The organism is Phascolarctobacterium succinatutens CAG:287, from assembly GCF_000434895.1.
In the GTDB taxonomy this organism is placed as follows: Bacteria; Bacillota; Negativicutes; order Acidaminococcales; family Acidaminococcaceae; genus Phascolarctobacterium_A; species Phascolarctobacterium_A succinatutens_A.
Window position 1 is genome coordinate 13,509 of sequence record NZ_FR892827.1, and the last position, 57,671, is coordinate 71,179.

The window sequence follows — 57,671 nt, forward strand, 5'->3', positions numbered from 1 at the left end:
ATTCCTCCAGCATATCCAGATTGTTGTTGCTGGATGCGCCGTCCGTGCCCAGGCCAACACAAATGCCCTTGTTCAGCATTGCCGCTACCGGTGCGATACCGCTTGCCAGCTTCAGGTTGCTCTGCGGGTTATGCGCTACACGCACGTGCTTGGTAGCCATGATATCCATATCCTCGTCGGTCAGGTGTACGCAGTGCGCAGCAATGGTACCCAGCTCAAACATGCCCAGCTTATCCATCAGCTGAATCGGTGTCATGCCATGCTCTTTGACAACGGTATCAACCTCAAATTTAGTTTCGCACAGATGCATCTGGATTTCTGCCTTGTTGGCAGCAGCCTCGGCAATAACCTTTTCCAGATAATCAACAGGACAAGTATACGGAGCGTGCGGACCGTAGGTGATGCGGATACGGCCATTGTCATAGCCCTGCCAGTTCTTCGCCAGCACAGTGTTTTCTGCCAGCTTTACGTCCTTGTCCGGCGCTACGCCGATCAGGCCGCGGCTGAGGTTAGCGCGGATGCCGGTTTCGGCGCAGGCACGCGCAACATCCTCCATGAAGGCGTACATATCTGCAAAGCAGGTAGTACCGCCCTTCAGCATTTCTACGATGCCCAGCATTGCGCCCCAGTAGATGTCGTTAGCATCCATCTTGTCTTCAATCGGCCAGATTTTGTTTTGCAGCCAGTCCATAAGCGCCATGTCATCGGCATAGCTGCGCAGCAGCGTCATAGAAACGTGGCCATGGGTGTTGACCATGCCGGCAGTAGCCAGTTTGCCCTTGCCGTCCACGATTTCGTCGGCAGCAAAGTCTGCAGGCACGTCCTTGCCTACATAAACAATCTTATTATCTTCAACGGCGATATTCTGCATTTCACCGTTCGGAGTATGCAGAAGCTCGATATTCTTAATCAGTAGCTTAGCCAAAAGATTTCACTTCCTTGGTATATTGGTATAAATTAAGTCCTGCCTCCCTGTTTAATGCTTAGGTAGGCAAATGACAGTGATATTATTGTTGTCTACTCTTCGCCCTGCTGACGTTTGGAGTAATGCTTTTCGTAAAAATCATGCATCACGTCCACGTCCTCACAGCTCAGCTCGTACACCTTATTGCCGGTGCCTGCACAGATTACGGCAATCTGCGCCGCCTTTTCCAGAATTTCGGCAGCAAGCAGTGCCTCTGCCAAATTCTTGCCCCAGCACACAGCGCCATGGTTGGCCAGCAGCACAGCCTTTTTGCCGTTCAGCGCACGCACGGTGTTCTCCGCCAGCTCCTGTGTACCGCAGAGAGCGTACTCAGCGCACTCCACCCTGCCGCCGATAATCTGCACGATATCCTCGATAATCGCCGGCACTCCCTGATGCATAGCCGCAAGTGCACTGGCATAAATGCTGTGCGTATGGATTACGGCACCAGCCTCGGGATAAGCGTTGTAAATAGCGGTGTGCACCTTCAGTTCGGAGGAAGGAATGTGCTTGCCTTCAACAACTTCGCCATCACGGTTGATAATGACAACGTCCTCGGGCGTCAGCGTTTCATAACCATGACCGGAGGGTGTGATAGCAATATTCTGCGCATCAATGCGGCAGCTGATATTGCCCCAGGAGCCTGCAACGAGCTTTTTTTCAATCAGCGCATGGCCTGTTTCCACAATGGCGGCACATGCACTTTCTTTAGCAAATAACTGCGTTTTCATGATTATTCGGCAGCCAGATATGCCTTCTGCTCATCGCTCAGGGTGTCGATGCCTGCGCCCATAGCCTGCAGCTTCAGAGCAGCGATTTCGGTGTTCAGCTCTTCCGGCAGCACATACAGTTTGTTTTCCATTGCTCCCTTATGGTCGAGCAGATATTTCATAGCTAGGAACTGCATAGCGAAGGACAGGTCCATGATTTCAATCGGGTGACCGTCGCCGCAAGCAAGGTTAACCAGACGGCCTTCGCCCAGCAGGTTCAGCTTACGTCCGTCAGCCATGGTGTAGGTCATGATATTTTTGCGTACTTCATACGGAGCAACTACGGAAAGCTCCTCCAGATGATGTTTGTTGATTTCTACGTCGAAGTGGCCTGCGTTGCACATAACAGCGCCGTTCTTCATAACCTCCATATGAGGTTTGGTGATAACGTCCTTGCAGCCGGTTACGGTTACAAAGATATCGCCGTGCTTAGCAGCCTCCTGCATCGGCATTACTCGGAAGCCGTCAAATACTGCTTCGATACCTTTAATCGGATCAACCTCGGTAACGATAACGTTAGCGCCCAAGCCTTTGGCACGCATAGCAACGCCTTTACCGCACCAGCCATAGCCTGCAACAACAACGGTTCTGCCTGCTACGGACATGTTGGTGGTACGCATGATACCATCCCAGGAGGATTGGCCGGTACCGTAACGGTTATCAAACAGATACTTGCAGTAAGCATCATTAACGGCAATCATCGGGAATGCCAGATGACCTGCTGCAGCCAGAGCCTTCAGACGATGTACGCCGGTGGTGGTTTCCTCGCTGCCGCCCATCAGGTTAGGAATCAGGTCACGACGTTCGCCGTGGAGCATATTAACCAAATCGCCGCCGTCATCAATAATCAGCTGCGGTTCGCTCTTTAAAGCTTCGCGCAGATACATATCATATTCTTCGTTGGTGCAGCCATGGGTTGCGAAAACGGTTACGCCGCTGTCAACCAGTGCTGCGGCAATTTCGTCCTGAGTGGAAAGCGGGTTGCTGCCGGTAACAACAACATTAGCGCCTGCGTTCTTCAGCACGAGTGCCAGATAAGCGGTTTTTGCTTCCAGATGAATGGTTACAACCATGTTGATGCCTTGGAAAGGCTTAGTTTTGCTGTATTCATCGTTCAGATGGTTCAGCAGGGGCATATATTCCTTTGCCCACGCGATACGTTGATGACCTAACGGTGCCAATTTGATGTCTTTAATAATGCTTTGCATAAATCTAAAAATCCTCCTTTAAATATATGCTCTTTAGTCTTTTAAAAGAGCCTGCAATTTCTTAATACTTTCTGTATACGGCGCTTTGAGCACGCCATGCTCGGTAATAATACCGGTGATAAGCTCGGCCGGTGTCACGTCAAACGCAGGGTTAAACACTGCCACGCCCTCAGGCGCAGTCTGCTCGCTGCGGAAATGACGTACCTCGTCGGCCTTGCGCTCCTCGATAGGAATCTGCGCACCTGTAGCAATGGAAAAATCAAAGGTGCTCGTCGGTGCGGCGATGTAAAACGGAATCCCGTGCGCCTTCGCCGCCAATGCCACGCCATAGGTGCCGATCTTGTTCGCCGTGTCGCCGTTGGCCGCAATTCTGTCGGCACCGACAACAACAGCGTTCACGCCCTTCGTGCGCATGGTCCACGCTGCCATATTATCGGTAATCAGCGTAACCGGGATGCCGTCCTTAAACAGCTCAAACGCCGTCAGGCGCGCACCCTGCAGCAGCGGACGTGTTTCGTCGGCATAAACCATCTTCAGCTTGCCCTGCGCGTAAGCACTGCGGATAACGCCCAGCGCCGTGCCCCAACCGCAGGTTGCCAGTGCGCCTGCGTTGCAGTGCGTCAGCACTACGGCAGCGTCAGGCAGCACAGCAGCGCCGTATTCGCCCATACGCTTATTCATGGTTATATCGTCCGCATAAATCTGCTCGGCCTTCTCCTCCAGCGCCTTGATAATCGCCGCAGGGTACTTGTCCTCGCTGTTCAGACGCACAGCCAACGCATACTGCAGATTTGCCGCCCACGCTAGGTTTACCGCCGTCGGACGCGCAGTAATCAGATCTGCGCGCACAGCATCCAGCGCACCCAAAAAGTCAGGCTTGTCCGCAACCTCGCGCGCACCAAGCACCATAGCGAAGGCAGCGGCAGCGCCGATTGCCGGAGCACCGCGCACCTCCAAGCGTTCAATCGCCACTTTCACGCGCTTGTAATCCACGCAGGTAATCCATTCTATCTTTTGCGGCAGCAAAGTCTGGTCCAACAGCACCAGGCTCCCCTGCTCCCAACGCATAGTTTCTACCATAACAACCTCTTATAGCTTAAAGCCGCCGAACTCCTGCATAGCGTGATGGCAGTTGCACTTCGCCTCAGTCGGCTCTTCATAAGCGATGAAGGACAGAATCAGCTTTTCCATATTCTTAATGCTGAGTGCCATAGCGTCGCAAACCTCTTTATGAGAAAGCGGCGTCGGGGAAATGCCGGCAGCCATATTGGTAACGATGGAGCAGTTAGTGTAGCACATCTCTGCCTCACGCGCCAGAATAGACTCAGGCATATTGGTCATGCCAACCAGGTCACCGCCCAGCATAGCGAACATTTTAATTTCGGCAGCACTTTCAAAGCGCGGGCCTTCGGTGCAAACATAAACACCGTGCTTATGGAAGGTAATATCTGTTTTCTCCAGACATTTGATAACCTTCTCGCGCAAAGTCGGGCAATACGGATAGGTGAAATCGCAGTGCGCTACACCACGCTCGGGGGAATCATAGAAGGTGTTGATGCGGCTCTTGGTGAAGTCCAGCACGTTGTCGCAAACTACGAAGTGACCTGCCTTCATCTCCGGGTTGAGGGAGCCAACTGCGGTAGTAGCAAAAATCTCCTCCGTTCCCAGGCTCTTCATTGCCCAGATGTTGGCGCGATAGTTTACCTTGTGGGGCGGCACGGAATGGTCTACGCCGTGGCGGCTTACGAAAACCACCTGATTACCGCTCATTGTGCCGATGTTACACAAAGCCTTACCAAACGGTGTTTCTATAATTTTTTTTTCGAATCCCTTCAGGGTATCGGGATTATCAATACCGGTTCCGCCGATGATAGCAATTTTACGCATATGCTTTGCCTCCTTTATAGTTAAATGTGATAATGAAAACTGTTTGCTGAAGTATGTTATTACGCATAATATCTATGCAGATTCTCCACACTTTTTCTATTATATAATACCATAAATAAGGCATAATTTAAAGAGTAAAGAAAAAGCACTCTCAGCAGGTGTGAGAGTGCGAAGTGGGTGTGGGTTAACTTTTAAGCAATGCTCTTATTTTCTTATTAGCTTCTTCTAAAGTATTACAATTAGAAAGAATATATAAACATTGATATGTTACTCTTTCTTCAACTTCCTTGACCAGAAGTTCAACGCATTGTTCTTCTTCTAATTCTTCAATCTGTTTTTGAATATCATCCATTTTTAGCATCTCCTTATAATAATTTAAATTTTATTGCTGGCAAAGCTTAAGATAAGCTTGCTTAATTACTTTAGCCATCAGTATTCTTCTTTGTCGTAAAAACTCCATATAATCTAATTCGGCAAAATTTAACGGCAATGCATGCTCTGCACATGATTTCTTATAATCATCTTCGCCTAACTTATTTCTATACTTTGCAACATAAAATTCAGGTGCATTATCTGAAATATCAATATTAGTTGTATAATCAAGATATGTATAGTTTGCAATCTGATTTCTATCTCTGTCTGTTGTGTAACCAAGTTGCGTTAAATAATGTTTAGGAAAAATATGATGCTTATCAATTGCATTTTTACTACCGCTTGCTCCTGGCACAAAATATTTTGCCAACTGTGATGTACTAAATAGCATAGGAGTATTTAAGACAATTTGTGAAGCAATGTAAGCATTCCATGCAGGAGAATTTGCTGATGCACTGTTTAACTCATTCGGAAGCGTAATATTGAAGTAATCATCACTGAATCTTGCAGAAATAGTTTCTTCCAAATATGCAATGAACTCCTCAGCATTTTTAATACTACGTAAATCAGCAAATTGCTTTTCAACAGTGCTTTCCGTAGAATCCGTATAGAACGAAGTCACTGTACCCATAAAAAACCACTTACTGATAATATTTTTAAGCTGCATAGCAGTTACGTTAAAATCATACCTCGCAATAAGATATAAGATGTAGCTAAAAATTACAGCATTTTTTGCAGATATTTGGTTTTTATTGATGTAACCCGCTTCACCAATAATATTGAGGAACGAATGCCAATTATTGAGGTTCATTACTTTTTCTAATGCAGCTTTGAAAGTATCAAGATTTTTTTGTCTTTCTTCAGACGAGTATTTACCAGTATCTAAGTCTTTACCTCTCAATAACATATAAGCATAACGTAGCCTAGCTCTTCTAAAACCTACTCCGACAGCCATTCTAATCAAATGAGATGGCTCGACTGTTAAAATATTATTATAGGATGTTCCGTCACGAGGAATTCTTGATTCTTTACAAAATTGATTGATACAGTCATTAGTCGAATTTTCATATACAGAAATCAATGTTTGTATAAAATTATTTTCATTAAGGCTTTGTCCACCAGAATTTACACGAACAAAGATATCTGCAACATCTTCTTCCGGTGCATCATAGCTGATTTCAAGCGTAGGCAGTGAATAATCTGTTAAATTGAGCAGTGCGTTTATATTATTTTCGATTAAATCTTCTTCTGCATCTGTAAGACAATCCATATCTTTTTTCTCTCTGCTTTCATTTAACTCTCTTATATATCGTCTTCTCAATGTACTGATTGTATTATTTTCCTTAGCAAGAAATACATCTGATACCTTGGATATCCATTCTGGTGATTTTTCTAATGCAGAAGTAAAGACTGCAAATTCTCTTGTCAATGGATTAAAAGAAATTCTTATTTCATGTTCAGCAAAGTTCTTATCCACAATCTTTACACCATACATAGATGCTACAAGTGCTGTCAATCTTTGCTGTCCGTCAATCACCAATTCTTTTGCTTCTACATAGGTTTTGTCATTAGAACCAATAGAATTTTTTTTGCTTTCATAATTAGTCGGTGATTCCCACAGCATAATATATCCAATGGGGTATCCCCTAAGCATAGAGTCAAAAAGCTCTCTTACTTTGCTGTCTTGCCATACAAAAGGTCTTTGCAAATCAGGAAGGCCTATGCGACCGGATTTTACATCTCTAACTAAATCTCCGACTTTACTCGGTATGTTTTTAAAAAGCTCCTTTGTCATATATCAACCCTCTGTTTCTTATGCTAGGTATTTATGTACTTTCAAAATAGCACAAAATATACATATAGTCAACAATTGATTTTTTAATTATAATTTGTTAAAACGGTAAAAAAACCGAATGTAAACTATTTCGTAAATTATTTTTCAGTCTGCAATACATATTTTATACTTCTTGCTGCACCAACTCTTTTTATAATTCCCTCAATCTGCATATCACGCAATATGGTTCTTGCTCTTCTAGGCTTAACATTAAGAATAGTTGCTGCTATTTTTGCAGTAATAATTTCATTATGCTTAATATAGGACAATATTAAAGCTTTTTGCTCCTTACTTTCTTCCGGCACTGTTTGCTCACTATCTGGCACTGTTTGCTCAGTATCCGGCACTGCTTGCTCAGTATCCGGCACTGCTTGCTTAGTATCCGGCACTGTTTGCTCAATATCCGGCACTGTTTCCTTAGTATCCGGCACTGTCGACTCATTTATTAGGACATCAGAGCCTTCATTTGCATTTTTATTAGGACATTGGGCACTCGTCAGCCCAACTTCTCCCAAACTATCAACAGGTAATATCAAGCATACCCTGTCAGGATTTTCCTTTTCTGTAATATCCGGCATAGCAAAATCAGTACCTGTCCAAGCTTTAAAGATCATAGGTAAACCACTGCCAGCACGTTCGCCTATATTTATTAGACTAAACATCTTTATTAAGCCGGAATTACGTGGATCGGAAATTCCGCCATTTATTGCTTCATCTAAATCTATTCTGAATGTACCGGCATTAGTCATCGTTATACTGGTAATGTTTCTTTCAATAACAACACCTGTATTTCCATAGTAATCAGCGTTGATTAAGGTATTTGCCAAAGCCTCTCTTAAAGCCTTATGCAATTCTGTATCATCAATGCGACTTATCCCGTCTAAAGCAAACGGTACTTTAACAGACTGAGCAATGCGGTTATATACACGGAAATAAAAATCATATATATTACCGCTCCAATCACCGGAACTAGAAACAAACCTATCACTCCAACGAGTATCATCATCCAGCTTTTCGCGATAATCCAAAAAGTAATGCGGATATTCTCTTACAATCTCATACTCGTACCCGAACATCAACAAGCCTGCAGCAGTAGGATGTAATTTACCATCAGCATCTCTGCCGACTGCTCCTATACGATAGAGAAAATCAACATCTTCAAGTGCTTCCCAAACATGCCCCGGTCTTATCCCCTGCATTCTTATGCGGTAACGTTTAATAGTATCTTTATCAAAGACATCTAAATTCATGTTTCCTAACACAAGCATATCCTGTGTTTTAGGCGAAGCATCGCGCAGCATTGCCTGAATAACCTCTTTGGTACAGCGATAATCACCCTCGCCATTGCGTTTGTATGACGAAAACAAATTACCATCAAGGTATATAGGCTTATCATATCTCTGCGCGCGCGGTACACTAATAATAATGATCTTTTTACCGTCGAATTCACGAACTATAACATCTTTATCGTTAAGGACATTGATACTGATTTTGCTTTGATTGTTGATGATATTCCAAAAGTCTATTACTAATGTATCAGCATCATTTACACCTTCAACATGCAACTGATGTTGCGCATCTTCTGTAACACCAAGTAAAATTATACCACCATTAGTATTAGCAAATGCAGAATAAGTTGCCCACAAACTCTTCGGCAGGCCAACGGCAGCCGCTTTTGCTTCCAAACGATTATTTTCTTTGTATTTTTCGATGTTAAAAAAGTCTAGCATAGGAACTCACCTTCAAATCAGCAATTTATAATAAAAATAGCTTTAAAAATATTCTTGAAAGAAATTTCTTGTTAACGTATATAACACATAACTTCTTAAGTCCATTATACTCGATAAAAATAGTTTTAACAAATATATTTGCATCAAAAACTTTAATTACTTCCCCACTATCTCCAACAGCTCCTGCGGCCTTGCAATCACAAAATCCGGCCTGCCCTCCTCCAGCAGCTTCTCCCAGCCAAAGGCCGTATAGCGCACGGCAACGGTTTTCGCCCCCGCACTACGTCCGCTCTGCAAATCGAAAGGACTGTCGCCGACGCACAGGCACTCCTCCGGCTGCAGGCCCAGCTTGGCGCAGGCTGCCAGCATCGGCTCGGGATGCGGCTTGCTCTCCTTTGTATCGCCCAAGGCAACAGTCGCATCAAAATACTGCGTCAGCTGCAGGCAGTCCAGCCCACGGCGCAGCATCGGCGGCTTCTTAGAGGTAACCACTGCCAGCTTAATGCCCTGTGCCTTCAGTTGCTCCAGTGTTTCCTTCACGCCGGGGATAGAACGAATCATATCATCGTGATGTGCGTTATTATATTCTCTGTAAGCGTCGCGCATAGTTTCCACCAGCTCCGGCTTACCGGAAAGCGCAATCATTGCCTCCGGCAACGGCAGGCCGAAGGTAGCCACAATCTTTTCACGCTCCGGTGTAAAGCCCAGCACCTCCTGACAGGTGTGCTCAAAGGTGGCAATAATCAAATCTATGGTATTGGCAATGGTGCCGTCAAAATCAAAAAGTATTCCCTTAATCTGCATCTTCATATCCTCTCCGCTCTTTTAGCTCATCTTCATAAAATTTGCATAAGCATAATAAATTTATTATATCATATTTACCTGCCTTTGCGCACTAAAAAAGCACTCCAGCTTACGCAGAAGTGCTTATAAATCTTATTTTTCGTCTTTTTTCGCAAAGACTACTTCCTTAGGACCGTCATTTACTGCGTCCTCGGGAATAATTACATCGTCAAAGCTGATGCCGCGGGTGTGCAGCGTATGGCTCCACTCATGGTCATGGCGGTGCCACCAGCCAAGTGCTGTAATAGGAATCCAGCTGTAAATAAACAGCGGATACAGCAGCAGATACATCCAGGACTTGAAGGAAGCGCGGATTTTCCACAGTACCGCTACCGGGAAAATATACTGGCCGATACCAACCAGAGTCCAAACCTCTACCGGAATAATGGTATACAGGATATTGGTGTAGAACGGATAGAAGTTATAAATATAGCTGCAAAGCACGAAGAACGTGGAAATCATCAGGAAGTACGGCTGAATGAGGTTCACAGAGCAGTCCAGCATGACGATATTACGTGTCTTGATTGCTTTTTTGATCATCGGGATGAGATAGCGGTCCGCAACGTCAAAGTGGCCCTGCGACCAACGCTTACGCTGGTTCCAGGTCTGCTTGAAGGTCAACGGTTTTTCGTCATATATGATTGCATCATGCGCCCAGGTTGTAGGAATGCCTTCCATCATCGCCTGAATGGTGAACTCCATATCCTCGGTCAGGCAGGTTGCACGCCAGCCGTAACGCTTCAGCACCTCGGTATCAAAGCACATGCCGGTACCGCCAAGACAGCAGGAAAGGCCCATGTTATACTTTGCCAGGCTCCATACATGGTTAACAATCCAGAAGGAAATCGCAAATACGCCGCTTACCCAGGTATCAGTCGGGTTTTTGGCATCCATATAACCTTGGATAATGCGTTCGCCGTTGCACAGACGGCTGTTCATCTCCTGCAGGAAGTTAGGATGCACTAGGTTATCGGCATCGAAAACGCAAACGGCATCATATTTCTTATCCAGCTTGAACAGTCTGTCGAACATCCACGCGAGAGCAAAGCCTTTACCCTTACCGGTTTCGCTGAAGCGCTCATGCACCAGCGCGCCGGCCTTGCGTGCAACCTCCGCAGTTTTATCCGAGCAGTTGTCTGCAACAACATAGATATCATATAAAGCGTCATTATAATTCAGACGGCGCAGGTTATCTACTAATTGAGCAATAACTCTTTCCTCGTTATGCGCGCAGGCAATCAAGGCAAAGGTTTTGCTTTCATTATATATCTTAACTTCCTTCTTCTTGCCGAACAGGCCGAACCAAGAAACAAAAAAGTAGTAGAGCGTAAAAAATATAATCAATAGCTGCAAAGGTATCATGATTATATCAAAAGCTGTATACATCAAAAATCTCCTTTACTCCCCTAACGGCAAATTATTTGTTCTTACCTGTAAGAGCACGGTAAACATGGTTTACAATGCCTGCCAGCGTATAGGTGAACATTGCTACAAACGGCCACGCACCGGGACGCTCGTACAGCATTACGGCACCGACGATTACGGCAATAATTACAGGCAGACGGTACATAGGATTACCCTTGCCCTTGAAATCCGGAAATTTGACCTCACTGTACATGATGCAGGCAATTACAAGAGTAACTGCTGCCAGCACAGCCGGAGCGAACTGATAGCCGGAAACAACATAGGTTGCCAAGAAGCAGGCACCTGCCGGAATAGGCATACCCTGGAAATAACCATGTACAACACCGGTATTGCAGTTGAAGCGTGCCAGACGCAGGCAGCCGCCCACAGCGAAGAGTGCGGCGATAACCTGACCTGCAAGGCCCAGATCCTGCAGACCATACATATAAATCATGATGGCAGGCGCAACGCCGAAGGAGCACATATCACAAAGAGAATCCATCTCTTTGCCGAAGTCACCGCCGCCAACGCCAAGAGCGCGGGCAGCACGGCCATCCATAGAGTCAAAAATCACAGCGATTACGATGAAAACGGGGGCAAGGAAGAAATCACCCTCGATAGTTTTAAAGATAGACAGCACACCGAAAATAAGGCTCGCAGAGCTGATGCTGTTCGGAATCAGACGACGCCAGTTCATTGTTCTTTAACCCTCCCCACTACGGTAATACCGCCAACAACCTTATCACCTTTCTTAACGGTGATTTCAACATTTCTGGGCACAACCAGCTCCGTGCTGGAGCCGAATTTGATCATGCCGTAGGTTTCGCCCTGTTTGAGGTTGGTTCCTACAGTTACCCAGGAAACGATGCGGCGTGCCAGCAGACCGGCAATCTGGATTACCAGGAAGCGCATACGGCCGTTATCCATACCGATAGCATGACGCTCGTTTTCGAAAGAAGCGTTTTTCTCATATGCAGGCACGAACTGACCGCAGGTATAGCGCTGATATTTGATTTCACCGTCGAGCGGCGCACGGTTGGTGTGCACGTTGAATACGGAAAGGAAGATAGTTACCTTAGTCGCAGGCTCGTTGAGATATTCATCATCAAAAATTTCATCTACGCCCATTACCGTACCGTCTGCAGGCGAATACAGAATGTTGGGATCATAAGGCGTAACGCGGTGAAAATCGCGGAAGAAGTAGGCAAAGTATAACGCCAGCACTACGGGGATTACGGCCCACACAGCGCCGAAGAAATAATATACTATTGCAGCCACCAACAGAGAAACACCAACAAAAATATAACCATCTTTTACAATAAACATATAAAGCCTCGCTTTCCTGCGAATATTTCTTTTGATTTCAGCTTAAATCAGTAAACATTTCCAAACTGACTGTGCAGTCTGTTTTTTGCGGATATAAAAAGTGATGGAATGCTACTTCCATCACTTTATTATAATACACCAACCTGCTTTTGTCTATATAAGTGTAAAATTCTTAGCACTTTCGGCAAGCACAACGTTTTTCGGTATGTATCAGAACTTGGATGCCATTACCTTGATTACAAACTTAGGCAGTGCCATCATACGCATAAAACGGCTTGGCTGCTTGTACAGGCGGAAGGCCCATTCCAAAGAAGCATCCTGCATCCATTTTGGTGCGCGCTCCATTTTGCCGGCGAGCACGTCAAAGCTGCCACCGATGCCCATCAGAATTTTTGCATTAAGCTCCGCGCGGTGTGCCACCAGCCATTTCTCCTGCTTCGGTGCGCCCAAGGCAACGAAAAGCATATCTGCACCGCTGGCGTTGATGTCCGCAATAATCTGCGGCACATCCTCATCCTTAAAGTAACCGTTGTGGCAGCCTACTACCTGTACGCCCGGATAAAGCTCCTCGGCCTTCGCCTTCGCAGCTTCGGCAACGCCAGGGCTACCGCCAAAGAAGTACGCCTTGTAGCCCTTGTGCGCCGATAAATCCAACAGCTCGTTATACAGGTCAAAGCCTGCTACACGCTCCGGCACCTTGTAGCCAAGGTGTCTGCCTGCCCACACGGCACCGGCGCCGTCGGGCAGCACCAGCTCCGCATCCTCGCAGATTATTTTTTGATACTCTGCGTTTTCCTGGCACATCATGATGATTTCGGCATTGGCAGTAACAACAAAGGTCTGCTCCTTGGCGAGCATTCTTTCTTCAAGTGTTTTCACTGCCTCCTGCATAGTCATTGCGTGTACAGGCACGCCTAATATTTTAATCGGGTCTTGCATATGTTTTGCCCCCTCTTTTCTGCATAATAATACTACTATTGTACACTACTTTAACGATTATTTCAAATTTGTATAAGAAAAAGCGAACCCTCAGACAAATACTGCCGAGGGTTCACCTGAATTGCTTTACTGTATATATGCCTTCAGCACATCGCTCTGCTTGTCAAGGCACAGATACTTGTAGACCGGCCTGCCAACGCTGCCGCGGTGCAAATCCAGCTTCAGCAGATGCAGGGATTTCAAAAACTCCAGATATTTACGGATAGAAACGCGGGAAATTCCCACCATGCCTGCCACCTCTTCGGTAGTAAACATGCCGTCAATACCGCAGATGCAATCCCAAACAGTGCCTAAGGTGTTTTTATCAAGTCCCTTGGGCAAAGTTACCGCAACCTGATTTTCCTGACGCATAATAGTAGTGTCAAGGTCAGCCTGCTTAATTACGCCCTGCTCCTCAACAATCTGATAACGCTTCAGATAATTATTCAGTGCAAGGTTAAAGCGTTCAAACTCAAAGGGCTTAATAATATAATCAACAGCGCCTAAACGCAGCGCCAGCTTAATTTTATCCTTATCGTTTGCTGCCGAAACGATGATAACATCTACATCATAACCATTCTCGCGTATTTTAGCCAAAAGCTGTAAACCATCCATAGTAGGCATAAAGACATCAAGAATGATTAAATCGTATTTGTTCTGACGCAGCAGCTTCAGTGCAGTATCTCCGTTGCCGGCAATATCACACAGCTGAAACCCCTTGATCTGGCTAAGATAGTGCTCATGCAATTGGGCAACCATCGGGTCATCTTCTACAACTAACACGTTAATCATCTTAATCCCCCTCTTTCCTGGTCGGAAGCCTTACGGTAAAGGTAGTGCCCTCACCCGGAGCAGACTCCACAGTAATGGTGCCATTAAGGTTATTGATGCTTTGCTTAACCAGATATAAGCCAAAGCCATGACCGCTTTCGCACTTGCTGCTGAAGCCACGCTGGAAGATATGTTCGCGTATCTCGTCACTCATACCGGGACCGGAATCCTCCACGACGATAACAATCTCGCGGTCAAAATCCAGAATGGAAAGATTAACAATGCGTTCACCGTCAAAATTCTTCAACGCATCAAAGGCGTTTTCAATAATATTGCCGGCAATCAGTACAATATCATGTACCGAAGGCACATCCAGCTCACTGTGCAGCTCGCTTTCCTCTGTCAGAGAGAAGTCGATATCAAGTTCACGGCTGCGGCTTATTTTACCGAGGATAAAGCCTGATAATGTAATGTCTTTCAGGCGGGTTACTACATAAGAAACCTCAGATTGTCTGTTATAGGCAATTTCCTGCGTAAAATTCTTCAGCTCGTCATAGGCCTTCATATCTATCAGGCCCATAATCACATGCATTTTGTTCATAAACTCATGTGTCTGCGCTCTTAAAGCAGTAGCATAATTTTTAAAGCCTGTCAGCTGGTTAGCCATCTCTTCTACTACAGATTTTTTACGGAAGGTAATCACGGCACCGATAATGTTCTTGCCATCCAGCAGCGGTACTGCAGTAATAATAAAGACGGTATTGCCCATCTTGACACTGGCATCAACTAAAGTTTTACCTTCTTTTATAATATCATCCCACGGCACACGTTTCAAGACATCTTTTGCAGATTTTCCAAATAGTTCATTAACTCCTTCAATACCGGCATTCTTCAAAAGCAATTGGGCCTCGGTGTTAACAAGCGTAATGCAACCGTTGCTGTTGATATTGATAATGCCTTCACGTACAGAGTTAAGAATAACATCGCGTTCCTGCAGCATTCTGGCGATTTCCTCCGGCTCATAGCCGAAAAGTACACGTTTAATCCTCTGCGCCAGATAAATTGCACCCCAAATGCCGACAATCAGGCCAAGCAGCGTCATAGACAGCAAGAATAAAACTGCATCTATTGTAGAATTATTAACGATTTCGTCGGAATAACCGGTAACAACATAACCGATGGTTTTTTTATTGTCATCTTTAACAAAGCCAATAGCCTTATTGGGAATCGAGTAGTTTTCCTTATAGGAAATATTGTCGCGTCCCGCGTATTTGTCAACCAGATTACGCGCGCTATGCTCGAAGTCCGGCAGCTTGCCGGGATTGTACAACACGCGCAGATGGCGGTTCTTATCGTAAATCGCTACGCCCGCTTCATCCGAATGGTCAACATCGTTAACAAAGGCAGCCATAAAGCTGTCTACGGAATCCTCCGGCCTCTTGTTCTGCTTCTCCAGGCTCTCCCTGATTTCCGGAGAGTTACAGAGAATGTTGTTGATGCTTACGGCATTGATACTTACGCGGTCATAAATTACCCGTGCCACCTTTTGCGTTGTAAACAAAGACGTCGGCAGCAGTGCGATACACACTACGAGCGTAATAAGTACTACTATTTTCTGTAAAAGTGAAAGCGTTTTTCCTGATTTGTAATTGTAATTATCTTTAGATTTTCTCCACATCAGCAGGTACCGTCAGGAACTGAATACCAGGATTTCGTTCCAGAATCCAATTCAGGGACCACTCGTTATTTACAAGAATAACAGGTCTGTCCTTTTTATCATAAACAAGCATTCCGTTATCCAAGCCTTTAATGTTCTCAATCAGCTTCTTATCCTCAGCATATACCCAACGTGCAACGGAGTACGGCAGCTGGTTCATCAGCAGCTTAGAGCTGTACTCGTTAAGCAGACGGTATTCCAGAACCTCCAGCTGCAGTACACCGACTACGCCGACGATGTAGCTTTCAAGACCTACGCCCTCCTGACGGAATACCTGAATAGCACCCTCCTGCGACAGCTGGATGATGCCCTTTTCAAACTGCTTGCGTTTGAGGGAGTCCTTAGGCTGTACGCGGGCAAAAATTTCCGGCGGGAATACTGGGAAGTCTTCAAATTGCAGCTTCAGGCTGCTGTCGCTCAAGGAATCACCGATACCGAAGATACCCGGATCAAAAACGCCGATAATGTCACCTGGATATGCTTTTTCCACTATTGTGCGCTCCTGAGCCAGGAACTGCTGCGGCTGTGCCAGCTTAACCATCTTACCGGATTGCTTGTGGTAAACGCTCATTCCCTTATCAAAGACGCCGGAACAAATACGCATGAAGGAAATTCTGTCACGGTGAGCAGGATTCATATTAGCCTGGATTTTAAAAACAAAAGCAGAGAATTTTTCGTTCTCCGGTGACAATATTGTACCATCCTGCAGCATTCTTGGCTGTGGCATGGGAGACATTTTCAGGAATTTTTCCAGGAAGCTCTGTACGCCGAAGTTGGTCATAGCACTGCCGAAGAACATCGGAGTCAGCTCGCCAGCGTTAACCTTTTCCATGTCAAACTCATCGCCTGCCATGTCAAGAAGCTCGATATCGTTGCACAGGTTTTCGTACAGCTCGTCGCCCAGCAGCTCTCTGATTTTGGGATCATCTAAAGAACCGGTAGTGGATTTCAGCTTTTTGGCACCATGGCTGGTGTCGTCCTCGAACAGCTCAATGGTGTTTTCCAGACGGTTATATACGCCTTTATAATGGCCGTCGATACCGATAGGCCAGTTAATCGGATATGCGCGGATGTTCAGCACCTTTTCCAGCTCGTCCATCAGGTCGAAGGGGTTACGGCCGTAGCGGTCCAGCTTGTTGATAAAGGTAAATATAGGCAGACGGCGGCGGTGGCAAACCCAGAACAGCTTCTTGGTCTGCGGCTCTACGCCCTTGGCAGCGTCAATCAGCATAACAGCGCTGTCGGCAGCCATCAAAGTACGGTAGGTATCCTCGGAGAAATCCTGGTGACCGGGGGTATCCAGAATGTTTACGCGGAAGCCGTCGTAATCAAATTGCAGTACGGAGGAGGTAACGGAAATACCACGCTGCTTTTCAATCTCCATCCAGTCTGATACGGCATGCTTATTGCTCTTTCTAGCCTTTACGGAGCCTGCCAGGTGAATAGCTCCGCCGTAAAGCAGCAGCTTTTCAGTAAGGGTTGTTTTACCTGCGTCAGGGTGAGAAATAATAGCGAAGGTACGGCGTTTCTTAATTTTATCCATCAATTCTGTCATTATGTATATGCTCTCCTATTTCTTTAAATTTTTAGTAATCCTGGCAATTTCATCCTCATCGGAAACCAGCTCGTCTACTGCCGGATAATCGGCGTTCTGCTCCTCGTACAGCTTGTAGGCATCAAGAATCTGCATTTTGATGTAGTCGGGAACAGGGATTTCCGTCTGCAGCTCACCGCGCATGGTTACGCGGAAGGCAACGTTCTCGTAGCGTTCACCGCTGTAGGTTTCGCAGGTGAAGGAAGTACGCATGAATTCATCCTTAAAGGTGCAGTCCTTCAGGATGTGCGCCTTGCGCTCCTTATCCCAGGCTGCATAGATTTTATACAGCTCCTGCTGTGCCTCCACCGGCACGTCCTCGCCCAGGACAACGGTTTCGGTTTCATCTATCGGCGTGCAGTCCATGTTGTTATAGACGGTGCCGTCCTCCAGCTCCAAATCAACTGTCAGTACATAGTCAACCTCATGAAAGCTGGCTGTTTTAATCTGCCATTTCTGCTGCCAGCGGGCAATGCAGTCCGGGCAGATAAATCTAGTATCGCGAATGCTGTTATTCATGTAATTATCACGATAATACAATTTTTCTCCGGGCACAAAATGTTCGCCGCATTCACTGCAGACGAATTCCAATGTACGAATCATCGGTCCAAACCTCCCAATATAATATGAAAAAGCCCTTACTTCGAATGCAAGGCGCTCTGCTATAACAGTAATCAGTAATGCCGTGGCTGTCGTGAAGCTGTGCTCCAGCACTGTAAGCCTTCGGCTTGATGTTTTGCAGCTTTTGCTGTCAATTACTGTTCAAATTGCTTTATTATGCCGTCAGCGGCAGTTGTATTCACCTCTGCTGCCCGACAGCTGCGCAAAATATATTCACACGTTCTATATTATAACATATCAGCTTGTTTTTCCCTAATAATTTTTCTTTAAAATGAGGGTTGTTTTAGATATTCAAGCGTGTAAATTTCGGTGAATGAAGGTTGAAAGGGAGAAAGCGAGCGTAAAAAAGCAGCTACCGTTTTTTTCGGTAACTGCTTAAAGACCGACTTTATTATGCATGCGTTCCGCCAATTTACTTGCCTTATCTGTGAGCTTGCCTATTCTAGTTTCTTTTCGCTGAGCTCTTCCTTGCTTTTTCTCTTTCTTAAGGCGCTTTTTATACTTAGCATAATCAATACATTCAAACGGACAAGGCCATTCGGTCAATTCTTTGGATTTTTCAAGCTCTTCCTGAATATCTTTTTCCAACTGTTCCGGTGTAAGTTTACGGTATTCGGGATCAATATAATTCTTTAATATATAAACCTTCACACTCATCACCTTAATTCTATACTGATACTTGGAAAAACTTCAATCCGTAAAAGAAATGTCCTCCGGTATATTTTCTCCCATATTTTTAATTTGCCTTAAATCCGCTCTATCAAGAAAATACCCTTTTCGGCAATCTTTACAAAAAATCGCTCCATAGCCATAGCCTTCCGCAGTAATTTTTCTATATCCGAAAGCTGTATTCTGCGAGTTGCAATACGGACATTTCCCAACTGTATTATTTTCAGCAAAGCAAAGTAAGTTTTTTTGCCATCTCATAACTTTTTCATCCCTAAAAAGGATGTTGGCACGCTGCGTCTTCAAAAGATTCACGAAGTTTTTCAGCTAACTCCTTTATTTCATCCGGTGCATCTTCTTTTAATTTGCAATGTTCGTCTAAATAAGGCTTGATAGCCTTCATCATCATATTTTCTTCTTTTGTTGGAAACCTCATAATCTCACCCCCGGTAAATCATAACTGTTTCATCTATAGTATAGACCTTTTTTATCAGCAAGTCTATAATCTCCTAAGACTGAATATATTATACTTGATATATTTTTATTCTTCTTGTTCTGAGAGTTTAATATTTTACTTTTTTCACTTTGCGAAATATATCAGGTAAACATGAAAAAAGCCTTTACGATAAACGTAAAGGCTATAAGTCCGACATTGGTCGGAGCGGCGGGATTCGAACCCACGACCTCTTCCACCCCAAGGAAGCGCTCTACCAAGCTGAGCCACGCCCCGAATCACAAGGAGTATTATACAGGTTTATTTGGATTTTGTCAACACTATTTTATAAATTATTTTAAACTTTTTTTACACCCTCTGTATCGAGGTCTAAAATATGATAGCAGGCATGCTCATTATTGGCCGCAAACACGTCTACCATAGCCTTGGCAATGCGCTCACAGTCTGCCTCCGGCGAAGCATAGGCCATCACTGTAGAGCCTGCACCGCTGATAATAGCGTTATAGGCACCTGCTTCCTTGGCTGCCGCAAAAACATCGGGCAAGCCCGGAATAAGATGCGCACGGTACGGCTGATGCAGCTTGTCCTCCAGCGCCATTCCCAGATACTCATAATTGCCGCTCAGCAGCGCACCGACCAAAAGCGACGCTCTGGAGGTGTTGTAAACTGCGTCCTTGTGCGGTACAGTTTTGGGAATAGCCTGACGTGCAAGTGACGTAGGCAGCTTGCTGTCGGGAACAACGGCGATGAACTTCAACGGCTTGACAGGCAGCAGACGCAGGGAATGCGCCTTCTCCTGCTCCATATAGCTGATGGTGAAGCCGCCGTACAGCGCCGGTGCCACATTATCGGGATGGCCTTCGATTTCCGTCGCAATACCGAGAAGCTCATCCTTGGTATAATAGTCATCACACAAAGCGTTGGCTGCAAACAGACCGGCAACAATGGCGCTGGAGCTGCTGCCCAGACCGCGGGACATTGGTATGCGGTTGAGCATCTTTACCTTCAGACCGATGCGCTGGCCGTCGGTTACGGCGTTCCACACGCGCAGAAAGCTGGCGAAAGCCAAATTACGGCCAAACGGCTTCAGATAATCTGCACCCTCGCCTTCTACCTCCAGCTGGAAGCCCTTCTTATCGGTTATTTCATAGCTTACTTCGTTATACAGATTGCAGGCCAGGCCGAGTGTATCAAAGCCAGGGCCGCAGTTGGCTGAGGTTGCGGGAACCTGAATAAATACTTTTTTCATGCTGCCGCCTCTTTATGCCAAATGTCTGTCTTCTACACGAATCACACAGCTGATTGCTTCTACTACCGGCAGTACGCGCAAAATTTGCAGCGCCATCTGCAGATTAGCCTCCGAAACACTGTGGGTAATTACAACAATCTCCGCCTTATTGCTCAGAACATCATTAGTCTGCACAACATTGCGCAGGCTCACGTTCTGTGCGCCGAAGGCTGCAGCGATGGCTGCCAGTGCGCCCGGTTTATCTGCTACCTGCAGACGGATATATGCCGGTGCGGACATCTTATCAGGCGGGCAGAGGCGTTTTTCCTCAAAGCAGGTGCAGCTGATGCGTCCGGTGGACTTGTGCTGCATATTGCGGGCAATATCAATAATATCGCCGCAGACAGAGCTTGCAGTCGGCAGACGGCCTGCACCGAGGCCCAGGAACATTGCCTCACCGATAGCATCACCGTTGACGAATACAGCGTTATAAACGCCGTTTACGCCTGCCAGCGGATGGGAAAGCGGAATCATCGTCGGGTTAACACGCAGGCTTACACCGTTTTCGGGATCGTTCTTGGCAATCGCCAGAAGCTTCACTGCGTAACCGAGGTCAGTTGCATATTTTATATCGCAGGCTTCGATGCTTTCAATGCCTTCAACCTGTACATCGTCCAAATTGAAGCGAGTATTGAAGGCAATAGATGCCAGAATAGTAATTTTACGCGCAGCATCCAGACCACCGACATCGGCAGTAGGATCGGACTCTGCATATCCCTTTGCCTGCGCTTCCTTCAGTACCTCGTCATAATCAAGGTGTTCGTTAGCCATCTTGGACAGCATATAGTTAGTGGTGCCGTTCACAATACCCATGATAGAGGTAATCTGATTGGCTGCCATACTGGTTTTCAAAGGTCCGATGATAGGAATACCGCCGCAGACGCTGGCTTCAAACATAAAGTCGCAGTTGTGCTCATGTGCCAGCGGGAACAGCTCGGAGCCGAATTTGGCCAGAACGTCCTTGTTGGCAGTAACAACATGCTTGCCGTTGGCAAAGGCTCTGGCGATAAATTCCTTGGCAGGATGCTCGCGGCCCAGCAGCTCAACGATAATATCAATATCCTTATCCTCAAGCACCTCATCGGCGTTGTCGGTAAAAATATATTTATCACCGTATTCCTGTTTCAGGCGGTCTACATGGCGGTCAAGCACCTTGGTGATTCTTACCGGCTTGCCTACCTCTTTGGCTATTTTTTCTGCATTTTTCTCTAAAACCTTCAGCACGCCGCCACCGACAGTGCCGGCGCCCAACAGACCAACATTTACAAAATCCTTCATTTAGTACCCCTCCAATACCTCAATCAGTAATCGGTTATACCTGACCTAAAACTTCCAGACGTTTTACGCCGTCAATCATGCGCAGCTTGTCCAGCAATGCCTCCAGATCTATCGTCAGATGCTTGGTTTCGATAGAAATAGTGGTGTTGGCAACGCCCTGCAGAGGAATACCCTGGTTGATGGTCATGATGCTGCCGGAATCGTCGGCAACAGTATTCAGAACCTTGGACAGCACGCCGGATTTGTGCTCCAGCAGTAAGGACAAGGTAATAATTTTTTCCTTGCTTGCTTCATAGAACGGGAAAACGAAATCCTTATATTTGTAATAAGCACTGCGGCTCAGGCCCATTTTTTCAACTGCTTCATTGATAGTTTTGATTTCGCCGCGTTTGAGGATTTCTTTAACCTTTATAGTTTTTTTAATTGCTTCAGGAAGAATTTCTTCGCGAACCAAATAGAATGTGGATTTTTCAGACATACTAGTGTCCCCTTTCTTCATACAAAGTTCTTTTAATATTATACCACTGTTCTCTTGAAAAGTACACTTGTTATTTTTGTAAATTTTGAACAAATTCAGTGCATAATACACGCATGCAAATATACAAAAAAGCTGCCGCAGGCAGGTTCCGTCACCGTAAGTAACAGAACAAGCCTGCAGCAGCTGCTGCGTAATTCTTAATTAAAATTAAGCGCGGGAAATGTAGTCGCCGGTTCTGGTATCGATAGCCAGAACGTCGCCCTCGTTGATGAACAGAGGAACTTTAACAACATAGCCGGTATCCATGGTAGCGTTCTTGCTGCCGCCGGTAGCGGTATCGCCTTTGATGCCGGGTTCGGTTTCAACTACGGTCAGTTCTACAGTGTTCGGCAGGTCAACGCCCAGTACACGGTTGTCATAAATCATGATTTTAACATCCATGTTCTCTTTCAGGAAGTTCAGTGCGCTGCCCAGAGTTTCTTTGCTCAGCTCGGTTTGTTCGTAGGTTTCATTATCCATGAATACATACATGCCGTCGGATTCATACAGATATTGCATTTCGCGACGGTCGATGTGAGCCTTCGGCAGACGCTCGCCTGCGTTGAAGGTACGCTCAACAACAGCACCGGTGCACAGGTTACGCATTTTTGCACGTACGAAAGCAGCACCCTTACCAGGTTTTACGTGTTGGAATTCAACAACCTGCCAAGCGTCGCCATCGATGGTAACAGTTACGTTGGTTTTAAATTCGTTTGTGGAAATCATTGGAAGCCCTCCTATAAATTTAAATATTAGACAATTTCAATAAGCTGCTTTTTGACACCGTTCAAGGCTCTCGCCCCATCCTCTGTCAAAACAACAGTATCTTCTATACGTACCCCGCCTTTACCGGGAATGTATATACCGGGTTCAATAGTGAAGATCATGCCTGTCTGCAGCACTGTAGCGCCACGCTTGTTGATCATCGGCATTTCGTGGATTTCCAGGCCTACACCGTGACCTGTTCCATGCACATAATAATCGCCGTAGCCGCAGGCGGTAATGCTGTCACGTACAATGGCGTCCAGCTCTCTGCCGGTCATGCCTGCTTCGGCAGCCTTCAGGCCCTTGCGCTGTGCTTCTTCAACTATAGTGTAAATTTCCTGCTGCCAAGAATTTGCCAGGCCCACTACCAGTGTACGCGTCATATCGGAATGATATCCCTTATAAACAGCGCCGAAGTCAAAGGTAAGAAAATCACCGACCTCGATAACCTTGTCGGATGCCATGCCATGCGGCAAAGCACTGCGTACGCCGGAGGCTACAATCGTATCAAAGGAAGCCTTTTCGCTTCCCAAGGCACGCATATAGTATTCCAGACGGCCTGCCAGACTGCGCTCGGTACAGCCGGGCTTGATATCCTCCAGCAGATGGATAAAGGCTTCGTCAGCAATGCTGGCAGCCTTCAGCAGCATGTCCAGCTCTTTCTTATCCTTAATCATACGGATATCGCTGAAATCAATGCTCTGCATATAGGTTTCGCCCAAAAGCTCGTGCAGCACAGTATAATCATCATAGCTGTAATACGCTCCGTCAAAGCCTACTACCTGCGCTTGGGCATTCTTTGCCAAATCAGCGGCGGCAGCCCAGATGCTGTGCGCACCTGTCGGAGTATACTCCAGCACCTTGAAGAACTTCATTTCGTTTCTGGCCTGCTCTGTATAACGGCCATCCGTAATCAGCACGCCCTGTTGTCTGTCAAGATACAGCAGACTGGAATCTCCTGTAAAGCCGGTCAGATAACGGATTGTGGTAACATCCTTAATAATGACACTGTCTACCTGCAGCTTGGCCATATGCTCCAAAACTCTATTGATACGCGTCATGATATTACCCTCTTTCCATAAAACTAGTGACAGCTATGAATCACCTAAATATTTTACCACTCATTGGCAAAACTTTCAACTATTATCTTTGCTAAGGCACTTTTTTTGTTAACTTTGTAGCATAACCAGCAAAAAAGCAGGCCGTAAGCAGCGCCCTGCAGCGTTGTCGGCCTGCCTTTTCCAAGACATACTTTAAAAATTATTTACATTCTGCAGGAGCAATGCCTTCTGCGGTTTTGATGTTCTTGCGTACATCGTCGCAGCATTTGTGGAAGTTTGCCAGCTCCTCGGCAGTCAGAGGCAGCTCCAGCACACGCTCTGCACCGTTTTTGCCCAGCAGAACAGGAACGCCTACAAAGACATCCTTTTCGCCGTATTCGCCGTCAAGCAGCATGGAAGCAGGCATAATGCGTTGCTCGTCGTTGAAAATGCAGCGTACCATACGTGCTGCGGTAGAGCAGATGCCGTATTCGGTGCAGTGCTTGCCGCTGTAGGTTACCCAGCCGCCGCCGATAGCGCGTTTTTGCAGCTCCGGTTTGTCAAAAGCGAATTTAGGATCCTCGTGTTCCAGAGAGCTTAAAGGAATGCCGTTGAAGTTTACGCAGGACCATGCAGCCATTTGGGAAGCGCCGTGCTCGCCAATCATGTAAGCGCTGATGGATTGCGGAGAAACGCCAGTCTGCAAGGATAAAGCAGATACCAGACGGGAGGTATCCAGACCGGTACCGGTGCCGATTACATGGCCTTTCGGCAAACCGCTTTCACGATAAAGGATGTTGGTGATAACATCGCAAGGATTGGTGATGTTAACAATGAAGCCGTTGAAGCCGCTGGCCATAACCTTGTGGATATAACCTTTAACCTGTGCTGCGGTAAAGGTAAGTTCATCTAAGCGGTCACCGCTGGCAACCAGGTCGATATCGCCGATGCAGTTTACGATAGCATCGCAGTCGCCCAAGTCAGCGTAGGTACCGCCATTGATTTTTACATCATGCGGGCAATACAGAATTGCGTCGCGCAGGTCCTGTACCTCGGCAGCCAGCTTGGATTCTTTCGGATCTACCAGCACCAGCTCGGCAGCAATGCCCTGAATAGCCAGGCTGTATGCAACGTGAGCACCAACGTGACCTAAACCGAGAATACCAACTTTTCTTGTTTTCATAATTAAGTTCCCCCCAAATTATTCTTTAATATTTTATTTGTCCAAAATAGGCAGCGTAGCTGACGCATGACCCATAATGGTAATATTGTAATCCTTTTTGCCCTGCTCTGCAAGCTTTTCCTGAGCCAGATCCCAGGCCTCCTGCAAGGATGCACAGGGAATATGACCTGTCTTGCGGACAAAATCGAAGTTCTCCGGGCGTGTTACCAGATAAGCCGTTACATCGTTGACAATGCAGCGCGCCTTGAAGGCAACAAAGGCCGGAATAGTGAAATTAGCACGGATATCCTTTTCAAACTGCTCCATATCGTTACGGCTGAAGCAGTCCGTAAAGATAGCAGGCTCCTTGATATCCGGGCAGTCCAAAGTGAAAATCATGATGCCGCCGTGCTTAACCGCAAACTGTGCGTTCATGTGGCACTTGGTAGCCTGATACAGGTTCAAATCCTTGGGATAACCGCCTGCGGAAGCAATTACTACATCAGCCAGCTGTTTGATGTGTACGCCTGCCATAGCCAGTAAATCCTTGCAGCCCTTCTGCCATGCCTCGTACCAGTGGCCTGCAACAACCTCGCTGATTTCTCCGTCCGGAGTAAATACGGTATTCACCAGAAAATCGGGATTCAGCAGCTTGCAGGATTCATACATATCCTGATGAATAGGATTGCCCTCCAGCAGACTTGCGTCACAAGCCTTGTTGCAGCCTGCGCCCTCTACCGGAGACATAGTCATGCAATGGTTTTTCATAATGCTGTCATATGCCGCTACGCCCGGCATAACAGCCTTGCGTCCGCCGCCGAAGCCGGCAAAGGGATGCAGTGTTACGGCACCGGTCAGAATAACTCTGTCGGCATTAGCAACATATTTGCTGATAGCAACATCATTGCCGAAGGAGGTTTGGCCAAGCAGTACCATATCCTCGCTCTTGCGGGAGTCATGTTGAACGATTTTCAGACGGCGCACCATCTCCTCGCCGCAAACGGTGATATCCTCTTCATGTGTATGACCGCGGTGGGTACCGGTAGCAACAATAACAGTGATGTCCTCGTCCTTTACGCCCACACTGTTCAGCTCGGCAACAATAACCGGCAGAAATTCGGACGTGCCGCACAGACGGGTGATATCGCTGATGACAATGGTTACAGTTTCGCCTGCATGCACAATTTCGCGCAGAGGCTTGGTACCGATCGGGTTACGGATTGCTTCGGTAGTAGCGGCAACAACGTCCTCGCAGACGCTGGATTCATTGCCGTGTATATCATATATAACGCGCTCCTCGGGGAGCACTACCTCTTCCTGTCGTTTGCCTATTGGCAGAAAGTATTTTTTCATCGACATCCCTCCATTTGAAAAAACTAAATCTATTATACATGAAATCAGCTAAATATACAAGCTGACAGTAAAACTGTAAAGAAAATTCAGCCTTTGTCTAAAATTGTGTTATAATACTACTATATGAAAGCGAGGTTCCCATTATGAAGAAAACTCTTATCGCCTATTTCACACGCACAGGCATTACCAAAAAGCTGGCCGAGGACACCGCCAAGCAAACCGGCGCCGACCTTTTTGCTATCGAGCCGATAAAAGAATATTCCTCCTCCTACCTTGTTTGTGTAGGCCAGGCCAAGCTGGAAAACCTGCAGAACGCCCGTCCTGCGATGAAGGCAAAGCCGCAGAACCTGCAGGACTATGACACCATTGTGGTGATGTTCCCTATCTGGTGGTTCACCTGCCCCAATATCATCCTCACCTTCCTAGAGGAAAACGACCTGAGCGGCAAAACAATTATCCCTGTCTGCACCTACGGCAGCAGCGGTAAGGGCAGCAGTGAAAAGGCTATGACTAAAGTTTGTAAAAACGCAACATTCAAGCCCTGTATCGAAGCAAACGGCCTCAAGGACAAGGCTGTAGCAACAATCGCCGCAGCTATCGACGAAGCATAAAAAGAATCATAAGCGTAAAATTAAGGCTTCCGCAGTTTGGCAACACCTTACTGCAGAAGCCTTTTGCTTTATAATTTTTCAGGATATGCTTACGGCTTTACGCATAAAATACGCTGCGTAAGATTTGTCAGCACGTTGATGGCATTAGCCAGCGCGCTGTGGTCAAAGTGCATATCGCGGTCATGCAGACGCGGCTCCAGGTCGCAGCCTATGCCCAAGCTGGCAGTTTTCAGCTGCGGACGCTCCTGCTTGAAGAAGTTGAAGTCCTCGCCTACCGTAATATTGGCAGCGGGAATCAGTCCCCCCGCTCCCAGCTCTGCGGAAATTACCTCCTGCGTCAGCGCCAACAGTGACGGGTCAGCCTCCGCCGCCGGGCAGGTGCCGACGATATGACAATCCGCCTCCGCGCCATACACCTTCGCCGTATTCACAACGATATCCTCTACTTTGCGGCGCAACTCGAGCATCTCTGCGTTCGACGTACTGCGCAGGTCAAAGCCAATGCTTACCTTGTCGCAGATAGCGTTGAGCGAGCCTGCACCGCCCATGAAGCGGGTAGTTTTGATACTGCCGCCCAAAAGCGGATTGCTGTGCAGTGCGTTGATGGCATTGACGATGGCGGCACCGGCATCAATAGCGTTCACGCCCAGATGCGGCTGGGAGCCGTGCGCTGCCAACCCACGGATTTCGCCTTCCATCAGGGTGCAGGCCGTCCAATTGATCTGGGCGATAATCTGACCGCTGCGTGCCATATCCTTCGGCATTACATGATAACCCAAAGCGTACTGCACATCATCCAGCGCTCCTGCCTTCAGCATCGCCAACGCGCCTCTGCCGATTTCCTCCGCAGGCTGACAAAGAATCTTTACACGGCCGCAGGCAAGGCCCTGCTCTTGCAGCAGCTTGGCTACACCCAAAGCGATAGTCATATGCGCATCATGACCGCAGGCGTGAATAGGCTCCAACGAACCGTCCTCATTTTTAAACAGCAGGCAGTCCATATCTGTGCGCACTGCTACCGTAGGTCCCGGTTTACCGCTGTCGAGCACAGCGGTAAGTGCGGTAGTATTGCCGACGTTTTCGGTTACATCGTAACCAAGCTTACGCAAAAAATCTGCCAGATAAGCTGCTGTCTTAACTTCCTTGAAGGCAGGCTCCGCCAGAGCATGCAGCTTGGGCCAGACCTCATTAATATGTGCTTGAATATCCATAATTAAAACCACCTTTGCATAGACAAAAGGCCAACGGCAAAGCTCCCGCAGGAGTTTGCGCGTTGACCATGAGCTCATTATTTATTATCCCAGCCTAAGTATACAGAACCGGGGAATTTCTTCTCGATGAATTCTGCATTTTCCTTAGATTGATATGCTTCCTGGAAAATCTTCAGACGCGGATCGTTCAGGTCTTTTTCCTGTACGGCAACAATGTTTACATACAGAGAATCCTTAGTTTCACGCAGGATAGGATCCTTGGCGGGGTCCAGGCCGGCGCTGATAGCGTAGGTAGTGTTGATAGCTGCGCAGGTCAGGTCATCCAGACTGCGGGGAATTGCAGCAGCCTCCAGCTCAACAATTTCGAAATGGTGCGGATTTTCGGTGATATCCTTAACGCTGGTAGTAACATCCTTCGGGTCTTTAACCTTAATCAGGTTGTTGGCAGCAAGCAGCAGAATGGCACGGCCGCCGTTGGTCGGATCGTTAGGAATACCGATTTTCGCACCGTCAGGAATGGTGTCGCCAGGTTTCAATTTTTTAGAGTAAATGTTAATCGGGAACAAAGCGGTGTTGAAGGCCTTAGCCAGCTTGAAGGAAGGCTCCTTATTCATGGTTGCCTTCAGGAAGGGCTCATGCTGGAAGCAGTTAGCCCAGATTTCACCGGCAGCCAGTGCGGAGTTAGGAGTTACGAAATCGCTGAACTCTTTAACTTCAATCTTCAGGCCTTTTTTCTCGGCAATCTTCTTTACGTTATCCATAATTACAGCATGCGGACCGGGGTTTACGCCTACGATAACGGGCTTATTCATATCTACCTTGCCGTCATCCTTAGAACCGCCGCAGCCTGCAGCTACGATAGCAAACATGGTCAGTACGCCTACAAGAGCGTATTTTAAAAACTTATTCATTTTCCATTAACCTCCCCAGCAGTTTACTAGACTGCTAAAACAAAATACGTTGTTATTATATTCTTTTGCAGGAGTATAGTCAAGAAGGAAAAATGTATACTATTTTACACTTTTTAAAAGTTTTGCAATGCAAAAAAGGCTACCACAATTGCTTGTGATAGCCTTAAATGTTCAGTTGCAGTCCAAACTAAACGGATTATTTAATTTGAGACATAACCTCTGCAGCGAAGTCCTCTTGTTTCTTTTCGATGCCTTCGCCCAGTTGGAAGCGGGAGAATGCCAGAACTTCAGCGCCTGCAGCTTTTACCAGTTTGCCAACGGTTTGGTCCGGATCTTTAACGAACTCTTGGTCAACCAGGCATACTTCTTTATAGTATTTGTTGATACGGCCCATAACCATCTTCTCGATGATTTTTTCCGGTTTGCCTTCGTTTTTAGCTTGCTCGGACAGAACTTCTTTCTCGTGCTCCAGCTCAGCAGCCGGTACTTGAGAGCGTTCCAGGTAGCTCGGGTTAGCAGCAGCAACATGCATTGCAACGTCTTTACCCAGTTCAGCATTGCCGCCTTTTAATTCAACAATAACGCCGATTTTGCCGCCGCCATGGATGTAAGCAGCAACAACGCCTTCCGGAGCTTCGTACAGAGCGAAACGACGAACGGAAATCTTTTCGCCGATCTTAGCAACGCTAGCGGTTACCAGAGCTTCAACGGTTTGGCCGTCCAGCTCGGAAGCCAGCAGAGCTTCAACGTCAGCCGGTTTGGTAGCTACGATATGAGCAGCAATTTTTTCAACGAGTTCTTTGAAGCCGTCGGTTTTAGCAACAAAGTCGGTTTCGCAGTTAACTTCTACGATTGCACCGATCTTGCCGTCAGCGCTTACGAAAGAGCCAACAACGCCTTCAGCAGCGATACGGCCGGCTTTTTTAGCAGCAGCAGCCAGACCTTTTTCACGCAGGAAGTCGATTGCTTTGTCCATATCGCCTTCTACAGCGGTCAGTGCTTTTTTGCAGTCCATCATGCCAGCGCCAGTACGCTCGCGCAGTTCTTTAACTAATGCAGCAGTAATTTGAGCCATCAGTTATTCCTCCTCAAAATGTAATATATTAACGTTAGGATTATTCAGCTTCTTCGGTTGCCGGAGCTTCTTCAGCAGCAGCTTCTTCAGTTTGCATACCTTGACGTCCTTCCAGAACAGCGTCAGCCATTTTAGCAGTCAGCAGTTTTACAGCGCGGATAGCGTCGTCGTTTGCAGGGATTACATGATCGATTTCGTCCGGATCGCAGTTGGTGTCAACGGTTGCAACGATAGGAATGTTCAGTTTGTGAGCTTCCAGAACAGCGATGTGCTCTTTGCGGGGGTCAACGATGAACATAGCGCCCGGCAGTTTTTTCATGTCTTTGATACCGCCCAAGTATTTGGTCAGTTTTTCCATTTCATGTTTCAGGCCGATAACTTCTTTCTTCGGCAGCAGGTCGAAGGTGCCGTCAGCTTCCATAGCTTCCAGTTTGCGCAGACGTGCAATACGGGTTTGGATGGTTTTGAAGTTGGTCAGCATGCCGCCCAGCCAACGCTCGTTAACGAAGAACATGTTGCAGCGGGTAGCTTCTTCTTTCATAGCTTCTTGAGCTTGTTTTTTGGTACCAACGAACAGAATGTTTTCGCCGGCAGCAGCAACCTCACGGATGAAGTTGTAAGCTTCGTCAACCTTTTTTACGGTTTTTTGCAGGTCGATGATGTAGATACCGTTACGCTCGGTGAAGATGTACGGAGCCATTTTAGGGTTCCAACGACGGGTTTGGTGACCAAAGTGTACACCAGCTTCAAGTAATTGTTTCATAGAGATAATAGCCATTTTTTGTTTCCTCCTGTTTTTTCCTCCGCAGGAATGGGTTATAATTCTTCTCTACGCGGCAAAACGTAGCAACAGATGAATTTTCCTGCGTGTGTTATTTTTACACCAAAATATTTTACCATAAATTCCGCAAGCAGGCAAGAGATTTTTACTGCTTGCGGAGGGTAAATGTTAAATTTTTTACATTATAATGCTGTGCTTACAGAATATATCCCAGATACGCCGCATAGCACACCAGCATCAGCGCCCCGGCCCAGCGTTGCAGGCGCTGAGTACGCAGCACGCACAGCCACAGAAGTACTGCCGCACCAAGCGCTACATAGGTATCAAAGTTGAAGGCAGATGCGAAGGGAATGTCGATAATCAGCGAGGACAAGCCTACTACGAAAAGGATATTGAAAATGTTGCTGCCGACGATATTACCGATGGCAATATCTGCGTTACCACGGCGTGCCGCCGCTACAGATGTGAACAGCTCCGGCAGCGAGGTGCCCAAAGCCACAATCGTCAGGCCGATAAAACGTTCGCTGAGTCCTGCATAGGTTGCAATAGAGGTTGCTGCACCTACGGTAACATTGCTGCCCGCAATAATCAGCGCCAAGCCGCCAACTGCACCCAACAGGCAGCGTCCCAGCGGCAGGCCGGGCTCTTCCAGATCACTGTCGACATTGCTCTTCATCGCCATGGTGTACAGATACATCATATATGCGGCAAAGGCTACCATGAGCACGCCGCCGTCCGCCAGACTGATGCTGCCGTCGCGTCCCTGATAAAACAGCAGTGCGGTAACACCGATTATGAAGGGGATTTCGATGCGTACGGTAGAACGCGCTACCGCAATCGGCACAATAGAAGCCGCAAGGCCTAAAATAACAAGTATGTTAAGAATATTACTGCCGACGATATTACCGATGGTAATATCCGCATTACCCTTAACTGCAGCAGCGATACTTACCGCTGCCTCCGGTGCGCTCGTGCCCATTGCTACGATAGTAAGGCCGATTACCAGCTGCGGAATGCCGAAGCGCATGGCAATACCTGCCGCGCCCTCTACAAACCAATCCGCACCCTTACCGAGCATCACAAAGCCTAAAGCCAATAAAACAAACTGTAAAGCTATTTCCATTTTCTTCCTCCTTGATTTGCAGCCGTCTCTAAAAACAAAAAAGCGAGACATTGCTGCAATAAAATTACAACAAAGTCTCGCTACTTAGTCACAAAGCCGGATTGCCGAAGCAATCGTACTGACGACAGAGTGAACACGCCATGCGTGCAAGCTACTCCCTTTATATGCATAGTTTAGCCAAACACAGGAAGTTTGTCAAGTAAAATTTAGCTTCTTTTGAACAGCTTGCCGAAAAGCGGTGAAAGCAGTGATAAAAGAGCTGCTACCAGGAAGAACAGGCACAGCGGACGCTGGAAGAAAATAGCAAAGCTGCCGTCACTCATAATCAGCGAGCCGACAAAGTTTTGCTCTGCCATACCGCCGAGGATAATGCCGATGATAATCGCCGACATGGAAAAGCCCAGCTTGTTCATAAAGTAACCCAGGAAACCGCTTGCCACCATCAGATAAACATCGTTCAGAGAATTATTGTAGGAATAAGTTCCGACGAAGGTCATCATCACAATAATCGGCAGCAGAATGTGTACAGGCACGTTAACGACCTTCATAAAAAGTCTGATTAACGAAAAGCCCATGATACCCATAATCACGTTAGCTAAAAGCAGACCGATGAAAATGGCATAAACATCAGGCGCCTTCTCCACAAAAAGCAAGGGACCGGGCTGCAGACCCTGAACCATCAGCGCGCCCATCATAATTGCCGTTGCGCCATCGCCGGGGATACCCAGCGTCAGCACCGGGATGAAGGCACCGCCGGATACAGCGTTGTTGCCTGCCTCGGAGGCTACAATGCCCTCGGGCTCACCGTTGCCGAAGTTCTTGCTGTGCTTAGACCAGCGCTTCGCCTGATCATAAGAAACAAAGGAAGCAATATCGCCGCCGGTACCGGGCACGCAGCCGATGAAGGTACCGATGAAGGACGAACGCAAAAGCGTGCTGAACACTCTCTTGATATCGTCAAACGAAGGCAGCAGACGGTCCAGCATCATATGCTGCTCCTTGCGTTCATTGTGATAATAATCCTCAATACTGCTCAACACCTGCGCAAAGGCGAACACGCCGATAAGCACAGGGATAAAGGACACACCGCCCATAAAATAGTTGGTGTCCAGGGTGAAGCGGATAGCGCCGCTCATACCGTCAATTCCGACCGTTGCTAAGAAGAGGCCGATGAGGCCGCCCATAATACCCTTGATAACACTGCCGGAGGAAACGCTCGTAATAATGCTAAGGCCGAAAATAGCCAGAGCAAAATATTCCGGCTTGGAAAACTGCAGCGCAACCTTCGCCAGCTGCGGTGCCAGCAAAATCAGGCATACGGTACTGAAGATACCGCCGAAGGTGCTGGCCAAAGTAGAAAGACCGAGAGCACGTCCGGGCTGCCCCAGCTTCGTCGCCATCGGATAGCCGTCCAGCGTTGTCGCTACGGAAGCAGGCGTACCGGGAGTTTTCAACAGAATTGCCGAAATACTGCCGCCGTAAATCGCACCGCAGTAAATGCCCAGCAGCATCAGAATACCGCCGATACCATGGAACGTAAAGGCCAGCGGAAACAGCAGCGCCAGACCCATATTAACGCTCAGGCCCGGCATACAGCCGAAGGCAATGCCCACCAGCACGCCGAAGAAAAGTCCCAGCAGATTCATGGGGACGAAAATCATATTTAATGCGCTCATTATATCTACCATCAGTATGACCCCCTACTCCATGAATACAGATTGCGGCATCTGCGTATGCAACAGCATGCCGAAAACAAGATAAATAAACAGCAGACACAGCACCGTTGTCAGGCCGATTACCTTATAATTGCGATAATCCATAAGACGCATAACAGCCGCAATCATAAGTGCCGCTGCCGGATAAAAGCCAAGAATGCTGATGAGCACACAGAACAAAACAACAAAACCCATCATTAAATAAACGCGCTTGTTGCCTGTCGAGGAAAGCTGCACCTTCACGCCATGTAAATCAGTTTTATTGACAAAGGTATAAAGCAGCAGCAAAACCGAAACAGCGCCCAGCACCGCTCCCAGCGTAAAAGGCCAGAAACCCGGACCGGGGCCGTTCTCCGTAAACTCCAGCGGAAAGGCTGCAGCCGCCTGCATAATCAGACCACCGATAACCGCGCCCAGCACGCCCACTATATAATTACATACTGCCATGTTATTCATATAAATCATCCTTAAACAACTCCGCCATCAAAATTGATGTCAATTCGATGCCAGACTAAATTGAGTAACTGAAATTTTATTGCAAAGCTAAGAGCAAACTAAAATGGATAAATGAACTCTTATTGCAAAGCTAAGAGCAAACTACATTGAGTAATTAAATTCTCATTGCAAAGTTAAAAGCAACCTACATTAAGTAATTAAATTCTTATTGCAAAGTTAAGAGCAATCTAAATTGAGTAATTAACATATCCCAAAGCGCATTTGCAATTTTAGTCAATAAAGGTATGGAACAACAGAAACGAGGGTACGTAACAACAGGTTACTATCTGTAAAATTTTACCGAAGTTTCGTCTTTGTTCCACCTGAAATTGACGTTATGCCCTTTGGGCATAGGAAAATTGCGCATCGCGACGGGAATGTTAATTACGAATCACTAACATTGCTTTAATTCATTACGCCTCTTTAGGCCCAACACGCTTAGCCGCCGCCATAATCGCCAGACGACCATGCTCAAAAGTCAAACCGCCCTGGAAGAAAACATTAAACGGCTCACGGCACGGCCCATCAGCGCTCAGCTCAATAGAAGCGCCCTGTACAAAAGTACCCGCAGCCATAATAATCTCATCCTGATAACCCGGCAGCGGACTCGGAACCGGCTCAACGTGCGCATCAACAGGAGAATTGCCCTGAATAGCAACACAGAAATCGCACAAACGCTGCTTGCTCTCCAAGGTAATGGCCTGAATAATATCGCTGCGGCGTTCCTCCGGTAGCGGCTTAACAGCATAGCCAAGGCCTTTGAAAACAGCAGCCGCAAAAACAGCAGTCTTAACAGCCTGCACCACAATATGCGGAGCCAGGAAAAGTCCCTGATAGAACTCACGCGCGGTATCACCAAGAGTTGCGCCCATCTCGCCACCCAGACCGGGAGCGGTAAGACGGTAGGAAGCGTTCTCTACCAAATCGGCACGGCCGACAATATAACCGCCGGTCGGAGCCAGGCCGCCGCCCAGATTCTTAATCAGAGAGCCTGCCATCAAGTCAGCGCCAACCTCGGTAGGCTCCTGCTTCTCGATAAACTCGCCGTAGCAGTTGTCGACAAAGCAGATAACATTCGGGTTAGCTTCCTTAGCAGCACTGCAGATACGGCCGATTTCCGCAACGTCAATAGTCTTACGTTCGCTGCTGTAGCCGCAGGAGCGCTGAATATGAATCATCGTAGTCTTGGAGGTAACAGCATTTTTTACAGCCTCTAGGTCGACATGGTCGCCGGTCATCGGCAGCTCCTTGTAAGTTACGCCCAGGTCAACCAAAGAGCGGGGAGTTTTAACCGGAGAGCCGATAATAGTCTGCATAGTGTCATATGGAGCACCTGTTACGGCAATCAGCTCATCGCCTGCGCGCAGGTTGCCCAGCAGAGCAACTGCCAGCGCATGAGTGCCGCTGACGAACTGAGAACGCACCAATGCTGCCTCAGTCTTGAACAGCTCCGCATAAATCAGATCCAGAGTATCGCGGCCCACATCACTGTAGCCGTAACCTGTAGTAGGCTTCAAGTAGTAGTCGGAAACCATATTATTACGGAAAGCCGCAATAACCTTTTCAGTATTGTACAAAGCTGCTGCTTCCAGCTCTGCGGTATGTTTAGCAACCTCAGCTAAGGCTGCCTGCTCTAATGCATTGTAATCAACCAAAATTCTCACCTGATATTTTTATATTTTTCGGCATAACGCCAATTCATCCTAAGCCTTGGCATCTGCAGCAAGATACTTGGCAAACTGCTGCACCTGCTCCGCGTCCAGACGCACCTTCAGCAGGGTGCCCTCCGCCAGATATTCCTGCTCCAGTACCGTGCCTGCATCATGCAAGCGTCCTACCGCAGCGGAATCGCTGTAAGGCACGAGGAAGCTCTCCTCTACCGCCTTCAGCTTCAGGTTTTCTGCAATCAGCGCCAGCAGGCCGTCAAGATTATAACGTCCCTTTGCGGAAATGCAGATGCTGTTTTCTTCCTTGCTCAAACGCTCTGCCAGACCGGAATCCGGCGGCAGCTTATCAATTTTATTATAAACCGTGATAATCGTCTTATCCTTGGCACCCAGCTCATCCAGAACCTGATAAACTGCTGCAGCCTGCTCCTTATACAGCTCGTGGCTGACATCAATAACGTGCAGCAGCACGTCGGACTGCACAACCTCCTCCAGCGTAGACTGGAAGGCTGCAACAAGCTGATGCGGCAAGCGTTGGATAAAGCCGACGGTATCTGTCAAAATAGCCTGCTGCTTATTCGGCAGGTCTAATTGGCGCGTAGTCGGGTCCAGCGTTGCGAAAAGCTGGTCCTGCGCATAGATATCCGAATTAGTCAGCGTATTCAAAAGCGTTGATTTGCCGGCGTTGGTGTAGCCCACAAGGCTTACCGTAGGCACACTCGCCTTCGCGCGTCCGGCCCTGTGCAGAGTGCGCACACTCTTAACCTTGCCGATGCATTCCTTAATATAGGCAATGCGGTCACGGATGCGACGGCGGTCAACCTCCAGCTTAGTTTCGCCGGGACCGCGGGTACCGATGCCACCGCCAAGACGCGACAGCGCCAGGCCCTTGCCCATAATACGTGGCAGTGTGTATTGCAGCTGCGCCAGCTCAACCTGCAGCTTACCTTCATTAGTATGCGCACGCTGGGCAAAAATATCGAGGATGAGCGCCGTGCGGTCAAGCACACGCACACCCATTGACTGCTCAATATTACGCTGCTGTGCCGGCGACAGCTCATCATCAAAAATGCACAGGTCTACGTTCTCCTGCTGCACATAAAGCGCCAGCTCCTGCACCTTGCCGCGGCCAATAAAGAACGCCGGGTCCGGCTTGGGACGCTTCTGCAGGAAGCGTGCCACAACCTCCGCACCGGCAGTATCTGCCAGCTGCTTCAGCTCCTCCAAAGAATCCTCGGCCGTCCAGCCGCTGCTGTTGGGGGCACCGTATTCCATGCCCACGATAATCGCCCGCTCCGTTCCCTGCGCCAGACTGGCACTGCCCGTCTGCTTATCAAGGATGCGCTCCACCATCGCCGCCAGATTCGGGAAGAACACTCCCTCCGCCTCCTGCAGCGTCAGCGGTCCGTAGCATTCCACCTGATATTGCTCGTTATCGTCAATACCGGTAATCATGCCGAAGCTCATCTGCGACTGGCTGATATCCGGCGAAGTAACGCCGACAGCAATCATCGCATCAAAACGGTTATTCTTCAGTGCGGAAATATCCACACCGCTCAGCAGCGGATTGCCGTTGGGATGGGTATGCACGCAGCGCACACCGCTAAGACGGCTGGCACCGCGTCTGCCATCTACCGGAGGCAGCTCCACACTCTGATCATTGCCCACCGATACGGCAAGCACCTGACCGTTGCGCGCAACATAAACGCTCACCTCGCGGTTAATAAAATCAGTAACATCCGCCATACGCAAAGCCAGCTCGCTTGTCAGCAGCTGACCGCCCTCCAGACGGATATCATAAAAAGTTTTTAATTCTTCAATAACGGAATTACGGATACCCTTCAGGTTGCCGTAAATTTCATTAGCCATGGGTATTCACCTCCAATTGGGGGTTAACTTAGCAATTTGCTTATCGAAAGGCTACCCTTGGGGAGTAGCTTAGCAATTTGCTTACCGAAAGGCTCCGCTTGGGGGGAGCTGGCGCCCGTCAGGGCGACTGAGAGGGGCCTGAAAGAAACGTTGCTTTAGGCAGAACCCCTCTCCGTCATCGCTGCGCGATGCCACCTCTCCCCTAGGAGAGGCTTTTCTTGCCCTGCCGGCAATTCACCTTGTCTCCCAGAGGAGAGGCTCGGTCGCCCTTGTTATTATCTTCTTGCCTTCGCCGGCTCAATATTAACCTTATACCCCTTGATAAAGTTCTTGTTCATCGCACCGATAACCTTTTCGGCTACATCCTCCGGTACTTCAACAAAGGTAAACTTATCATAAATATTAATCAGGCCGATATCACGCGCCGGAATGTCTGCTTCGATAGCAATGGTGCTGACAATATCCTTAACCATAATCTTCTGGCTGCGGCCGATGTTGATGAACAGGCGCACCATGCCCGGACGGCCGCCGGTGTTGCGCAGGTCCTTGGAGAGGATATCCTCCTGCGGAGCCTCCAGAGCCTTAACACCCTCCTGCATCAGCTTCAGAGCCGCGGCAGCAACCTCTTCGGCGCTGTATTCATCCAGCAGGCTTTCAGCAATCGGCATATAGTCATGGTATGCGTTCAGCTCCAGCACAGTCTGCATCTTGCTGATAATCTGGTCGCGCTGACGCTCGATAACGTTAGCAGCGGTCGGCAGCTGACGGCGTTGGATTTTAGTCTTGACGGTACGCTCAATCAGCTTCAGCTGACGGAACTCACGCGGAGTGATGAAGGTCATAGCTACACCGGTGTTGCCTGCACGACCGGTACGGCCAATGCGGTGAACGTAGCTTTCCGGATCCTGCGGAATATCAAAGTTGATAACGTGGGTAATATTATCAACGTCGATACCGCGGGCAGCAACGTCGGTTGCAATCAGCACATCAACAGCGCCCTCGCGGAATTTCTTCATTACGCGGTCACGCTGGTTCTGGCTCAGGTCACCATGCAGGCCCTCAGCCATGTAGCCACGGCTGGAAAGTGCGATAGACAGGTCGTCAACACCCTTTTTGGTACGGCAGAAGATAATCAGCTTGCCGTCGATTTCTGCATCCAGCAGACGGCACAGGCCTTCAATCTTATCCTTGGTTTCGAAATAGTATTGCTCAATCAGAGGAACAGTCAGCTCTTCCTTGGAAATAGTTACATTCTTCGGCGCCTTCATGTACTTCTTGGTCAGGCTCAGAATCGGACGGGGCATAGTTGCGGAGAACAGCAGAGTCTGGCGTTCAACCGGCAGGCTGCGCATAATCTCTTCGATATCATCAACAAAGCCCATATCCAGCATTTCGTCAGCCTCGTCCAGTACGAGGAATTTGATATGGTCCAGATGGATAGTACCGCGGTTGATATGGTCAATCAGACGGCCCGGAGTACCGATAACAATCTGCACATTGTTGCGCAGCGCACGGATCTGGCGTTCAATCGGCTGGCCGCCGTAAACAGGCAGTGCACGCACGCGGCGGGTACGGCCGATTTTGCCTACTTCTTCCGCAACCTGAATAGCCAGCTCACGGGTCGGAGTCATAATCAGCGCCTGAATATGCTTGAAGTCGGTAATTGCCTGCACCAGAGGAATACCGAAAGCAGCAGTCTTGCCGGTACCGGTCTGTGCCTGGCCGATAACGTCGTTACCTTCGAGCACCAGGGGAATAGTAGCGGCCTGAATCGGAGAAGGCTCTTCGAAGCCCATGTCAGTCAGGGCGGTTACAATTTTTTTGTCCAGCTCTAAGCTGCCGAACATCTCTTTTTGAATGGTCATTAATGTTTATCCTCCATATTGTTTTTTTCTTCTAATAATTTATCAATAGCCATGGAAATAGCTGTCTGAGCTATTCTCAGCTTATTTTCTGTTCTTGTAGACATAAAACGGTGCTCCTGACAATATACCACATCGTCGGTAGCAACGGCAATATATACAAGGCCTACCGGCTTGCCCTCGCTGGCTCCCGGTCCGGCGTTGCCCGTAATGCTCACACCGTAATCGCTGCCCAGCTGCTTGCGTACGCCCAGCGCCATTTCGCAGGCGGTTTCGCGGCTGACAGCGCCGTATTTGGCCAGCGTATCTGCCTGCACATTAAGCAGCTTCTGCTTAGCCATGTTAGTGTAGCTGACGATGCTTCCCAGCAGATATTCACTGCTGCCCGGCACATCTGTAACCAGGCTGCTGGCAAGACCGCCGCTGCAGGATTCCGCAAAGGCAATAGTTTTGCCCTGCTTCAGCAGCTCCTGCCCTAAGCAGGCAGCCAGAGTGGCATCATCCACACCGTATATATAATTATCAACGCTCTTGCGTACCTTGGCTTCCATAGCGTCGAGCATTACAGCTGCCTCTTTATCATTGGCAGCCTTCGCTGTAAGTCTGATGAGAATTTCACCGTAGCTGGCATAAAGTGCAATCGTCGGATTTGTCTGCGCCATAATCAGCTCGTCGAGCTTAGCAGCAACCATAGATTCGCCGATACCGCGCAGATGCAGGGTACGCGACATAATAATGCCGTGCTCGCTGAAGCGCTGCAGCATTCGCGGCAGCAGCTGCTTTTCGCACACATCCGTAAGCTCGCTCGGAGGTCCTGGCAGCATAATGAAGATTTTGTCCTTATATTCCAGCCAAAGTCCGGGAGCGGTACCAACATCGTTCTGCAGTACCTCGGCCCCGATGGGCACATACGCCTGCTTCTCGTTATTTTGCGAAGGGCAAAGTCCCTTCTTGGCAAAATATGCATCTATGCGTCCCCATGTATCCAAATCGAGATAGCCTTCGGCATGACAAACCTCCATCACCATCTCCTTGGTAATATCACCGCGCGTCGGCCCCAGACCGCCGCTGGTAATGATGATATCGGCGCGCTGCATAGCCTGTTCCAGCACTGCGCGCATACGCTCCGGATTATCTCCGACCGTAGTTTGATATAAAACATCAAAGCCTATATTGTTCAGCTTGCGGGATAAATACTGCACATTGGTGTTTAAAATTTCACCCAGCAGCAGCTCCGTCCCGGTAGTAATGATTTCAACCTTCATCTGCTGTCACCCTCTCACCGGTTATTTTGACTCTTACAGCAACTCTCTTAAACCAGCTCTGCCACCATTTCATAGGTAAAGCCTTGCAGAATGCGCACTCTTACCATCTGGCCTACCTCCAGCTCGGCGGCATTTTCGATAAAGATGTTGCCGTCGATATCAGGTGCCTCGTGATAGGAACGTCCTACCGCAAGAGCGGGGTTTTCTTCATCAAAGCCTTCGACGATAACGTCCAGCTCCTCATCCTCGCGCTCCTGATGGATTTCTTCGGAAATACCTGCCTGCAGCGCCATCAGCTCATGATAGCGGTTTTCCTTAACCTCAGGCTCAATCTGGTTTTCCATAGCGCCGGCCACAGTACCCTCCTCCTGGGAATACTGAAACACGCCTGCGTTTTCAAAGCGCTGCTTTTCAACAAAGTCCATCAGCTCCGCAAAATCCTCGTCGGTTTCACCGGGGAAGCCCACGATAAAGGTAGTGCGGATAGTAATTCCCGGAATACGCTCACGCAGCTTGGCCAGAAGCTCCTCTACCTGCGCGCGTGTATCGTAACGGTTCATGCTGTCAAGCAGTCTGTCGCTGGCATGCTGCAGAGGAATATCAATATACTTGCACACCTTGTCGCATTCGGCAAAGGCTGCAATCAAATCGTCCGTAAAGTTGTTGGGATACAGGTACATAACGCGAATCCACTTAATGCCCTCCAGCTCGTTGAGGTCACGCAGCAGCTGCGGCAAAAGCAGCTTGCCGGTGAGGTCCTCGCCGTAGCGGGTAGTGTCCTGCGCAACGACAATCAGCTCCTTGACGCCGTGAGCAGCAAGGCTTCTTGCCTCTGCCATAACCTCATCATAAGGGCGGCTGGTGTAGGGACCGCGCAGCTGCGGAATAATGCAGTAGGAGCAGCAGTTGTCGCAGCCCTCGGCAATTTTCAGATACGCCATGTAACCAGGCGTAGTCAGCATTCTGGGCGGAGCCTGCACATTTTTGCTTTCCAGCTTCTGCAGATGCTTTACGCGCTTGCCTGCCAGCACCTGGTCGATAACCCAACCGATATCGGTAAAGCTGTCGGTGCCGACGATAGCGTCTACCTCCGGCATGCTTTCGAAAAGCTCGTCTGCATAGCGCTGGCCGAGGCAGCCTGCCATAATCAGATACTTGCAGCTGCCCTCCTCCTTGTATTGCGCCATTTGTAAAATTGTGCTGATGGATTCCTCCTTCGCACTTTCGATAAAACCGCAGGTATTAACAATAATCAGTTCGGCATCTGCGGGATCATTGGTAATCTCCAGCTGCTTATCCTTGATAATACCCAGCATAACTTCAGAATCTACCAGATTTTTGGGACAGCCGAGGCTGACCATACCTATTTTCATTCTTTACCTCCAAAACCTGCTGCCCTCACCCAAGCTGTCGGGACAGCAAGCAAGAGCATAAATCACTATAATCTAATCACTAATCACTGATGACTGATGACTAACGACTAATCACTGTTCACTAATCACTGATGACTAATCACTATTTACTGAATCTAACCTTACTCAGCCACTTATTTGTCAGGCTGTCCTGCTTAACAGGCTCCAGATAGCTGCTGTTAAGCCAGATTTTATCAGCATCGGCGGCAGCCTCATCAAAGCCGCGCGGGAACAGGAAAAGATAGCCTGTAGCGTTTTCCTGTGCTATCGCCTGCACCTGCTCGCTTGTCAAAAGCCATTCCATAACCGCAAGGCCCTGCAAATCATCGGCAGTATTCTTAAAGAGGCCTACGCAGAAAAGATTTACCGGCGTGCCCTCCTTAGGATAGACAACATAAGCGGGAAATTTATTTTCCAGATATTTAAAAACGTAGCTTTGTCTGGTTATGGCCACATCCGCATCACCCACCGCCGCCATGCGCACAGGTGTAAAGGGGAACTTGGAATATTGCCCGATAAAGCGGTTGATATTGCCTAAATACTCCAGCGATTCATCCTCGCCGAAGCGGTCCGCCAAACCTGCCAGAAAGTTTTGCGTGCTGTTGCTGTCGGATAAATTTTCCAGAGCAATGCGCAGCTGCTCTTTTCCTGCCAGATCCTGCCAGCTGCAGATATTGGCCTGACCGACAGTACGGGCGTACTGCTGGTTGACCAGAAAAACTATCGGATCATAGAAAACGCCGTACCAGCTTAAATCCGCGTCACGGAACTTCTGCGGCAGTCTGTCGCCATCGGCAAAGGCCACAGGCTTCAGGCGTCCCTGACGCTTCAGGCCGACAAGCGTGCGCTGTTCGGCCAGCACAACGTCCGGCAGCTCATCGCCGGGCTTCAGCTCGTAAACAGCCTTCAGCTGCAGCTTATCCTTCTGCTCCTTGTTGAAGGCATCCACCAGATTTTCAGTAAATTTATTATCAAGCTCGGAATACAGGATAATGGTTTTTGCTCCTGCGTTCTGTACAGGAGCAGGCTGCTCACCGCAGCCTCCCGTCAGTATTCCGGCCAATATCAGCACTAAAAAGATACAACGGATCATCTCATCCCTCCGTTACTATCTGCGGCGCTTATCCTCACGCCTTTTTCCACCGGTACTGCCTGAAGCGGTACTGCACGTTGCCTTACGCGCTCCACTGCCGGCAGCACTGCGGGTTGCATTACGCTTCGGTCCGCGAGATGCATCACGCTTCGCGCCACGCGCTCCGCCGCGCTGCTCCTGCTCCGTATGCAGCAGGCATTTAGGCCCGTTGCCCACAAGGTCCATACGGCCTGCCTTCTGCAGCGCCTCCAGCACCAGCTTGCGGTTACGCGGAGCACGGTACTGCATCAGCGCACGCTGCATTGCTTTATCATGCGGATTGCGGGCCACAAATACGGTTTCACCGCTTTCCGGGTCGACGCCGGAATAATACATCGCCGTCGCCGCACTGCCGGGAGTAGGAATGAAGTCCTGCACCTGCTCCGGATTGTGCTTGATATCACGCAAAAACTCTGCCAGCTCAATGGCATTGTTCAGCGTGCAGCCCGGATGGCTGGAAATAAAATACGGCACCAGATATTGCGGCAGCCCGATTTCTTTATTTTTTTGCGCATAAAGGCGCATAAACTTCAGATAAACATCCTTACCGGGCTTGCCCATACGCGCCAGAACCTGCGGTACGATATGCTCGGGCGCCACCTTCAGCAGACCGCTGATGTGATAGCGGCACAGCTCATCGAGGAATTCCTGCTTTTTATCCGCCAGCATATAATCATAACGGATACCGCTGCGGATAAACACCTTCTTGACGCCCGGTAAAGCGCGCAGCTTGCGCAAAAGCGCTATATAATCGCTGTGGTCGGCATCAATATTGGGGCACGGCTTGGGGAACAGGCACTGTCTGTCCTTGCACACGCCGTATTTCAGCTGCTTGGCACAGGAAGGATGGCGGAAGTTGGCCGTAGGGCCGCCAACGTCATGGATATAGCCCTTAAAGCCGTCCAGCTGCGTCAGAATCTTAGCTTCGCGCAGAATAGATTCATGGCTGCGCGCCTGAATGACGCGTCCCTGATGCGCATGAATAGCGCAGAAGGAACAGCTGCCGAAGCAGCCTCTGCTGCTGACAAGGCTGAACTGAACCTCTTCGAGCGCTGCCACGCCTCCCTTGGCATCATAGCTCGGATGCCACTTACGCATATAGGGCAGATCATAGATAGCGTCCATCTCCTCCATCGTCAGCGGGAAGATGTTCGGATTCTGTACGATATATTTCTTCTGTCCCTTTTGGACTACGATTTTGCCATAAAACGGGTCCTGCTCCTTGCTCTGCAGCTTGAAGGCTCTGGCAAATTCCTTGCGGTCGTCTTTAATAGCCTTCCAGTCAGGAAGCTCCACATATTCGTCATCGGGCAGAGTGTCGGACATATACGCCGTACCGCGGATGTAATGCATATCCTCGGCAGAAGCACCGCCTGCCAGATAATCGGCAATTTCCATAATCTGCTTTTCACCCATGCCGTAAATCAAAAGGTCCGCGCCGCTGGCCTCCAGAATAGAGGGCATCAGCTTGTTTTCCCAGTAGTCGAAATGCACAAAACGGCGCAGGCTGGCTTCAATGCCGCCGATAATTACAGGCATATCAGGCCACAGCTGCTTGACGAGCCGCGCATAAACAGCCGTAGCATGGTCGGGACGCTGTCCCACCGCACCGCCTGCGGTATACTTGTCGACAGAACGCTCATTCTTGGCTGCCGTATAACGGCACAGCATGGAGTCAAGGTTGCCGCCGGAAATAAGCACGCCCAGTCGCGGCTTGCCCAGCTCTGCCAGATATTCTGCTTTATCCCAACGCGGCTGGCACAGCATAGCTACCTTGTAGCCCTGCGCCTCCAGCACACGGCAGATTACTGCCGGACCGAAGGAGGGATGGTCTACATAAGCATCGCCGCTAATAAACAGAAAGTCAATCTGCTCCCAGCCACGCTCGGCAATTTCTTGAGCGGAAATCGGTAAAAACTGTTTCATTAAAAACTCCTGAACAAATTATTATTTCTTCTTATCGGCCTTCGCTTCGCCGGCAGCCTGTGGCTGCTGCGGCTCAGCCTGCTTAACCTCAGCCTGCGGCTTCGGTTCTTCTGCCTTCGGCGCAGGTGCGGCTGCAGCAGGCTGCGGCGCTTCCTCTACTGCGGCAGCAGGTGCAGCCTTGGTTTCGGCTACGGGCTGCGGTGCAGCCTCCTCTGCCTTAGCTGCGGCTGCAGGCTGTGCGGGAGCGTTGCGCAGATAGGTCTTCACGGCCACGCCATGCTCGCCCTTCAGGTCAACAGCCTCGCCGTTCACCTTGATGCGTACAACGCCGATATTGCCATATTTGACAATCAGCTTATCCTTAGCCTCGAAATGCTTGCTTTCCTTAGCATGCAGAATGCCGGCAAAAAGCTCCTTGCCGTCGGCACTTGCCTCCAGCCAGCAGTCACCCTCGGCCTCCAGGTCAACAGTAACCTTATCCAGCACTGCGGGTGCTTTAGCTTCAGGCTTAACCTGCTCGGTCTGCTTAGCCTCTTCCTTAGGCATATTTTTAAAATAATCAATCGTAGCGGGAATAGCAAAATAGCCTGCTGTGAGCACCGCTACCGCTGCTAAGCCTGCCAGGCACTGCTTCATCGGCAGCTTCGACAAACCCGGCATTTCAAAACGGCCCGGTCCGCCGCCGAGCATTTCAAAGCGGCCTGTACCGCTGCCGATATCACGCTTATCCTTCAGCTGGATATTGAGACGGACCTTTTCCACCTCGCGGATACCCTGGCTGCGTACAGCCTCTGCCGCCATACCGGCAGCACTTGCTTTATATTCATTAACAAGCTCCGGACCGTTCAAGCCCAGATAATTACCGTAGTTGCGGATTATTCCCTTCAGGAAAACCTCGCCCGGAGTCTTGTCATATTCGTCATTTTCTACAGCCTGCAGATAACGGCTGCGGATACTGGTAGCCTTTTCGGCATCAGCAAGAGAGATACCCTTAGCCAGTCTTGCTTCTTTCAAAATTGCGCCGACAGTCTTTTCCTTATCATCCATTTCGCCTGCACCTCCGCTTATTCACGGCGCAGGAAGCGTTCCTCTGCTTCCTTACGCGACATTATAACCTCTCGTGGCTTGCTGCCTACAGATTGACCGACAATGCCCAGCTCCTCCATGGTATCTACCAGACGCGCCGCACGCGTATAGCCTATGCGGAAGCGTCGCTGCAGCATGGAGCTTGATGCCTGCCCCATGTCCAGCACAAGGCTCAGGGCATCCTCAAAAAGCTCATCCTCTGCAGGCGCATTGGAGCCTGCATCCTCGGCATTATGGCCTTTATTATCACATTCCAGCTCCTGCTCTGTTACTTCTTCGCTGTAATTTACAGGAATGGACTGCTTGATAATGAAATCTACTATTTTATTCAGCTCATCATCGCTGACGAAGGCACCCTGCACACGCACAGGCTTGTTGTAGCCCATGGGGTAAAAGAGCATATCGCCCTTGCCCAGCAGCTTTTCGGCACCGCCCATATCAATAATGGTGCGCGAATCTGTCTGCGAGGATACGGCGAAAGCAATACGTGAAGGAATATTCGCCTTGACGATGCCTGTAATAACATCTACGGACGGACGCTGGGTTGCCAGAATCAGATGGATACCGGCAGCGCGGGCCTTCTGTGCCAGACGCAGAATGGCATCCTCCACATCAACCTTGGCTACCATCATCAGGTCTGACAACTCGTCGATGATAATTACGATATAAGGCATCTTTTCTGCGGCCTGTGCGTTATAGGTTTTGATGTCACGCACACGGCTGTCGGCAAACGCCTTATAACGGCGCTCCATTTCCGCTACCGCCCAGTGCAGTGCGCTTGCTGCCTTTTTCGGCTCGGTGACAACAGGTGTCAGCAGATGCGGAATACCATTGTAATTAGACAGTTCTACGACCTTAGGGTCGACAAGAATCAGTTTAACCTCGTCCGGGGTAGCACGGTACAAAAGACCGGCGATAATCGTATTGATGCACACCGATTTACCGGAGCCTGTAGAGCCTGCTACCAGAAGGTGGGGCATTTTCGCAAGGTCGGCGGAAATAATATCACCGCTGATATCCTTGCCCAGACCGATGCACAGATGCTCCTTGGCATTGCGCACACTGCCTGCCTCCACAACCTCACGGAAGCACACGGGATCGTTCTTCGTATTCGGCGCTTCGATGCCGATGGCGGATTTGCCGGGAATCGGCGCCTCGATACGCACACCGGGAGCAGCCAGACGCAGGGCAATATCATCCGCAAGGTTCACCACCGAGCTTACCTTCACGCCTGCCGCAGGCTCCAGCTCAAAGCGGGTAACCGACGGTCCGCGCGTTACGGCAACAACTCTGGCGCGCACCTTGAAGTCTGCCAAAGTCTGCTCCAGCACCGCACATTGGTCCATGATGTCCTTCTGATAGGTGGACGGGTCGCTGGCCTTCGGCGTATCGAGAAGCTCCAGCGGGGGCAGCTGATAGCTGCTCGCGGCCTGCACTTCAGGCTCATATGCTGCTGCAGTCTGCGGAGCAGGCGCCGCTGCGGCAATTTTATCTGCGCTGTCAAAAATCGTTACGGCTGGCTTCTCCGGTTCGGGCTCAGGCTGAGGCTCTGCCTTGGCAGGCGCTGCAAACGCTGCCTCCTGCTCCTCGCGATAGGTATTGCGGATTACGGAAGCGGGACGCTCCGGCTCCGGCTCAGGTTCAGCAGCCGGCGGCTCCGCATCATCCAAAAAGCGGCTGTCCGGCTCGTAATCATCGTCATAATTGATAATCGGTCTTACAATGACCTCGGGTTTGGCCTGCTCCCATTCGGGCAGCTGCACCGGGTCACGCTCTATTTCCTCTTTTAAAGGTGATTTTTCGTAAACACTCTTGTTTTTGGTAAAGCCTAAAATGCTTCTGAAAGCACTTTTCTTCTGCACGCCCTCGTTGAAGGCATCAAATTCGGGACTGGTATAGTTGCTGATAACGTTATCCGCGGGAGCGGCATGCTGTTGAGGCGCGGCACTCTTGCGCTTGAACACAGTTCTTACCGCAGGCTCCGGATGCACACGCTCCTCCCTTATCTTATCACCTGGGCGCACCAGCGTAATCTCGTCGGAGGTCAGATAATCCTGCCACAGCTCCCACCATTTGCGCAGCGGCAGCACCAGGCCAAGCAGCCACAGCCAGCCTAAGGCAAGAATAATATAAACCGTTACATCACCGGCAAAGGAACGCAGCAGCTTCAGCAAAAGGCCGCCTATAAGACCGCCGCCATCCGCTATCAGCGAAGGCTCCAGCTCAGAGCCAACAGGCACAAAAACATGATGAGCTGTGCCTGTAAGGCACAGCGTCACCAAAGTAAAAATTAATGTTCTCTTGTTAAAAACACCAAATTGTCCTCTAAGCAGCTGCCAGGACGCAGCAAAGAAAGCCAAAGGCAGCAAAAAGATACCCTTACCCAGCAGATACAGCTCCACCAGATAAGCAGAATGCATCACATCGTCCTCAGCCGTCATAAGAAGAGCGGCTGCAAACAGCAGACCCATAAGCAGGCAGACAACGCCGACAGGGCGCGAGTAGCTTCTATTCTGTTGCTTCCTTCTTCTTTCCTTGCGCAAGATAAGACAACTCCTAAAATCGCAGTTGCCGGCAGTCATCCTTTATCAGCTGACTGCTGACAACCGCTCACCAAAAACTAATCACTAATCACTAATAACTATTCACTAATCACTAGTCACTGAAAACTATCAGATTTCCATGATAATCGGCAGAATCATCGGACGGCGGCGTGTTCTTTCGAACAGGAAGCGTCCCAGAGAATCACGGACCGTGGACTTGATTGCCGACCATTCGGAAACATTGTTTTCCTCGCAGCGGTCCAGCGCAGCCTGCACCTTGTCGCGTGCTTCATCCATCAGGTCCTCGGCCTCGCGCACATAAACAAAGCCGCGGGAAACGATATCCGGACCGGAAACCACATGGCAGGATTCCTTGTCGATGGTTACGACAACAATCATGATACCGTCCTGAGAAAGCTGACGGCGGTCGCGCAGTACGATGTTGCCTACGTCACCGACACCCAAGCCGTCAACCAGCACCTTGCCTGCAGGCACCTTGCCGTTAATGGTAATGCTGCTCTTGGTCAGCTCGATAACGCTGCCGTTTTCACCGATAACAATATGGTCTGCCGGCATGCCAAGGGATTTAGCCAAGTTAGCATGCTTAACGAGATGACGGTATTCACCATGCACAGGCATGAAGAAACGCGGACGCACCAGATTGTGCATCATCTTGATTTCCTCCTGGCTGGCGTGGCCGGAAACGTGGACGCCGTTGCTCTTTTCATAAATAACGTCCGCACCCAGCTTGTACAGATGGTCGATAGTACGGGAAACGAGCTTTTCGTTGCCCGGAATCGGTGTAGCAGAAATAATTACTGTATCACCGGGCATAATATCAACCTTTTTATGGTCATTCATAGCCATACGGGTGAGCGCGCTCATAGGCTCGCCCTGACTGCCGGTGGTGATAATAACAACCTTTTCCGGCGTATAGTTATGAGTTTCGTCAATATCAATCAAAACGCCCTCGGGAACCTTTAAGTAACCCAGCTCCTTGGCGATATTAACAACATTCACCATGCTGCGGCCGATAACTGCTACCTTACGGTCGTACTTCACAGCAGTATCAATAACCTGCTGGATACGATGTACGTTAGAGGAGAAGGTTGCAACGATAATACGATGCTTGGCATAGCGGAACTCCTCGTCAAAGGTCTGGCCAACCATTTTTTCGCTGGGAGTGAAGCCAGGGCGCTCGGCGTTGGTGCTGTCTGCCAGCAGGCACAGTACACCGCGGTCGCCGTATTCAGCAAATTTATTGAATTCCATAACCTGTCCGTCAACAGGAGTGTGGTCAATTTTGAAGTCACCGGTGTGGATAATAACACCGATAGGAGTAGTAATCGCGATAGCAACAGCGTCGGGAATGCTGTGGTTTACGCGGATGAAATCGAGCTTAAAGGCACCGGCATTAATCTTGTCACCGGGTTTTACTACGTGCAGGTTTTCGTTGCCTACACCGTTTTCCTTCAAGCGGCCTTGTAAAATCCCCAGAGTAAGTGCGGTACCATAAACGGGACAATCAATTTGTTTCATAACATAGGGCAGCGCACCGATATGGTCCTCGTGACCATGTGTCAGAAAGATACCCTTAATTTTATCTTTATTCTCAACCAAATATGTAATATCGGGAATAACCAAGTCAATGCCGAGCATATCGTCTTCAGGGAACATCAGGCCTGCATCAATCAGGATCATGTCGTCCCCGTAACGGAATACCGTCATATTTTTACCAATTTCGCCCAAACCACCCAACGGGATAATCTGGACCTTATGTTGAAATTTACCCAAAAAAAATACACCTCCATTTTTTATTTTACATTCTTCCGTACAAATGTAGAAATTGAATTTGATACTGTGTCCGCACACATACTCTCTACTTTATTATACACTAAATATGGGCTATTGACAAATAGTGATACATATTTTTTGTGAAAAGTTTGTTGCCAAACGGATGATTTTTTAGCAGAGGAATAGCGCATACTGCCCAAAGGATGCTATTCTCTCGATGATATCGCTCAGCTTACAAATCTATCTCTCGCTGATGTGGAGAAACTGAAGAAAGAGCAAGCCTGATACGCACACACAACATTAAAGCAAAAGGCGTTCTACCGCAGTTGGGTAGAACGCCTTTAGTGTTGTTATGCTCTTATGCTGTCAGCTTGGACGCTAGCTCACGCACCTCTGCTTCCGAAAGTTTGGAAAGACGGACTGTTCTTTCGATCGTTTCGCCCTCGCTCAAAAGGTCTTTAGCTAATTCAATGTTACGTGCCTGAGCAGTCTTTTGCACTGCCTCTTTAGCTCTTTTCGCTGCATAAAGCTCAATAATATCAGTCATAGTCTTTTCTCCTTCCTTTGTCTTCTTGAAAAAGCTGACTCTGTCTGCCAGCTCTTTATAATGCATTTTATCGGGATTGGCACAGTTGAAATCCTGCATCAGACGGCCGAGTGGTGTATCGCCCCTGCAGGACGCATTTACATAGACTATTTTTGAGCCATCGGCAAAGGCTGTGCCATCCTCCTTAATCATTCGTTCTACATTATATATGGGATGATTACGGTGCAAAACATCATGCTCCGTAATAAAAATTACATATACATCGTTCAGCTTATCGTATTTCTCTCCTGCATCCAAAAAGTGCACGTCTAAAACGCTACTATAATAACGCGCTCTTTTAACCGGTGCGCCTTCATCATCTCGCTGGATTTCGACATTGAAGCGTCTGCCGTTTTCGTCTGTTGCCAATATATCCAGCTGTGCCGAATGACCATAGAGATTTTGGATAAACTGTTGCGTATTTACTGTCTTCACTTTAATTTTATCATTGTTCAAGATAATACGCAACAAAAGCTGCGTGCTTTTCACATCGCTGGCGAACACTTTATTCATAAAGCAATTATTCATTAAGGTTATGTCTGCGATGATTTTTTGTGGCTCGCTAAGATTAGTTTTTTCCATTCCATCAACTCCCTTCAAAAAAACGCCTTATGTACTACTCAATAATACATAAGGCGTTCGTGACGCTGCAGTGACCATGCTCCAGGCAGGTGTGCAAAATCTTATGGGTTTATATTATCAGATAATTGTGATAATGTCAAGAATAGCATGAAAATTCTTTAATTGTGTTTGAAAAGTAAAGGCGTTCTACCGCAGTTGGGTAGAACGCCTTTAGTGTTTTATGTTCTCCGTGCGCGCCACTTCTTTTTCTTGCGTCAGTTGCGTGTTCGCCGTACAGCACCACTTCTTCTTGCGTCAGCTTTACTTTCTCTTTACAGCACTTCTTCGCGCGTCAATGCAGCGCTGCACCTCTGCCACACAGCCGGCAAGGTGCTTTTTTATTTCCGTTTCCCAGAAGCGCAGCACAATCCAGCCGTTGTCGCGCAGTTCGATGGTGTTTTCGAGGTCACGCTCCACATTACGCTTGATTTTTTCGTGCCAATATTTTACGTTGGTCGCAACGTCATAGCGTTCCAAACTCTTTCCGTGCCAGAATTCGCCGTCACAGAATACTGCGATTTTGTATTTGGTAATGACGATATCCGGATGGCAGCTGCACACCTTATAATTCTTGCGGTAGCGGATGCCTTCGTGCCACAGTGCCTTGCGCAGAAGGATTTCTATTTTGGTATCCCTGCTGCGAATGGCCTGCATGTTTTTATGGCGTTGTTCCTTGGTCAGCTTGTCCATGATCGCTGCAATGCTCCTCGATGATTTCTGCCAGTTGCCGAATATCGGTTTCCGAACGCTTTTCGGCAATCTGCATCAGGTGCTTAACGTCTAGCAGAACACCCTGAATATGCTCGTACTCCTTGCCTCTGCCCTCGCCGGCCTCCTTCCACAGCGCCACAGCCTCGCCTGCATAATGCAGCGTGCCTGCGTTTTCTTCCGCCCAATGGTTTTTGTCAAACGGCATAAGAAATGCGTTGTAGATAACGCTGTCCGGATTTTTGAGGTCCGCCTGCGCATCAATATATTCACCGTAGGTTATCTGCTTGTTGATTGAAGCTGATTCCGGCAAATCGAAAGGGTTCTTCGTCGCACCGTATTTATAATACTTCGCGTCAAGCACATAGATATTATTGTTGTACAGCATAATAGTATCAGGCTCCAGCTTGGAGTTATCGTACTCCTTACCGCTGCGCGCCAGCTTCCACTTCGTTTTCGGGAAATAGCGCTGCTTGTCGCTGATGCCGAAGGCCGCGTCAATCATCTTTTCCCAGACGTATTCGAACCTGTTCGTGCCAAAGGTAAAGCTCGTTTCCCTCATGCCCTCGTCAGGCTCGTTGTTGATGATTTTCAGCATATTGGCAAAAAGCATCTTATTCGCATCGTTAAAGGTACGGCACAGCTTTTCCTGCAGCGCAGCGCTGAACCATTGGCGGTGGAACGGAATTTGCGGCTTGGGCGGTTTGTAATCCGTGAACAGCCAGCCGAAGCGGATAAAGCTGATATAGACGCAATACTGATGAATCAGGGTTATCAGGTCATTTTCGTTGATAACGTTCTTCTTCGTGATGAAGTCCAGATAATAGATATCCGCTTCCTGAATAACAGGCTTCTTCTGCTTAATTGTGCGGTTCCAGTGGATTTTACCGCGCTTGGATGAAGCATATTCCACAATGCCTTCCTTGTAGTAGCCTCGGGTGACAAAGTCCATAATGATGTAGATATAGGCATACATCGGCGTTTCCGTCGCTGCGTCCTTTTCGCGCTTAAAGCCGCTTTTGCTTTCCGTATGGCTGCTGTACAGCGCCAGTGTATGGAACAGCAGCAGCAAATCCTCGCGCAGCAGCTTGTCATCATCCTCGGACGCTATGGCGTACCCCAGCGGAAAGGAAACCGTGTAATCCTTGCCGTCAAATTCCAGGCCGACAAAGGTATCGGTTTTTCTGTTGGTGTTTATATGGCATCTGTCCTTGAGCAAGGTGCTCACTCCTCGCCTGCCTGTTTTTGAGCCGGATTATCTTCTGCAGCGCTCTCCGCTGCTTCTTCCTCGGATGTCTTTTCTTCCGCAGTTTGAGCCTGCTCTGCTGCCATTTCGGTCATCTTCTTCTGCATCTCGTTGTAAACCTCGGGCACCAGTACCATTTTCAGCGGGTCACCCTTGGCATCCTCGTAGGCTTCGATTACAGCGGAAAGACCTTGGCTGCAGTCATTGAAAAGTTCCTTTCTGCCCAGTTTGAAAGCATCGTCCCACAGGTATTTGAGCACCTTTTCCGCAAAGCGCTCTGCATCGTCCAGATCATTGTCCGTGGCGAAGTACACGCCAAGGCTTTTATCTTCTGTACCACCAAAGCCAAGGTTGGCCGTGTGCATTTTCTTGTTGATGGTTTGGGCGAATACGCCCCAGCTGATTTCGCTGTTGGGGAGATGTTTGGCTACATGGTTTATGGTTTTTTCATCCAGGGATTCGCCTGTAAACCTGTTGGGGATGTGCTTCATCTGCCAACGGCGTTGGAAGGCGGTGTCCATGGTGAAGACGTTTTGGTCGGAGGTGTTCATGGTGGCGACGATGGTGAGGTTGGGGGGAAGTTTTATGGGACAAAGTTTGTCTTTATGCACTTCATTAGCAATATCGCTGTTATATATAGCATATTTACTACTGCCATCGTCATTTCTGTCAAGTAATTGGAAGATTTCACCGAAGATTGCCGGTGCGTTACCACGATTCAATTCCTCGATAATAAGCAAACATTTTTCTTTATGATTTGCATAAGCAACATCTAAAATGCGTGTAAACGGACCGGGAACAAACTTATATTGGAGTTTTTCTTCTTTTTCTCCCTGTGCGTTTGGTACTTCTTTGAGAACTGGCATCAGTTGGCCAACAAAGTCGGAATAAGTGTAATCCGGATGAAAAACAACACGCACTTTACACTGATTGTTAGTTACTTGGTTTTCGTACCTTTGCTCTACCGAATAGCTTTTGCCACAACCGGGAACGCCGTAGAACAGAACATTTTCCGCAAAGATTGTAAAATCATCCGCCATTTGTGTTTTAATCAGATTAGAGTTTAAATTTCTGCATAAAGCTGCTTCATCCGTTTCGCCATGATTAACCATTACAGAAAGTAATTTTTCGGTAGGTCCGTAAACCTTATTCATAAAGGTTGTTGAGAAAATCTTCTCTAAACTATCTTTAATTTCCGGGAATCTGTCCAAAGCGCATCTTGTAACGGCAACAGCTTCATTATAGGTTATTGAACCGACAGCTTGTGTCGGATCTCTTTTAAGTTCCGGACCAATGAAGGTAACATTCCATGCACTCTTATAATCAAGAAAATCATTTCTCGTCATAGCTTCCGGCAAAACTACATCCAGTTTTAAATCAATCTTAAAATATTTTGCTTCGCTTCTGTAACCATGTCCGTAGGGCGCTTTAACTACATGAGCAATAGCCCTAAAACCCGGTTCCCAATCGACTTCGGAATTTCCCCTATCGCCACCAAGCGTCAAAAAGACTGTGTTATTCAAAGTAAGTTTATCTGCTAAGGTGTAGATATCTCTTATAGTTATTACAGGTTCACGGCTAAGCACTGCATGTGCGACATCAGGTTGAATACATTTCAAAGAAACAAGATTATCATAGTTCTTATTGCAGTTACGCTCATACATAGCAATAATTTTATCAACAGCCTTTTCCAGCACATCGACATCATAGTCTTTGTACTTTTCATAGACAGCTTTATGAGCAATACCTATGCCATCTACACTTTCGCGTTCCCAACCTTTTCTTCCGTTGGAATCGAAAAAATAGTCATAAGCATCTCTGTAATTTCTATATGTGTAAAATGTTTTCCCAAAGAAAGATTCTAAAACAGCAAAATCATCTTTCATCTTTTTGCTTCTTGGGTCAGAACTAGGTAATTTCGCATAATACATGCAAACTAAGGCTTGATGTTCTTCTGCGCTGAGGTTTTCAATTAAAATGTCATCCATCATATTCACCATTTCCTAAAAGACTATTTATCTAAATCTGTGCTTTGATTAGCCTCTACAAAAGGATAGTCAATATTTGCAAACGTTTTGAGAATTGCTTCAAAAATAATTTGCGCACCACGGCAAGGAACTGCCATGCCGATTTGTCTGCGTACAGATTCTTTCGGACCTTGGAACTCATAATTGTCAGGGAAAGTTTGCAGTCTTGCACGTTCTCTGTTGGTAAGCGCTCTGTTCTCCGAATAGTGATAGATATGAGTACCGCCACCGCCTGAGCCTGTAACAGTATAAGCAGGTTTTGACGGATCTAAGCGCTTGTAAATTTGGCTGATTTTAGCACCTTTTACTTTTAATTTAAGTTCTTCCGGCAAATCTGCTGTAAAAGCATTTTCTCCCGGTTTGATATAGCTTAATCTTTCAACAACTTTGGCTGATTGTTTTGTAAGCTCGTTATTGCAAGCATCTTTCGGAATAGGCGGACATTCCAAGGCAGTTTTGCAAGTGTTATCAATATTTTCGTAGGGTTTCGGAGAAGGAACTTTGAACTCATAAGGCAAATCTTCTCGGATGCCTACGATAATCATTCTATGTCTTGCTTGCGGTACGCCGTAATCTTCAAATTTGTACAAATGCGGATAAATCTTATATCCCGCATCTTTCATATCTTGAAGAATCTTTTTGAATGCCTTGCCTTCATTGGCGCTTCTTAAACCACCAACATTTTCGGCAAGAAACCACTGAGGCTGATGAATCTTTAAGATTTTGATACCGTATGTATAGAGCGGTCCGAAGGTACCGTCAAAACCTTTTTGTTCGCCAACAACAGAAAAGTCATTGCAGGGGAAACCGAAAGCGAGTGCATCAATCGGAGTTGTTGCATCTAAATCAAGTTTTCTTACATCCCCACACATAACGCTGTCAGGCGCATCGGGACAAATATTGTGAATGTAAGTATCACAGGTAGACCTATCATAATCGTTTGCCCACGCATGGACAATTTTAAAATCATCATTTCCGATATCGGCGTGTGTTGCGCCATATGCAAGTCCTCCCGGACCGCAGAACAATTCACCTAAGCGAAAAATCATAAATTTATACGCATAATGCTGCAAGCAACACTATGCTACCTCCCTTGCTAGTAGCAAAGAATTCTCAAGCAAGGAATCTGTTTTAAAGCAAAACAAAAACCCCCAAGGCTGAGAAAATTTGCATCAAATTTCCCCAGCCCCGGAGGTTGGAAGGTTCTTGGAACTACCACCCGAATTTTGTCCCCGGGGGGGAGTTACATGTCTATTATACAATTTTTGTCAAAAAAAAGAAACAAATTTTTTGTTATAAAGCAAAATTCACACGTTCTACGTATGCATCACCCTTTCATTTACGCCTAATAAAATTCATTTTATTATTTTTTATTATCCCTCAACACTTTATCCGCAACCCTCTTGCGCACATGAGGAAACTCCTCTCCCATCAGCTCCATATTCTTCTCCACAATCCTCCAA

General features: G+C 48.1%; 51 protein-coding genes and 1 tRNA gene (1 of these 52 only partly in view). 1 reads left to right on the top strand and 51 read right to left on the bottom strand.

Going from position 1 to position 57,671, the window contains the following annotated elements; all coding sequences use genetic code 11:
* The 28 genes from BN587_RS10605 to larA form a co-directional block, all read right to left on the bottom strand.
* Positions 1-925: amidohydrolase (locus tag BN587_RS10605; protein WP_303684976.1), on the bottom strand; the 925-nt coding region annotated here is incomplete at its 3' end.
* A 92-nt stretch (positions 926-1,017) separates the two neighbouring features.
* Positions 1,018-1,695: a class II aldolase/adducin family protein gene (locus BN587_RS10610; protein WP_021721117.1), complete on the bottom strand. Its 678-nt coding sequence runs from the start codon at positions 1,693-1,695 to the stop codon at positions 1,018-1,020.
* A 2-nt stretch (positions 1,696-1,697) separates the two neighbouring features.
* A complete protein-coding gene (locus BN587_RS10615; RefSeq protein WP_021721118.1) occupies positions 1,698-2,942 on the bottom strand; it encodes an adenosylhomocysteinase in 1,245 nt (414 codons plus the stop codon).
* A gap of 33 nt (positions 2,943-2,975) precedes the next feature.
* On the bottom strand, positions 2,976-4,022 hold the full coding sequence (gene mtnA, locus BN587_RS10620) for an S-methyl-5-thioribose-1-phosphate isomerase (RefSeq protein WP_021721119.1): 1,047 nt from the start codon (positions 4,020-4,022) through the stop codon (positions 2,976-2,978).
* Positions 4,023-4,031: 9 nt separating this feature from the next.
* Positions 4,032-4,829, bottom strand: coding sequence for an S-methyl-5'-thioadenosine phosphorylase (gene mtnP / locus BN587_RS10625; RefSeq protein ID WP_009145105.1), 798 nt, complete (start codon positions 4,827-4,829; stop codon positions 4,032-4,034).
* A gap of 184 nt (positions 4,830-5,013) precedes the next feature.
* Complete coding sequence (locus BN587_RS12110) at positions 5,014-5,181, bottom strand: hypothetical protein (RefSeq protein ID WP_021721120.1); 168 nt, start codon at positions 5,179-5,181, stop codon at positions 5,014-5,016.
* A 30-nt stretch (positions 5,182-5,211) separates the two neighbouring features.
* Positions 5,212-6,996: a GmrSD restriction endonuclease domain-containing protein gene (locus BN587_RS10630; RefSeq protein WP_021721121.1), complete on the bottom strand. Its 1,785-nt coding sequence runs from the start codon at positions 6,994-6,996 to the stop codon at positions 5,212-5,214.
* A 137-nt stretch (positions 6,997-7,133) separates the two neighbouring features.
* A complete protein-coding gene (locus BN587_RS10635) occupies positions 7,134-8,765 on the bottom strand; it encodes an RNA-binding domain-containing protein (RefSeq protein ID WP_021721122.1) in 1,632 nt (543 codons plus the stop codon).
* Positions 8,766-8,921: 156 nt separating this feature from the next.
* Positions 8,922-9,575 (bottom strand): HAD-IA family hydrolase, encoded by a 654-nt coding sequence (locus BN587_RS10640; RefSeq protein WP_021721123.1) that lies wholly within the window; start codon positions 9,573-9,575, stop codon positions 8,922-8,924.
* Between the two features lie 126 nt (positions 9,576-9,701).
* The gene (locus tag BN587_RS10645) at positions 9,702-10,994 is read right to left on the bottom strand and encodes a glycosyltransferase family 2 protein (protein WP_009145103.1); all 1,293 of its coding nucleotides are present in this window, start codon (positions 10,992-10,994) and stop codon (positions 9,702-9,704) included.
* A 31-nt stretch (positions 10,995-11,025) separates the two neighbouring features.
* Positions 11,026-11,709 carry a CDP-diacylglycerol--serine O-phosphatidyltransferase gene (gene pssA, locus BN587_RS10650; protein ID WP_021721124.1) on the bottom strand — a complete coding sequence of 228 codons (684 nt, stop codon included), beginning with the start codon at positions 11,707-11,709 and terminating at the stop codon, positions 11,026-11,028.
* On the bottom strand, positions 11,706-12,338 hold the full coding sequence (locus BN587_RS10655) for a phosphatidylserine decarboxylase family protein (protein WP_021721125.1): 633 nt from the start codon (positions 12,336-12,338) through the stop codon (positions 11,706-11,708). Before BN587_RS10655 ends, pssA begins: the two co-directional genes overlap by 4 nt.
* Positions 12,339-12,548: 210 nt before the next feature.
* Positions 12,549-13,277: a WecB/TagA/CpsF family glycosyltransferase gene (locus tag BN587_RS10660; RefSeq protein ID WP_021721126.1), complete on the bottom strand. Its 729-nt coding sequence runs from the start codon at positions 13,275-13,277 to the stop codon at positions 12,549-12,551.
* 126 nt (positions 13,278-13,403) lie between these two features.
* On the bottom strand, positions 13,404-14,108 hold the full coding sequence (locus BN587_RS10665; RefSeq protein WP_021721127.1) for a response regulator: 705 nt from the start codon (positions 14,106-14,108) through the stop codon (positions 13,404-13,406).
* A gap of 1 nt (position 14,109) precedes the next feature.
* A complete protein-coding gene (locus tag BN587_RS10670; protein ID WP_021721128.1) occupies positions 14,110-15,765 on the bottom strand; it encodes an ATP-binding protein in 1,656 nt (551 codons plus the stop codon).
* The gene (locus tag BN587_RS10675) at positions 15,749-17,359 is read right to left on the bottom strand and encodes a peptide chain release factor 3 (RefSeq protein WP_021721129.1); all 1,611 of its coding nucleotides are present in this window, start codon (positions 17,357-17,359) and stop codon (positions 15,749-15,751) included. The genes BN587_RS10670 and BN587_RS10675 overlap by 17 nt, the downstream gene beginning before the upstream one ends.
* A 15-nt stretch (positions 17,360-17,374) precedes the next feature.
* Entirely contained in the window at positions 17,375-18,001 is a 627-nt protein-coding gene (locus tag BN587_RS10680; RefSeq protein ID WP_021721130.1) for a hypothetical protein, read from the bottom strand.
* Positions 18,002-18,394: 393 nt separating this feature from the next.
* Positions 18,395-18,670 carry a hypothetical protein gene (locus BN587_RS10685; RefSeq protein WP_044484918.1) on the bottom strand — a complete coding sequence of 92 codons (276 nt, stop codon included), beginning with the start codon at positions 18,668-18,670 and terminating at the stop codon, positions 18,395-18,397.
* A gap of 39 nt (positions 18,671-18,709) precedes the next feature.
* On the bottom strand, positions 18,710-18,946 hold the full coding sequence (locus BN587_RS10690; protein ID WP_044484919.1) for a hypothetical protein: 237 nt from the start codon (positions 18,944-18,946) through the stop codon (positions 18,710-18,712).
* Positions 18,947-18,959: 13 nt separating this feature from the next.
* Positions 18,960-19,121, bottom strand: a complete 162-nt coding sequence (locus BN587_RS12115) for a hypothetical protein (RefSeq protein ID WP_021721132.1) — start codon at positions 19,119-19,121, stop codon at positions 18,960-18,962.
* 217 nt (positions 19,122-19,338) lie between these two features.
* A tRNA-Pro gene (locus BN587_RS10695) sits at positions 19,339-19,415 on the bottom strand.
* A 61-nt stretch (positions 19,416-19,476) separates the two neighbouring features.
* Entirely contained in the window at positions 19,477-20,388 is a 912-nt protein-coding gene (thrB, locus tag BN587_RS10700) for a homoserine kinase (protein ID WP_021721133.1), read from the bottom strand.
* 12 nt (positions 20,389-20,400) lie between these two features.
* Entirely contained in the window at positions 20,401-21,705 is a 1,305-nt protein-coding gene (locus BN587_RS10705; RefSeq protein ID WP_021721134.1) for a homoserine dehydrogenase, read from the bottom strand.
* A gap of 34 nt (positions 21,706-21,739) precedes the next feature.
* Positions 21,740-22,183, bottom strand: a complete 444-nt coding sequence (locus BN587_RS10710; RefSeq protein ID WP_021721135.1) for an ACT domain-containing protein — start codon at positions 22,181-22,183, stop codon at positions 21,740-21,742.
* A 207-nt stretch (positions 22,184-22,390) separates the two neighbouring features.
* Positions 22,391-22,948 (bottom strand): elongation factor P, encoded by a 558-nt coding sequence (efp, locus tag BN587_RS10715; RefSeq protein ID WP_009145091.1) that lies wholly within the window; start codon positions 22,946-22,948, stop codon positions 22,391-22,393.
* Positions 22,949-22,974: 26 nt separating this feature from the next.
* Positions 22,975-24,048 (bottom strand): aminopeptidase P family protein, encoded by a 1,074-nt coding sequence (locus BN587_RS10720; RefSeq protein ID WP_021721136.1) that lies wholly within the window; start codon positions 24,046-24,048, stop codon positions 22,975-22,977.
* A 199-nt stretch (positions 24,049-24,247) separates the two neighbouring features.
* On the bottom strand, positions 24,248-25,210 hold the full coding sequence (locus BN587_RS10725; protein WP_021721137.1) for an L-lactate dehydrogenase: 963 nt from the start codon (positions 25,208-25,210) through the stop codon (positions 24,248-24,250).
* A 33-nt stretch (positions 25,211-25,243) separates the two neighbouring features.
* Positions 25,244-26,542 (bottom strand): nickel-dependent lactate racemase, encoded by a 1,299-nt coding sequence (gene larA / locus BN587_RS10730; RefSeq protein WP_021721138.1) that lies wholly within the window; start codon positions 26,540-26,542, stop codon positions 25,244-25,246.
* Positions 26,543-26,685: 143 nt separating this feature from the next.
* Between larA and BN587_RS10735 the strand changes: the two genes are divergently transcribed.
* Positions 26,686-27,153: a flavodoxin gene (locus BN587_RS10735; protein ID WP_021721139.1), complete on the top strand. Its 468-nt coding sequence runs from the start codon at positions 26,686-26,688 to the stop codon at positions 27,151-27,153.
* Between the two features lie 89 nt (positions 27,154-27,242).
* On the opposite strand, the gene BN587_RS10740 is transcribed toward BN587_RS10735, so the two are convergent.
* The 23 genes from BN587_RS10740 to BN587_RS10850 all read right to left on the bottom strand — a co-directional run.
* Positions 27,243-28,364 carry an amidohydrolase gene (locus BN587_RS10740; protein ID WP_021721140.1) on the bottom strand — a complete coding sequence of 374 codons (1,122 nt, stop codon included), beginning with the start codon at positions 28,362-28,364 and terminating at the stop codon, positions 27,243-27,245.
* A 77-nt stretch (positions 28,365-28,441) separates the two neighbouring features.
* On the bottom strand, positions 28,442-29,275 hold the full coding sequence (locus BN587_RS10745) for a MetQ/NlpA family ABC transporter substrate-binding protein (RefSeq protein WP_021721141.1): 834 nt from the start codon (positions 29,273-29,275) through the stop codon (positions 28,442-28,444).
* A 196-nt stretch (positions 29,276-29,471) separates the two neighbouring features.
* Entirely contained in the window at positions 29,472-30,350 is an 879-nt protein-coding gene (tsf, locus tag BN587_RS10750) for a translation elongation factor Ts (RefSeq protein ID WP_021721142.1), read from the bottom strand.
* A 40-nt stretch (positions 30,351-30,390) separates the two neighbouring features.
* Positions 30,391-31,128, bottom strand: a complete 738-nt coding sequence (rpsB, locus tag BN587_RS10755; protein WP_021721143.1) for a 30S ribosomal protein S2 — start codon at positions 31,126-31,128, stop codon at positions 30,391-30,393.
* A 199-nt stretch (positions 31,129-31,327) separates the two neighbouring features.
* A complete protein-coding gene (locus tag BN587_RS10760) occupies positions 31,328-32,254 on the bottom strand; it encodes a calcium/sodium antiporter (protein WP_021721144.1) in 927 nt (308 codons plus the stop codon).
* 206 nt (positions 32,255-32,460) lie between these two features.
* Positions 32,461-33,942, bottom strand: a complete 1,482-nt coding sequence (locus BN587_RS10765; protein ID WP_021721145.1) for a tripartite tricarboxylate transporter permease — start codon at positions 33,940-33,942, stop codon at positions 32,461-32,463.
* 12 nt (positions 33,943-33,954) lie between these two features.
* The gene (locus BN587_RS10770; protein WP_303684977.1) at positions 33,955-34,425 is read right to left on the bottom strand and encodes a tripartite tricarboxylate transporter TctB family protein; all 471 of its coding nucleotides are present in this window, start codon (positions 34,423-34,425) and stop codon (positions 33,955-33,957) included.
* A 452-nt stretch (positions 34,426-34,877) separates the two neighbouring features.
* Positions 34,878-36,128 carry a methionine gamma-lyase family protein gene (locus BN587_RS10775; protein WP_303684978.1) on the bottom strand — a complete coding sequence of 417 codons (1,251 nt, stop codon included), beginning with the start codon at positions 36,126-36,128 and terminating at the stop codon, positions 34,878-34,880.
* A 39-nt stretch (positions 36,129-36,167) separates the two neighbouring features.
* On the bottom strand, positions 36,168-38,000 hold the full coding sequence (hflX, locus tag BN587_RS10780; RefSeq protein WP_021721148.1) for a GTPase HflX: 1,833 nt from the start codon (positions 37,998-38,000) through the stop codon (positions 36,168-36,170).
* Positions 38,001-38,275: 275 nt separating this feature from the next.
* Positions 38,276-39,865: a DEAD/DEAH box helicase gene (locus tag BN587_RS10785; RefSeq protein ID WP_021721149.1), complete on the bottom strand. Its 1,590-nt coding sequence runs from the start codon at positions 39,863-39,865 to the stop codon at positions 38,276-38,278.
* Positions 39,865-41,127, bottom strand: coding sequence for a competence/damage-inducible protein A (locus tag BN587_RS10790; protein WP_021721150.1), 1,263 nt, complete (start codon positions 41,125-41,127; stop codon positions 39,865-39,867). The genes BN587_RS10785 and BN587_RS10790 overlap by 1 nt, the downstream gene beginning before the upstream one ends.
* A gap of 47 nt (positions 41,128-41,174) precedes the next feature.
* Positions 41,175-42,500, bottom strand: coding sequence for a 30S ribosomal protein S12 methylthiotransferase RimO (rimO, locus tag BN587_RS10795; RefSeq protein WP_021721151.1), 1,326 nt, complete (start codon positions 42,498-42,500; stop codon positions 41,175-41,177).
* Between the two features lie 142 nt (positions 42,501-42,642).
* Positions 42,643-43,632, bottom strand: coding sequence for an ABC transporter substrate-binding protein (locus BN587_RS10800; protein WP_021721152.1), 990 nt, complete (start codon positions 43,630-43,632; stop codon positions 42,643-42,645).
* A 15-nt stretch (positions 43,633-43,647) separates the two neighbouring features.
* The gene (locus BN587_RS10805) at positions 43,648-45,597 is read right to left on the bottom strand and encodes a YgiQ family radical SAM protein (protein ID WP_021721153.1); all 1,950 of its coding nucleotides are present in this window, start codon (positions 45,595-45,597) and stop codon (positions 43,648-43,650) included.
* A 21-nt stretch (positions 45,598-45,618) separates the two neighbouring features.
* Positions 45,619-46,644, bottom strand: a complete 1,026-nt coding sequence (locus tag BN587_RS10810) for a helix-turn-helix domain-containing protein (RefSeq protein ID WP_021721154.1) — start codon at positions 46,642-46,644, stop codon at positions 45,619-45,621.
* A gap of 17 nt (positions 46,645-46,661) precedes the next feature.
* The gene (locus BN587_RS11585; protein WP_021721155.1) at positions 46,662-49,226 is read right to left on the bottom strand and encodes an FtsK/SpoIIIE family DNA translocase; all 2,565 of its coding nucleotides are present in this window, start codon (positions 49,224-49,226) and stop codon (positions 46,662-46,664) included.
* Between the two features lie 129 nt (positions 49,227-49,355).
* Entirely contained in the window at positions 49,356-51,020 is a 1,665-nt protein-coding gene (locus BN587_RS10820; RefSeq protein ID WP_021721156.1) for a ribonuclease J, read from the bottom strand.
* A gap of 358 nt (positions 51,021-51,378) precedes the next feature.
* Positions 51,379-52,188, bottom strand: coding sequence for an Rpn family recombination-promoting nuclease/putative transposase (locus BN587_RS10825; RefSeq protein WP_021721157.1), 810 nt, complete (start codon positions 52,186-52,188; stop codon positions 51,379-51,381).
* A 300-nt stretch (positions 52,189-52,488) separates the two neighbouring features.
* Positions 52,489-52,917: a very short patch repair endonuclease gene (locus BN587_RS10830; protein ID WP_021721158.1), complete on the bottom strand. Its 429-nt coding sequence runs from the start codon at positions 52,915-52,917 to the stop codon at positions 52,489-52,491.
* Positions 52,886-54,154 carry an LlaJI family restriction endonuclease gene (locus BN587_RS10835; protein WP_021721159.1) on the bottom strand — a complete coding sequence of 423 codons (1,269 nt, stop codon included), beginning with the start codon at positions 54,152-54,154 and terminating at the stop codon, positions 52,886-52,888. The genes BN587_RS10830 and BN587_RS10835 overlap by 32 nt, the downstream gene beginning before the upstream one ends.
* 5 nt (positions 54,155-54,159) lie before the next feature.
* The gene (locus BN587_RS11590; RefSeq protein ID WP_021721160.1) at positions 54,160-56,172 is read right to left on the bottom strand and encodes an AAA family ATPase; all 2,013 of its coding nucleotides are present in this window, start codon (positions 56,170-56,172) and stop codon (positions 54,160-54,162) included.
* Between the two features lie 20 nt (positions 56,173-56,192).
* A complete protein-coding gene (locus BN587_RS10845; protein ID WP_044484942.1) occupies positions 56,193-57,257 on the bottom strand; it encodes a DNA cytosine methyltransferase in 1,065 nt (354 codons plus the stop codon).
* Positions 57,258-57,571: 314 nt separating this feature from the next.
* On the bottom strand, positions 57,572-57,671 hold the end of the coding sequence (locus tag BN587_RS10850) for a helix-turn-helix domain-containing protein (RefSeq protein ID WP_021721162.1). 215 nt of this gene lie beyond the right edge of the window; only the last 100 of its 315 coding nucleotides appear in the window; its start codon lies beyond the right edge, outside the window; the stop codon is at positions 57,572-57,574.

Bases quoted from the DNA above. Each gene is read 5' to 3' on its own strand.
- BN587_RS11590 (WP_021721160.1), bottom strand. From the start codon at position 56,172: ATGATGGATGACATTTTAATTGAAAACCTCAGCGCAGAAGAACATCAA.
- rpsB (WP_021721143.1), bottom strand. From the start codon at position 31,128: ATGGCTATTATCTCTATGAAACAATTACTTGAAGCTGGTGTACACTTT.
- thrB (WP_021721133.1), bottom strand. From the start codon at position 20,388: ATGAAAAAAGTATTTATTCAGGTTCCCGCAACCTCAGCCAACTGCGGC.
- BN587_RS10670 (WP_021721128.1), bottom strand. From the start codon at position 15,765: ATGTGGAGAAAATCTAAAGATAATTACAATTACAAATCAGGAAAAACG.
- BN587_RS10615 (WP_021721118.1), bottom strand. From the start codon at position 2,942: ATGCAAAGCATTATTAAAGACATCAAATTGGCACCGTTAGGTCATCAA.
- BN587_RS10790 (WP_021721150.1), bottom strand. From the start codon at position 41,127: ATGAAGGTTGAAATCATTACTACCGGGACGGAGCTGCTGCTGGGTGAA.
- pssA (WP_021721124.1), bottom strand. From the start codon at position 11,709: ATGAACTGGCGTCGTCTGATTCCGAACAGCATCAGCTCTGCGAGCCTT.
- mtnP (WP_009145105.1), bottom strand. From the start codon at position 4,829: ATGCGTAAAATTGCTATCATCGGCGGAACCGGTATTGATAATCCCGAT.
- hflX (WP_021721148.1), bottom strand. From the start codon at position 38,000: ATGGCTAATGAAATTTACGGCAACCTGAAGGGTATCCGTAATTCCGTT.
- BN587_RS10725 (WP_021721137.1), bottom strand. From the start codon at position 25,210: ATGAAAACAAGAAAAGTTGGTATTCTCGGTTTAGGTCACGTTGGTGCT.
- BN587_RS12115 (WP_021721132.1), bottom strand. From the start codon at position 19,121: ATGAGGTTTCCAACAAAAGAAGAAAATATGATGATGAAGGCTATCAAG.
- BN587_RS10655 (WP_021721125.1), bottom strand. From the start codon at position 12,338: ATGTTTATTGTAAAAGATGGTTATATTTTTGTTGGTGTTTCTCTGTTG.
- BN587_RS10635 (WP_021721122.1), bottom strand. From the start codon at position 8,765: ATGCTAGACTTTTTTAACATCGAAAAATACAAAGAAAATAATCGTTTG.
- BN587_RS10830 (WP_021721158.1), bottom strand. From the start codon at position 52,917: ATGGACAAGCTGACCAAGGAACAACGCCATAAAAACATGCAGGCCATT.
- BN587_RS10770 (WP_303684977.1), bottom strand. From the start codon at position 34,425: ATGAATAACATGGCAGTATGTAATTATATAGTGGGCGTGCTGGGCGCG.
- BN587_RS10630 (WP_021721121.1), bottom strand. From the start codon at position 6,996: ATGACAAAGGAGCTTTTTAAAAACATACCGAGTAAAGTCGGAGATTTA.
- BN587_RS10765 (WP_021721145.1), bottom strand. From the start codon at position 33,942: ATGGTAGATATAATGAGCGCATTAAATATGATTTTCGTCCCCATGAAT.
- mtnA (WP_021721119.1), bottom strand. From the start codon at position 4,022: ATGGTAGAAACTATGCGTTGGGAGCAGGGGAGCCTGGTGCTGTTGGAC.
- BN587_RS10745 (WP_021721141.1), bottom strand. From the start codon at position 29,275: ATGAATAAGTTTTTAAAATACGCTCTTGTAGGCGTACTGACCATGTTT.
- BN587_RS10680 (WP_021721130.1), bottom strand. From the start codon at position 18,001: ATGATTCGTACATTGGAATTCGTCTGCAGTGAATGCGGCGAACATTTT.
- BN587_RS10740 (WP_021721140.1), bottom strand. From the start codon at position 28,364: ATGGATATTCAAGCACATATTAATGAGGTCTGGCCCAAGCTGCATGCT.
- BN587_RS10645 (WP_009145103.1), bottom strand. From the start codon at position 10,994: ATGTATACAGCTTTTGATATAATCATGATACCTTTGCAGCTATTGATT.
- BN587_RS10845 (WP_044484942.1), bottom strand. From the start codon at position 57,257: ATGATTTTTCGCTTAGGTGAATTGTTCTGCGGTCCGGGAGGACTTGCA.
- efp (WP_009145091.1), bottom strand. From the start codon at position 22,948: ATGATTTCCACAAACGAATTTAAAACCAACGTAACTGTTACCATCGAT.
- BN587_RS10735 (WP_021721139.1), top strand. From the start codon at position 26,686: ATGAAGAAAACTCTTATCGCCTATTTCACACGCACAGGCATTACCAAA.
- BN587_RS10760 (WP_021721144.1), bottom strand. From the start codon at position 32,254: ATGGAAATAGCTTTACAGTTTGTTTTATTGGCTTTAGGCTTTGTGATG.
- tsf (WP_021721142.1), bottom strand. From the start codon at position 30,350: ATGGCTCAAATTACTGCTGCATTAGTTAAAGAACTGCGCGAGCGTACT.
- BN587_RS10720 (WP_021721136.1), bottom strand. From the start codon at position 24,048: ATGACGCGTATCAATAGAGTTTTGGAGCATATGGCCAAGCTGCAGGTA.
- BN587_RS10640 (WP_021721123.1), bottom strand. From the start codon at position 9,575: ATGAAGATGCAGATTAAGGGAATACTTTTTGATTTTGACGGCACCATT.
- BN587_RS10665 (WP_021721127.1), bottom strand. From the start codon at position 14,108: ATGATTAACGTGTTAGTTGTAGAAGATGACCCGATGGTTGCCCAATTG.
- BN587_RS10785 (WP_021721149.1), bottom strand. From the start codon at position 39,865: ATGACCATTCAAAAAGAGATGTTCGGCAGCTTAGAGCTGGACAAAAAA.
- BN587_RS10710 (WP_021721135.1), bottom strand. From the start codon at position 22,183: ATGTCTGAAAAATCCACATTCTATTTGGTTCGCGAAGAAATTCTTCCT.
- BN587_RS10705 (WP_021721134.1), bottom strand. From the start codon at position 21,705: ATGAAGGATTTTGTAAATGTTGGTCTGTTGGGCGCCGGCACTGTCGGT.
- BN587_RS10675 (WP_021721129.1), bottom strand. From the start codon at position 17,359: ATGACAGAATTGATGGATAAAATTAAGAAACGCCGTACCTTCGCTATT.
- BN587_RS10800 (WP_021721152.1), bottom strand. From the start codon at position 43,632: ATGATCCGTTGTATCTTTTTAGTGCTGATATTGGCCGGAATACTGACG.
- rimO (WP_021721151.1), bottom strand. From the start codon at position 42,500: ATGAAAATAGGTATGGTCAGCCTCGGCTGTCCCAAAAATCTGGTAGAT.
- BN587_RS10610 (WP_021721117.1), bottom strand. From the start codon at position 1,695: ATGAAAACGCAGTTATTTGCTAAAGAAAGTGCATGTGCCGCCATTGTG.
- BN587_RS10690 (WP_044484919.1), bottom strand. From the start codon at position 18,946: ATGAGATGGCAAAAAAACTTACTTTGCTTTGCTGAAAATAATACAGTT.
- BN587_RS10825 (WP_021721157.1), bottom strand. From the start codon at position 52,188: ATGGAAAAAACTAATCTTAGCGAGCCACAAAAAATCATCGCAGACATA.
- BN587_RS12110 (WP_021721120.1), bottom strand. From the start codon at position 5,181: ATGGATGATATTCAAAAACAGATTGAAGAATTAGAAGAAGAACAATGC.
- BN587_RS10805 (WP_021721153.1), bottom strand. From the start codon at position 45,597: ATGAAACAGTTTTTACCGATTTCCGCTCAAGAAATTGCCGAGCGTGGC.
- larA (WP_021721138.1), bottom strand. From the start codon at position 26,542: ATGAAAAAATACTTTCTGCCAATAGGCAAACGACAGGAAGAGGTAGTG.
- BN587_RS10660 (WP_021721126.1), bottom strand. From the start codon at position 13,277: ATGCAAGACCCGATTAAAATATTAGGCGTGCCTGTACACGCAATGACT.
- BN587_RS10810 (WP_021721154.1), bottom strand. From the start codon at position 46,644: ATGGATGATAAGGAAAAGACTGTCGGCGCAATTTTGAAAGAAGCAAGA.